Origin of the sequence: Chitinophaga sp. ARDCPP14 (assembly GCF_051362515.1) — a bacterium.
Taxonomy (GTDB): domain Bacteria; phylum Bacteroidota; class Bacteroidia; order Chitinophagales; family Chitinophagaceae; genus Chitinophaga.
In genome coordinates, this window is the sequence record NZ_JBKIXB010000002.1 from 403,700 (window position 1) to 461,370 (window position 57,671).

Annotated in this window: 44 protein-coding genes (2 of these 44 running past the window's edge); 15 read left to right on the plus strand and 29 right to left on the minus strand. The window is 46.1% G+C overall.

The window, feature by feature from the left end:
- Window positions 1–173, plus strand: partial view of an ATP-binding protein gene (locus tag ACLHR0_RS06290; protein WP_436485398.1) — the end only. The gene continues 1,270 nt to the left of window position 1, outside the view; only the last 173 of its 1,443 coding nucleotides appear in the window; the start codon falls outside the window, past its left edge; it ends in the stop codon at window positions 171–173.
- Between the two features lie 48 nt (window positions 174–221).
- Here ACLHR0_RS06290 and ACLHR0_RS06295 read toward each other — a convergent pair whose 3' ends face one another.
- From ACLHR0_RS06295 to ACLHR0_RS06305, 3 genes are all read right to left on the minus strand, one after another.
- Complete coding sequence (locus ACLHR0_RS06295; RefSeq protein ID WP_436485400.1) at window positions 222–1,658, minus strand: sigma-54-dependent transcriptional regulator; 1,437 nt, start codon at window positions 1,656–1,658, stop codon at window positions 222–224.
- A gap of 73 nt (window positions 1,659–1,731) precedes the next feature.
- On the minus strand, window positions 1,732–2,100 hold the full coding sequence (locus ACLHR0_RS06300; protein WP_370908655.1) for a response regulator: 369 nt from the start codon (window positions 2,098–2,100) through the stop codon (window positions 1,732–1,734).
- A 7-nt stretch (window positions 2,101–2,107) separates the two neighbouring features.
- A complete protein-coding gene (locus ACLHR0_RS06305) occupies window positions 2,108–4,381 on the minus strand; it encodes a glycosyltransferase (RefSeq protein WP_436485402.1) in 2,274 nt (757 codons plus the stop codon).
- Between the two features lie 430 nt (window positions 4,382–4,811).
- Between ACLHR0_RS06305 and ACLHR0_RS06310 the strand changes: the two genes are divergently transcribed.
- Complete coding sequence (locus tag ACLHR0_RS06310; RefSeq protein ID WP_079471254.1) at window positions 4,812–5,090, plus strand: hypothetical protein; 279 nt, start codon at window positions 4,812–4,814, stop codon at window positions 5,088–5,090.
- A gap of 48 nt (window positions 5,091–5,138) precedes the next feature.
- Here the strand turns inward: ACLHR0_RS06310 and ACLHR0_RS06315 are convergent, their stop codons facing one another.
- The 12 genes from ACLHR0_RS06315 to ACLHR0_RS06370 form a co-directional block, all read right to left on the minus strand.
- Window positions 5,139–6,161: an NAD(P)H-dependent glycerol-3-phosphate dehydrogenase gene (locus ACLHR0_RS06315; protein ID WP_436485405.1), complete on the minus strand. Its 1,023-nt coding sequence runs from the start codon at window positions 6,159–6,161 to the stop codon at window positions 5,139–5,141.
- A gap of 472 nt (window positions 6,162–6,633) precedes the next feature.
- On the minus strand, window positions 6,634–8,019 hold the full coding sequence (locus ACLHR0_RS06320; RefSeq protein WP_370908658.1) for an efflux RND transporter periplasmic adaptor subunit: 1,386 nt from the start codon (window positions 8,017–8,019) through the stop codon (window positions 6,634–6,636).
- Between the two features lie 25 nt (window positions 8,020–8,044).
- Entirely contained in the window at window positions 8,045–9,400 is a 1,356-nt protein-coding gene (locus tag ACLHR0_RS06325) for a TolC family protein (RefSeq protein WP_429042701.1), read from the minus strand.
- Window positions 9,401–9,548: 148 nt separating this feature from the next.
- The gene (locus ACLHR0_RS06330) at window positions 9,549–10,214 is read right to left on the minus strand and encodes an ABC transporter ATP-binding protein (protein ID WP_429042704.1); all 666 of its coding nucleotides are present in this window, start codon (window positions 10,212–10,214) and stop codon (window positions 9,549–9,551) included.
- Window positions 10,215–10,307: 93 nt separating this feature from the next.
- Window positions 10,308–12,692 (minus strand): ABC transporter permease, encoded by a 2,385-nt coding sequence (locus tag ACLHR0_RS06335; protein ID WP_436485408.1) that lies wholly within the window; start codon window positions 12,690–12,692, stop codon window positions 10,308–10,310.
- Between the two features lie 16 nt (window positions 12,693–12,708).
- Window positions 12,709–15,105, minus strand: a complete 2,397-nt coding sequence (locus ACLHR0_RS06340; protein ID WP_429042709.1) for an ABC transporter permease — start codon at window positions 15,103–15,105, stop codon at window positions 12,709–12,711.
- 71 nt (window positions 15,106–15,176) lie between these two features.
- Window positions 15,177–17,570: an ABC transporter permease gene (locus ACLHR0_RS06345; RefSeq protein ID WP_436485411.1), complete on the minus strand. Its 2,394-nt coding sequence runs from the start codon at window positions 17,568–17,570 to the stop codon at window positions 15,177–15,179.
- A 2-nt stretch (window positions 17,571–17,572) separates the two neighbouring features.
- Complete coding sequence (locus tag ACLHR0_RS06350) at window positions 17,573–19,960, minus strand: ABC transporter permease (RefSeq protein ID WP_436485413.1); 2,388 nt, start codon at window positions 19,958–19,960, stop codon at window positions 17,573–17,575.
- Window positions 19,961–19,970: 10 nt separating this feature from the next.
- Complete coding sequence (locus tag ACLHR0_RS06355; protein ID WP_436485414.1) at window positions 19,971–22,328, minus strand: FtsX-like permease family protein; 2,358 nt, start codon at window positions 22,326–22,328, stop codon at window positions 19,971–19,973.
- 2 nt (window positions 22,329–22,330) lie between these two features.
- The gene (locus ACLHR0_RS06360; protein WP_436485416.1) at window positions 22,331–24,739 is read right to left on the minus strand and encodes an ABC transporter permease; all 2,409 of its coding nucleotides are present in this window, start codon (window positions 24,737–24,739) and stop codon (window positions 22,331–22,333) included.
- 29 nt (window positions 24,740–24,768) lie between these two features.
- Window positions 24,769–25,458 (minus strand): ABC transporter ATP-binding protein, encoded by a 690-nt coding sequence (locus ACLHR0_RS06365; protein ID WP_079471266.1) that lies wholly within the window; start codon window positions 25,456–25,458, stop codon window positions 24,769–24,771.
- 47 nt (window positions 25,459–25,505) lie between these two features.
- On the minus strand, window positions 25,506–26,753 hold the full coding sequence (locus tag ACLHR0_RS06370; RefSeq protein WP_429042722.1) for an efflux RND transporter periplasmic adaptor subunit: 1,248 nt from the start codon (window positions 26,751–26,753) through the stop codon (window positions 25,506–25,508).
- Window positions 26,754–26,969: 216 nt separating this feature from the next.
- Between ACLHR0_RS06370 and ACLHR0_RS06375 the strand changes: the two genes are divergently transcribed.
- From ACLHR0_RS06375 to ACLHR0_RS06395, 5 genes are read left to right on the plus strand one after another with little or no spacing between them, the layout of a single operon-like run.
- Window positions 26,970–28,319 carry a sigma-54-dependent transcriptional regulator gene (locus ACLHR0_RS06375; RefSeq protein ID WP_436485419.1) on the plus strand — a complete coding sequence of 450 codons (1,350 nt, stop codon included), beginning with the start codon at window positions 26,970–26,972 and terminating at the stop codon, window positions 28,317–28,319.
- 56 nt (window positions 28,320–28,375) lie between these two features.
- Window positions 28,376–29,716, plus strand: coding sequence for a sensor histidine kinase (locus tag ACLHR0_RS06380; RefSeq protein WP_429042727.1), 1,341 nt, complete (start codon window positions 28,376–28,378; stop codon window positions 29,714–29,716).
- 36 nt (window positions 29,717–29,752) lie between these two features.
- On the plus strand, window positions 29,753–30,427 hold the full coding sequence (locus ACLHR0_RS06385) for a lysoplasmalogenase (protein WP_429042730.1): 675 nt from the start codon (window positions 29,753–29,755) through the stop codon (window positions 30,425–30,427).
- 19 nt (window positions 30,428–30,446) lie between these two features.
- Window positions 30,447–32,045 (plus strand): L-aspartate oxidase, encoded by a 1,599-nt coding sequence (gene nadB / locus ACLHR0_RS06390; protein ID WP_429042732.1) that lies wholly within the window; start codon window positions 30,447–30,449, stop codon window positions 32,043–32,045.
- A gap of 53 nt (window positions 32,046–32,098) precedes the next feature.
- Window positions 32,099–32,959, plus strand: a complete 861-nt coding sequence (locus tag ACLHR0_RS06395; RefSeq protein ID WP_436485422.1) for a lysophospholipid acyltransferase family protein — start codon at window positions 32,099–32,101, stop codon at window positions 32,957–32,959.
- Between the two features lie 71 nt (window positions 32,960–33,030).
- Here the strand turns inward: ACLHR0_RS06395 and ACLHR0_RS06400 are convergent, their stop codons facing one another.
- The 5 genes from ACLHR0_RS06400 to ACLHR0_RS06420 form a co-directional block, all read right to left on the minus strand.
- The gene (locus tag ACLHR0_RS06400; protein WP_429042738.1) at window positions 33,031–33,546 is read right to left on the minus strand and encodes a BON domain-containing protein; all 516 of its coding nucleotides are present in this window, start codon (window positions 33,544–33,546) and stop codon (window positions 33,031–33,033) included.
- A gap of 121 nt (window positions 33,547–33,667) precedes the next feature.
- Window positions 33,668–35,071: an MBL fold metallo-hydrolase gene (locus tag ACLHR0_RS06405; RefSeq protein ID WP_436485424.1), complete on the minus strand. Its 1,404-nt coding sequence runs from the start codon at window positions 35,069–35,071 to the stop codon at window positions 33,668–33,670.
- A gap of 132 nt (window positions 35,072–35,203) precedes the next feature.
- Complete coding sequence (locus ACLHR0_RS06410; protein WP_012788619.1) at window positions 35,204–35,563, minus strand: ArsR/SmtB family transcription factor; 360 nt, start codon at window positions 35,561–35,563, stop codon at window positions 35,204–35,206.
- Window positions 35,564–35,776: 213 nt separating this feature from the next.
- On the minus strand, window positions 35,777–36,454 hold the full coding sequence (gene tsaB / locus ACLHR0_RS06415; protein ID WP_436485427.1) for a tRNA (adenosine(37)-N6)-threonylcarbamoyltransferase complex dimerization subunit type 1 TsaB: 678 nt from the start codon (window positions 36,452–36,454) through the stop codon (window positions 35,777–35,779).
- 10 nt (window positions 36,455–36,464) lie between these two features.
- Complete coding sequence (locus tag ACLHR0_RS06420; protein WP_429062406.1) at window positions 36,465–37,130, minus strand: 3-hydroxyacyl-CoA dehydrogenase family protein; 666 nt, start codon at window positions 37,128–37,130, stop codon at window positions 36,465–36,467.
- A gap of 98 nt (window positions 37,131–37,228) precedes the next feature.
- Here ACLHR0_RS06420 and ACLHR0_RS06425 point away from each other — a divergent pair, with 98 nt between their 5' ends.
- Window positions 37,229–37,612 carry a RidA family protein gene (locus ACLHR0_RS06425; protein WP_370908678.1) on the plus strand — a complete coding sequence of 128 codons (384 nt, stop codon included), beginning with the start codon at window positions 37,229–37,231 and terminating at the stop codon, window positions 37,610–37,612.
- Window positions 37,613–37,664: 52 nt separating this feature from the next.
- On the opposite strand, the gene ACLHR0_RS06430 is transcribed toward ACLHR0_RS06425, so the two are convergent.
- Window positions 37,665–39,335 (minus strand): L,D-transpeptidase family protein, encoded by a 1,671-nt coding sequence (locus ACLHR0_RS06430; protein ID WP_436485429.1) that lies wholly within the window; start codon window positions 39,333–39,335, stop codon window positions 37,665–37,667.
- A 166-nt stretch (window positions 39,336–39,501) separates the two neighbouring features.
- Here ACLHR0_RS06430 and ACLHR0_RS06435 point away from each other — a divergent pair, with 166 nt between their 5' ends.
- The gene (locus ACLHR0_RS06435; protein WP_370908680.1) at window positions 39,502–39,828 is read left to right on the plus strand and encodes a cupin domain-containing protein; all 327 of its coding nucleotides are present in this window, start codon (window positions 39,502–39,504) and stop codon (window positions 39,826–39,828) included.
- Between the two features lie 36 nt (window positions 39,829–39,864).
- Here the strand turns inward: ACLHR0_RS06435 and ACLHR0_RS06440 are convergent, their stop codons facing one another.
- From ACLHR0_RS06440 to ACLHR0_RS06450, 3 genes are all read right to left on the minus strand, one after another.
- Entirely contained in the window at window positions 39,865–41,415 is a 1,551-nt protein-coding gene (locus ACLHR0_RS06440; RefSeq protein WP_079471283.1) for an Rne/Rng family ribonuclease, read from the minus strand.
- A 456-nt stretch (window positions 41,416–41,871) separates the two neighbouring features.
- Complete coding sequence (locus ACLHR0_RS06445) at window positions 41,872–42,714, minus strand: tetratricopeptide repeat protein (RefSeq protein WP_079471284.1); 843 nt, start codon at window positions 42,712–42,714, stop codon at window positions 41,872–41,874.
- A gap of 24 nt (window positions 42,715–42,738) precedes the next feature.
- Window positions 42,739–43,026 (minus strand): HU family DNA-binding protein, encoded by a 288-nt coding sequence (locus tag ACLHR0_RS06450; protein WP_073084475.1) that lies wholly within the window; start codon window positions 43,024–43,026, stop codon window positions 42,739–42,741.
- A gap of 220 nt (window positions 43,027–43,246) precedes the next feature.
- Between ACLHR0_RS06450 and mutY the strand changes: the two genes are divergently transcribed.
- The 6 genes from mutY (at window position 43,247) to ACLHR0_RS06480 (ending at window position 49,140) form a co-directional block, all read left to right on the plus strand.
- A complete protein-coding gene (gene mutY / locus ACLHR0_RS06455; protein ID WP_436485433.1) occupies window positions 43,247–44,320 on the plus strand; it encodes an A/G-specific adenine glycosylase in 1,074 nt (357 codons plus the stop codon).
- Between the two features lie 197 nt (window positions 44,321–44,517).
- On the plus strand, window positions 44,518–44,976 hold the full coding sequence (locus ACLHR0_RS06460) for a single-stranded DNA-binding protein (RefSeq protein WP_079471287.1): 459 nt from the start codon (window positions 44,518–44,520) through the stop codon (window positions 44,974–44,976).
- 132 nt (window positions 44,977–45,108) lie between these two features.
- Complete coding sequence (gene gldE, locus ACLHR0_RS06465) at window positions 45,109–46,452, plus strand: gliding motility-associated protein GldE (protein WP_429062398.1); 1,344 nt, start codon at window positions 45,109–45,111, stop codon at window positions 46,450–46,452.
- 22 nt (window positions 46,453–46,474) lie between these two features.
- Window positions 46,475–47,077, plus strand: a complete 603-nt coding sequence (locus tag ACLHR0_RS06470; RefSeq protein ID WP_436485436.1) for a hypothetical protein — start codon at window positions 46,475–46,477, stop codon at window positions 47,075–47,077.
- A gap of 73 nt (window positions 47,078–47,150) precedes the next feature.
- Window positions 47,151–47,720 (plus strand): DUF3109 family protein, encoded by a 570-nt coding sequence (locus tag ACLHR0_RS06475; protein ID WP_370908685.1) that lies wholly within the window; start codon window positions 47,151–47,153, stop codon window positions 47,718–47,720.
- A 46-nt stretch (window positions 47,721–47,766) separates the two neighbouring features.
- Window positions 47,767–49,140, plus strand: a complete 1,374-nt coding sequence (locus tag ACLHR0_RS06480) for a LutB/LldF family L-lactate oxidation iron-sulfur protein (protein ID WP_370908686.1) — start codon at window positions 47,767–47,769, stop codon at window positions 49,138–49,140.
- Here ACLHR0_RS06480 and ACLHR0_RS06485 read toward each other — a convergent pair whose 3' ends face one another.
- The 5 genes from ACLHR0_RS06485 to carB form a co-directional block, all read right to left on the minus strand.
- A complete protein-coding gene (locus ACLHR0_RS06485) occupies window positions 49,141–50,334 on the minus strand; it encodes a TonB family protein (protein ID WP_436485438.1) in 1,194 nt (397 codons plus the stop codon).
- Window positions 50,327–50,905: an RNA polymerase sigma factor gene (locus tag ACLHR0_RS06490; RefSeq protein WP_436485440.1), complete on the minus strand. Its 579-nt coding sequence runs from the start codon at window positions 50,903–50,905 to the stop codon at window positions 50,327–50,329. The genes ACLHR0_RS06485 and ACLHR0_RS06490 overlap by 8 nt, the downstream gene beginning before the upstream one ends.
- A gap of 151 nt (window positions 50,906–51,056) precedes the next feature.
- Window positions 51,057–52,571 (minus strand): bifunctional phosphoribosylaminoimidazolecarboxamide formyltransferase/IMP cyclohydrolase, encoded by a 1,515-nt coding sequence (gene purH / locus ACLHR0_RS06495; RefSeq protein WP_429062394.1) that lies wholly within the window; start codon window positions 52,569–52,571, stop codon window positions 51,057–51,059.
- Between the two features lie 12 nt (window positions 52,572–52,583).
- Window positions 52,584–54,680 carry a ComEC/Rec2 family competence protein gene (locus tag ACLHR0_RS06500; protein ID WP_436485442.1) on the minus strand — a complete coding sequence of 699 codons (2,097 nt, stop codon included), beginning with the start codon at window positions 54,678–54,680 and terminating at the stop codon, window positions 52,584–52,586.
- A gap of 454 nt (window positions 54,681–55,134) precedes the next feature.
- Window positions 55,135–57,671, minus strand: the 3' portion of a protein-coding gene (gene carB / locus ACLHR0_RS06505; protein ID WP_370908691.1) for a carbamoyl-phosphate synthase large subunit. 280 nt of this gene lie beyond the right edge of the window; 2,537 of the gene's 2,817 nt are visible here — the last part of the coding sequence; its start codon lies off the right edge, out of view; it ends in the stop codon at window positions 55,135–55,137.

The window sequence follows — 57,671 nt, forward strand, 5'->3', positions numbered from 1 at the left end:
AAGAAAAACTGGCGCGTTTGTTTGATCCTTTCTATACCAGTAAGTCGAAAGGCACCGGTCTTGGGTTGACCAGCACGCAGAACATTTTACTAAATCACAAAGGAACTATACATGTAGATAGTGAGCCCGGAAAGGGAGCGGTATTTACGATTGCAATACCCGCTATCGTATAAATTTATTCCCTGGGAGATGGCTCTCCCAGGGAATAAACATTTGTTTGATCAATAATTTATATTCAGCAACCGTAATTTATTATACAGGGTTTTACGGTCGATATTCAATACCTGTGCTGCTTTTGTTTTATTATACTTCACTTCTTTCAGCACATTTATAATCTTATTGTATTCTGCCTGGAGGGCCACTGTTTTTAGGTCATTGTCGTTGGAAAGAAGCGCCAGTTCACCGGAAACGTGTACTTCTTCCGGGATCTGGTTAAATGATTCTTTCATTTCCAGCGGTAAGGCAATCATGGTAATATCTTCCATTTCCGGCGTAAGCAAACAGGCTCTCCGGATCACATTTTTCAGTTCACGGATATTACCAGGCCAGTTGTATTGCTGGAAGCAATCCCATACTTCAGAAGAAATTTTACCGCATGATTTATCCAGTTCCCTTTCCACCTGGTCTACAAAGGCGGTAGTGAACAGTGGCAGGTCTTCGCGGCGTTCCCTCAAAGGCGGAATATAAATGGTGAACTCATTGAGGCGATGGAACAGGTCTTCCCTGAACTTACCGCGCTGTACTGATTCAGAGAGCTTTTCGTTGGAGGCTACAATGATACGTACGTCGATCGGTATTTCCTTCAGGCTTCCTACCCGGCGAATTACCTTTTCCTGTAGCACGCGTAACAGGGCCACCTGTATGTCATATGATAAATTGGAGATTTCATCCAGGAACAGGGTACCACCCTGGGCCTGTTCAAAAGCGCCTATTTTGGTATTGATAGCGCCGGTAAAAGAGCCTTTTTCATGACCGAATAATTCACTTGCCGCCAATTCTTTGGAGAGGCTGCCGCAATCCAGCGCAACAAAAGGCTGGTGATTTCTTTTACTGTGATGGTGAATAAGATGGGCCACGGATTCCTTACCAGTACCGGTTTCTCCGAAAATGATAACGCTGTAGTCTGTGGGCGCCACCAGTTTGATTTGTCTTATTAATTCTTTCGCACCTTCGCTTTCACCGTATACATATTTATTGTTCTTATCGTCCTGGTTACGGGACAGTAATGTTTCCCGGACTTCTTCGGGTTCACTGCCCGACTCCACTGGCCTGGATGCGCGTCTTTCCTGTTCCGCCTCTTTATGGGCGAAGGCTTTATGTACCAGGTTGAGAATTTCATCCGGGTACAGTGGTTTGGAAAGATAATCGTATGCGCCATTTTTCACCATTTCCACAGCTACTCTTACATCTGTGTAACCTGTAATAATGATAACAATGGTTGAAGGATTGATTTGATGGATATCCTGCAGCAGTTGTGCACCATCTGTATCTTTCAGCCGGTAATCACAGAGTACGAGGTCATAGGTTTTTTCTTTCATCATTTTAAGTGCAGCACCACCTGTCATGGTGGTATCTACATCAAAACCATGTTTCCCGAGAAATTTACTCAGGAGTGTACAGATATTAATTTCGTCGTCTATTATTAGAATATTTTTCATACTTCTTTAATATAGTGGTGATTGGCAACAGAATAGCTGGTTAAAATTACTGATTATAACCAATCGGGCGTTATCAGCTTTTTATTTTGATACTATCGATCAGTTCATCAACATTTTTGAGACTGAAAGGTTTAGCCAGGAAAAAAGCGGCTCCGGCTTTCAGTGCTGTTTGCTTTTCCATCGCATTGTCATAGGCGCTGATAGTGATTACAGGTAACGTAGGACAACGTTCCTTGATCACCGGCAAAGCCTCGAGTCCCGATCCGTCGGGCAGGTGGATGTCCAGAAAAAGGAGATCAGGCTGATGTTTGAAAATGGACTTCATGCCCGCCTCCAGTTCATGTACGTATTTTACATTATAGCCATGACGTACAAGCGTAAGTTGCAATAATCTGCATATATCCGGTTCATCATCTATAATCAATATGCTGGGATATTTCATGTTATTCTCAGTTGTAGCCAAGTCTGACTGGTGCCAGGCTGTTTTGTTTCGGTGTAACATACTTATGTTTATTCCATTGTTCCATTAATAGTCTGGCAATCAGGTAACATACAGTTGACTCGGCGCCCTGATTCTGGTTTATGTTATTTTTTTCCAGTCCGTCGTAGCAACCGTAAGTTAATGGATTATAAACAAGTTGTTTCAGGTGATTATTCCCTAAATACCAACTGAATGCCAAACGCATCTTTTCCAGATATGATTTATTTTTTGTGGTGTTATAAAACGTATTCAAAGCCAGCATGGTATAGGCTACTTCTATAGATTGTTCGCCACCGTCTTCCTGTTGCTGGGTGTTATTCCTGTGGTACCACGTTTTATTGCTGATCACCTTCATATGGCTGTCTGTAAAGGTTTTGCTGCAGAGGAAAGCCAGGCTGTTTTCCGCGGTTCTGCGGTAAGCGTCTATCCCGCTTACCTGGTAGGCCATCATCATTGCCTCAGGCAATACGGCATTACCGTAGGTGAGGTAGGATTCGTACCAATGCCAGGTTTCATCTGCTTCCTGTTTGTAATGGTCGTACAATTTTGCAGCCAGATGTTGCAAAATTTCCACTGCTTTGCCACCGGGTTTATAAGAAAGGTAATAATACAGCCCTTTGATGGTGAATGCCATCGCCCTGGGTGATTGCAGTGATTCCATCCAGTTGAAGCATTTGCTGAATATGGCGGATACGTCTTGCACGGCGTCAAAGGGCAGGTGATGCTGCGAAGCGAGGGCATACCCCAGCGCCCAGACCGCGCGTCCATTGGCGTCTTCCAGGTTTACTTCCTCATTCATTTTATTGAACTGGCGGTCGATATCCACATAATTAAGGAATTTCCCGGAAGGCTGCTGACAGTAAGCGATAAAGTCGATGTACTTACGGGTCAGCGAGTTAACGAAGCTGCTGGAATTTAATTCGCTGCTGTACATGCAGGTAGCAATAAGCGCCCGTGCGTTGTCGTCCAGCGTATATCCGAATGCAGGATCGGGGATGTCATGTTTGGAAAACTGCAGCATACCGATTTCATCGGTCATACGATCGATGTGATCGAGGTATGGTGGCGGCAGGTTGGGCAGGATCTTGTCTTCTGCCAGTGCTTCGCTGATTACGCTCATATGTGCGATGGCTACGTTTTCCCAGATGGAGCTGCGTGTTTTTTCGATGGCCGACTGGCTCATCTGTGCGCGCAGTTCCGGATTGCCGAGCAGCGGTATTGCGCAGGCAGCAATTTGTTCCGGGTTATTGAAATCTACCAGGCAACCGGCGCCGTCTTCCAGCATTTCGCGTGCCTGTACAAATGAGGTGGAGATCACCGCGCAACCGGCGCTCATGGCGTAAACGAAAGTTCCGCTTACTGCCTGGTGCGGGTCTTTTGACGTAAAAAGGTAAATATCTGTAAGAGATAAATAATCGAGTAATGTTTTCAGGGAGAGATAATTATTTACGAATCGTACATTGTTTTCCAGGCCGAGTTCCTGTACCAGTTGTTCCAGTGACTCGCGGTATTTTTCTCCTTCACGGGAGCATACTACGGGATGGGTTTTCCCGAGCACCAGGTAAATAGCGTTGGGATACTGTTTTACAATATCCTTCATGGCCCTGATGCCTGTTTCGATGCCTTTGTTTTCACTGAGCAAACCAAATGTGCTCAGCACCATCCTGCCTTCCACGTTGTATTGTTTTTTCAGTGCATCCACATCTTCCACGATATGCGCGTGTGTACCGTGTGGTATATGCACAATCTTTTCGGCGGGCACATGATATACCTGCTGCAGTAAGGTGGCAGAGGAGCGTGTCATTACAATCACTTTTGCGGCGAGTGCACTGATCAGGCTTACTACCTTGGTGCATTTATGATCAGGATAAGGCAGTACGGTATGGAAACGTACCACGAAAGGTTTATCCAGTAAGGAAAGCATGGCCAGGAGGTTATGACCGTATTCTCCGCCATACAGGCCAAATTCGTGTTCAAAACAAACCAGGTCTATTTTGTCGTTCTCATTTATTTTCTGTGCAAAATCAATACATGCATCAATATCGAACGGGTTCACCGAATAAGTAACGGGTGTTTCTTTCATATTGGCAGGTTTGCCTGCTTCTTCCAGTGCTGCCACCTCAATATTCAGATTACCGGCAAAATTCTTATTCATTGCGTTTACCAGGTCCTGTGCGAAAGTTGCAATTCCACATTCCCGGGGCGGGTAAGAAGTAACAAAAAGCAAGGTTCTAATCTTCATGGTAAAAATTTTATACTACGCAGTTAACAAGTAACCAGGTCCTCAATTTTCCAGATCGGGACATAGGATGTTTCAAATATCAATCCAATGCCTGCTGTATTAGGTTTCAGGGGATTCAGCTATCCGGAAGTGTAGAAATAACTCTACACATATTGTCCCGTATCCACAGGTAGGAGGTGTGGATAAAATAAAGGCGGACCATTTACATTTGATTAACAGTCATTATAATCATAATTGTTTATAATTGTATTACAATTTGCCCGAAATAGTGGTAATTAGGGATACAAATAGCAACATTATTATCGTAATTGGTAATCAATAATGTTTCTTTGTCCATTTCAGCTTATTTTAGCTGAAGTAAGCACCCAAGCTACCATGTGAAGCGCAAATTTTAACCATTCCATTTTCTCATTTAAACCCAATCGCCGTTATGCGAAACATTGCATGTACATTTAATGTAGATGGTGTTCCAACCAAAATCAGTTTGAGGAAACTCCCACGGCAAAGGCGCTTTCAAGCCATTATTGACCGTAATATCACGGAATATATCATCTCGGACGAGACCAATGAGATTGAGTATTACGAGGGACCGGTGTTAAGCGAGTATCTTTTCACCCGGATTGCCAGTCTTATTAAGCAGTATTTCCCGAATGTGCGGGCAATTATGAAGATCGGGGAAGATAATTATGAGGACTACGATGATTTTTAGGCGACTGGCAAACGGCTGTTAGCCTGGGAAGACTAACAGCCGGCCATTTTATATAAATCCTTTTTCAAGGGACAGGAACGCCTCTGAAGGATGCACCTGCTGCCATAAGATAGCATATACGGCCTGGGCAACCGGCATATACGCCCCTATATTCCTGTTCATTTCATGCATACATTTACTGGCGTAATAACCTTCTGCGATCATATTCAGTTCCAGCTGGGCCGCTTTTACACTGTACCCTTTCCCGATCATATTACCAAAAGTACGGTTACGGCTATGCAGTGAATAGCAGGTAACCAACAGATCGCCCAGGTAAGCGCTGGCGCTGTAATTATGCACTACCGGCTCCGTTCCGGCCACCGCCGCTTTCTGTTCTTCATATTTTTCGAGGAAACTTTGCATTTCCCGGAAACAGTTGGTAATAAATACGCTGAGGAAGTTATCTCCATACTCCTGCCCGTGTGCAATACCGGCGCCCATGGCGTAAATATTTTTAAGTACCGCCGCCAACTGTACGCCAATCACATCGGTGTTTACAATTGTTTGCAGGTAACTGCCGGTAAATTTATCGGCAATGGACTGGGTAGTGTCCAGGTGAGCGCCGGAGAAGGTAAGGTAAGACAGCTTTTCGCTGGCTACTTCTTCTGCATGGCAAGGGCCTGTAATCGTGAAATACCGGCTTGCCGGTAAATTGAATTGTTTGAGAAGATATTCTCCTATCAGGTCGTTGGTACTTGGTACCAGCCCTTTAATAGCAGAAATGACCTTTTTATTGATCAATGCATCGGCGGGTAATAAGCCCAACACATCTTCCAAAAAGGCACTTGGAACAGCCAGCACCAGCTCATCGCAGGCCGCCACTACTGCTTTTACATCACTACTGAGGCTCAGCAGGCTGGTATCGAAATATACGGAGGTGAGATAATGTTTATTATGATGACGCAGCTGCATATGACGTATGGTGTCTTCATTCCTTATCCACCAATGTATATGATGCCCGTTATCTGTCAGGATCTTAGCCAGTGCAGTAGCCCAGCTGCCACTGCCTATAATTCCAATGCTCTTGCTCACAATGCAAATTTTTATGCAATGTAATTAAAAAGCAATAAAGCCGTTTTGCGGGCGCGGAGGTTGTCTTACTCAGGATTACGCTGATTTTGCTGATTACCACGATTTTTATTCTTTTTCTCTTGGAGATGGGATAATTAAAGAAGTGAGGGAAAATGATGTACGTGATGCTTTGCAGTTGCTTTTAACATGCTTTGGAGATACTATGGAGATACTTTGAACATGTCTTTAATGTGGAGATAACATGGAGCTGATGTGGAGGTGACGTGGACTTGATCGGTAAGATGGTGGTAGTCAGTTTGTTGCACAGGGTTTTGGTGTGCTGCTTAGACGCGCTTCGAGGAAATTCGTATTATATATCAATGTTTTATACATTTTTCAAAGATAAAACTGATCAGCGAAAACACCAAAAAAAGAGGTCGTTTTTCTATGTTGAAAAACGACCTCTTTTTTTATATGAAGTTGTGTAACTGCGTTATTTTGCCTGCCCTTCAAACAGTTCGGCCTTCGGTACTACTTTTACTTTTTTGCCATTTTCGAGGGTACGTGAGATGGCGGTATAAGGAGCGCTGATCACCTGGTCGCCGGCTTTCAGGCCGGAAGTGATCTGGATCCAGGCGTCGTCCTGTACGCCGGTTTTAACGGGTACCATTTTAACGGTACCATCTTTCTGCAGTATAAATACCACCTCGTTCAGCACGGGTTTGGTATCGGCAGAAGAACCGGGGGTAGTATTATCCTGTACCGGCGCCGCTTTCTTTTTGTCGTCCTTTCCTTTGGTAGAATCGGCGTCGCGGGTAGTTACGGAGTTAATTGGGATGGCCAGTACATTATTTACATGCCTGGTTTGAATATCCACACTGGCACTCATACCAGGGCGGAAGGGATACGTTTTCTTGTTTTTATCAAGAAGATCCTGGTAGCTTTCCTGCAGGATGCGGATATGTACAATGTAGCTGGTTACCTGCTCTGCGGAGGATGCAGTGCTTACCGTAGCGGTGGCGGCGCCTTTGCTGGAGCTGGCAATTTGTGTTACAATACCTTTAAACTCCCGGCTGTTATACGCATCCACTTCAATAATGGCGGTATCGCCGTATTTTACTTTTGGAATATCGTTTTCGCCTACGTCTACCTGTACTTCCATGGTGTTCATATCAGCGATACGCAGCATTTCGGTACCGGTCATTTGTGCAGTACCCACCACGCGTTCTCCTTTCTTTACAGACAGCAGGGAAACGATACCGCCCATGGGAGCGGAAATGGTGGTACGACCCAGGTTTTTATTGGCTTCATTCAGGTTGGCCTGCGCACTGGCAACGGCAAACTTGTTTCCGTTGATCTGTTGCACAGCCGCGTTATAATCTGCCAGGGAGGCGAGATAAGTTGCTTCGGCTGTTTCAAACTCTGATTTGGAGATTACTTTCTGGGCAAGGAGTTCTTTGTTCCTGTTGTAGGCAGCCTTGTTTTGATCAAGACGGGCCTTAAAGGAGTTCAGCGCCGCAGCGGAGTTGGCCAGCTGCGCCTGCGACTGGCTCATGGAGGCCGCCGCTTTATCTACCATCGATCCGTAGATATCTGCGTATATACGTGCCAGTACCTGTCCTTTTTTTACGGAGTCGCCTTCCAGGATGGGAAGGTCTGTGATTTCGCCGGAAACGTCGGAGCTTACTTTTACTTCTATTTCAGGATAAATTTTACCGCTGGCGGTAACTACTTCTATAATATTTCTATTAGAAGCATTGTCTACAGCAACTTTAAGTCCTTCTTCCTTACCAATTACCCCGGCCGCTTTAAGCACCAGGAACAAAATAACGAGTGAACAAAGTATGCCTATGAACCAGTAAAGTTGTTTCTTCTTCATAAAGCAATTTAATTTCCCGGAACGGCTACAGTGATATTTTCTGATCCCGGTAGAATTCCAGCAATTTCATTTTAAATATGTAATCGTATTGAGCAAGCACCTTGTTTACCTGCGCATTGTACAATTTACTTTGCGTTGTGATATAATCAATGGTGTTCATTAATCCGAGGTTGAAGCGTTTGGTGGCAAAATCATACGCTTTCTGGGCTGCCATTACGCCTGTGGCAGATGCATTATATTTCTGTAAGGCCGCTATTGCATTGGCATGGGCGGTATAAATATCCTGCCGGAGTTTCTGGTGATCCAGGTCGCGGATCAGTTCCTGGCTGTATACATTTATTTTAGCCCTGGCTACAGTGGTACGTTGCTGCCAGCCATTAAAAATAGGTATGTTAAGCGTTAATCCAATATTTTTCCGGTAGGTGTTGCTGATCTGATCATGAAACGGCAGCACCTTTGTTTGCGCAATATCCTCGTAATAGTTATTGGCGTAGTAGGTACTGAGGCCGCCGCTTATGCTCAGGTTGGGATACAACTGCGCTTTGGCCGCCTGGTATGCTTTGGCGGCGCTCTGGATCTTCAGTTCATCCGATTTTACCAGCGGGTAGTTGGTTAAAGCGGCGCTGTACACCATTTCCGGCGCCATTTCCTGCAAGGCAGATAATGGCAGGGAAGAAATATTTTCAGGTACATCCGGTTTAAAGGGGATCTCAAATCCGAGGTTGAGATAAGCCTTCATCTGGAGAATGGCCAGGGTCACGTTGTTCTGGGCGGTTACGAGGTTACTGCTGTCCAGTGCCAGTTGCGCTTCCAGGTCGGCCTGGTTGCTTTCCGGTACGGAACCTGCGATAACCAGTTTCTTGGTATTATCCAGGTTGGAATTGGTCAGCCGGACGTTTTCTTCGTTTACTTTCTCTGTTTGAATATTGAGCAGTATCTGCAGGAAAGCAGTGGCCACGTTAAACGCGAGGTCATTCCTGGCTTTTTCCAGCAGGAAGCTATTGGCCTGTGCATCCAGTTTGTTGGCGGCAATTGTTTTTTGCTGATAAAACCAGCTAAAAAGGTTCGCCTGCATATTCAGGTTACCACTGGAGTTAAACACGGTTTGGTTAACATACTGGTTATCTCCCAGGCTGGCGCTTCTACCATCCGTATACCCTCCTGTTACTGACCCGCTGAAACCGGGGATCATTTGCAGGCGGCTTTGCTGTAAAGTGAGATCTGCCAGGCGTTTTTGAACTTCCTGTTGTTTAACTGTCAGGTTATTTTGCAAGGCATAATCCACACAACGTTGTAAACTCCACGTATCCTGCGCATCAGCGGATGTTATGTTAGCAAACAATAAAATCAGGATTACTCCTGCTATTCGGGATATTCTCATAACATTCCAAAAATATAATAATTGTGATGATACTTTTCCACCCTTCTTGATAGAAGGCAAAAATTTAGTAGGTATGGCAGTATACCTCACTAATTGAGTGTACAACATAATCTTTTTTTTACAAATTCTTAAAACTGATCCGCCTTTCTTATGGCTGAATATGTCCATCGCGGATCTGGATAACGCGGTTGCCATAGGTGGCATTCACGTCTGAGTGGGTTACCTGCACGATTGTAATTTTATCTTGTTCATTCAGGTGTTTAAACAGCTGCATGATCACTTTCGCCTGATCGGAGTGCAGGTTACCGGTGGGTTCATCGGCCAGGATCACCCGGGGTTCGGCCACAATAGCGCGGGCAATACCTACCAGTTGCTGCTGTCCGCCGGATAGCTGGTTGGGAAACAGGTCTTTTTTAGCTACCATATTAAAGCGGTCCAGTACATCTGCCACCCGGCTCTTTCTTTCTGAAGCTGGAATGTTCTTGTACAGTAACGGCGTTTCAATATTTTCGTACACGGTTAATTCGTCAATCAGGTGATAGGCCTGGAACACAAATCCAATGGAACCCCGGTGCAACTGGGTCCTTTTTTTCTCGTTCATCCTGTCCACACGCTCTCCTTCAAACAGGTATTGTCCTTCGGATGGTTCTTCCAGTAAACCCATAATATGCAGCAAGGTAGATTTCCCGGAACCGGAGGGCCCCATAATAGATACAAACTCGCCTTCATTGATAGTGAGGTCGATATCTTTCAGGATATAATTTTTTCCGAATCCAACCGGGTAATGCCTGGAAATTTTCTGCAATTGTATCATGATCGGTAATTTGTTTTTAATTTATGTTGATATTTTCTGCATATCGGCTCAGCAATATAATTAAAAGTAGCTGCTCCGGTTATCCAGATTAGTTTATTCTGATCTCAGGCTTTTAACCGGGTTCATTAATGCCGCCTTCACTGACTGCAAACTCACGGTGAGCAAAGCGATTACAATGGCGATAGTGCCTGCCAGGAGAAAGGTGCCTGCATGTAAACGGGTGTGATAGGCAAAGCCTTCCAGCCATTGATGCATAGCATACCAGGCAAACGGGGAAGCAATACAAAGCGATATCAGCACCAGCTTAATAAAATCTTTCGACAGCAACGCCACTACACTGGTGGCCGAAGCGCCCAACACCTTGCGGATACCCACTTCGCGGGTACGCTGTTCTGCAGTAAACGCAGCCAGCCCCAGTAAACCAAGACAGGAAACAAGGATAATAACAATAGAAAAGGTTGATAAAATGGTACCGGTTCTGAATTCCGATTTATATAATCCGTTAAAGTCTTCGTCCATAAAATGATATCCGAAAGGCACAGCGGGCAGGTATTCCTTCCAGATCCTTTCTATCCCTGCTATCACCTGCTGCTGGTTATCTCCTGAAGTTTTGATAAGCACTTCCCCGAACCATTCATATTCCGGGAAAACAACAATAGGTTCAATTTTGGTTTTCATAGAAGCGAAGTGAAAGTCCTTCATCACCCCTTTGATGGTTCCTGCGCGGCCATTCATCACCATGCGTTTTCCAACTGCCGTTTCAGCCGTCCAGCCCAGCTGCTTTATGGCGGTTTCGTTGAGCAGGAAATGATATACCCGGTCTTTATCTTCCTTTAAAATATCCTGTACATCGGCGTCGGTTAAGTTTGCACCGGCCAGCAATGAAATTCCCATTGTTTGCAGGTAATCTTTCTCCACGGGGATCGCGGTAATATTCATACTGTAATCCGCCGGTTTCCCTTCCAGGTTACCAATAGTGTAGCCACCGCCCACCGATACCGGTGAGTCGTACGAGGCGCTGACATATTTGATACCTGACTGCTGCAACAGCCTGCCCTTGAAGGCTTCCAGCATCTGCCGGTTAAAATTTTCTCCTGATAATACCAACACCTGCGACCTGTCCAGTCCTAATTTCTTTTGCTGAATATATTTTAGCTGGTTGCTCACCACCAATGTGCAGATGATAAAGAACACGGAAGCGGCAAACTGGAATACGACGAGGCTTTTACGGATGCTGCCACCTGAAGTGTGCATGACCCGTCCCTTTAATACCTGTACCGGCCGGAAGCCCGACAGGAACAAGGCCGGATAGGTACCTGCAAAAAAGGTGGTACAAAGAAAAACACCCGCCAGCCACAGGTAGATGTGATAGCTGTCCAGTCCGAGCTTCAGGGTAACGCCGGCCATATTGTTAAATACCGGCAGTAATACCAACGCAATCATTATTCCCAGCACCACAGCGCAGAAGCTGATCAGCGTAGACTCGGCAATGAACTGCCAGAACAGCTGCCCGCGCACGGCGCCCAGGGCTTTCCGCACACCGATTTCACGGCCTCTTTCCGCGGAACGGGCCGTGGCGAGGTTCATAAAGTTGATACATGCAATCAGCAGCAATAGCGCGGCTATGATGGTAAGAATATAATTATAGCGGATATCCCCGCCAGCTTCTGTTGAATTAAGGGCAATAGAATGGAGATGAATTCCCGGTACGGACTCCGGCACAAAATCAAGCGTAACGCCACTCCTGGTAACACTCCCCATCTGTTCTTTTATCAGGTTCTGTAACCTCCCGTGCAGCGCGCCGGTAGTGGCTTTGCCGGCCATCTGTACGTAGGTGTAATCATTGGCTGAATTCCAGGTGTCTTGCCTACCCAGCGAGGCATAACTGGCTACAAAATCAAACTTCAGGTGGGTGTTCGCAGGAGCATCTATGGCTACACCGGTTACCTGGTATTCATTTTTGTTATTAATCTTCAGTGTTTTGCCTACTATATCCGTGGTGCCAAAATACTTCCTGGCCATTGTTTCAGATAGTACCACCATATTGGGCCCGCTCAAAACAGTGGCTGCATTTCCTGCTATCAGCGGGAAAGAAAACATGTTGAAAAAAGCAGGATCTGCATAAAGAAACCCCTTCTCGTTCATTACCTTGTCGCCATAAGCCACCGTAGTAGCTGAAGGATAGGCCCTGGAGATGTATTTCACCTCCGGAAAATCCTTCATCACCGGCGCCAGTCCGCTCGGGGTGAGGGCGGTATGGGTTACTTCCTGGTCTTTCTCGCCATAGTCGAAGCGGATACGATATAATTCCGTGGCATGTGCATGGAAGTTATCGTAGGTCCATTCATTCCTTAAATACAGCGCCAGCAGTATGAAACAGGCAATGCCCGCAGACAGACCGGTGATATTGATCGCCGAATACAGTTTACGTTTCTTCAGATTTCTTAAAGCTGTTTTCAGATAATTACGCCACATCATAGGTGATATTTTAATATTAATCCCTTGTTAAACTGTTTACCGGGTTTGCCAGCGCGGCTTTCACGGATTGCAGGCTCACGGTTAAGAATGCGATACATACCGCCATCAGCCCTGCTGCCCCGAATACCCACCAGTGAATGGTGGTATGGTATTCAAAGCCTTCCAGCCATTGATGCATGAAATACCAGGCTGCCGGGGCGGCTATTAATACGGCTACGAGTACCAGGCGAAGAAAATCTTTCGATAACAGCATCACAATTCCACTCACTGATGCGCCCAGTACTTTACGGATCCCGATTTCTTTTTTGCGGTGTGCCATCACCAGTACTGCAATAGCAAATAATCCCATGCAGGAAATGATAACGGCGAGTACCGCCCCGCTCATAAATATCTTTGAAAAGCGTTGTTCCTGTGTATATAGCCGTTGTGCATTTTCATCGAGGAAAGAAGGATCACTTTCTGACAGCTCATTAATTCCCTTCCAGAGTGCAGTGATCTTTTTCAGTGATGCCACCGGGTTGGATGTTTCTACTTTAACGAAGATATAATTCAGGGGAGCGTTCATGATCATCACCAGCGGACTGATTTTCTTATGTAATGATTCAAAGTGATAATCTTTCACCATGCCGATGACGTGCAACGGCGGCTCGTCCTCGCTCATGCGGAAGCTTACGCCTATAGGATCAGTTACGCCTAATTGTTTCGCCATCAGTTCATTGATCACCACAGCGTTACTGTCTGTTCCATACTCCCGGGAGAAATCGCGGCCGGATAATATTTTCAGGTCCAGTGTTTTGGCGTAGTCGTAATCTACTGCGAGGCATTGCGTGGAAACATGGCGATCTTTATACATAAAGCCCCTGGTCCAGTTGCCGGAAGACCCGTCCTTTCCCAGGCCGAGGTTTAACATGCTGCCACTCACGCTTCTTACTTCGCTCAGCTCTGTGAGCCTGTTTTTCATGGAAGTGATATCAGACGGCGTAGCATTATCAAGCGGGATGCTGATCACCTGGGATGAGTTGTATCCTAACGGGGCCGACTGTATGAAATTAAGCTGTTGCCAGATGATGGAGGTACAGCTGATCAGCACCACTGCTACCATAAACTGTACTATAATAAGCCCGTTGCGCACCCCGCTGCTTTTACCCATACCCAGCTTGCCTTTCAGCACCTCCAGGATATTGAGTCGCGCTACTTTCCAGGCGGGATAACCACCTGCCAGTAATGTGATCACGAAGAAACCGGCAATGGCGCCGGCTAACACCCAAATATTACGGAAGATGCCCAATGCAATATGATGCCCAAACACCTGGTTGTAATAAGGCAGCAGCAGGATCATCAGGCCCAGGCTCAGTACCAGTGCAAAGCAGCACAGGAGAAAAGCTTCTGCCCAGAACTGCAGCAGCAGCTGGCCATTTTGTGCACCCAGCGATTTCCGCAATCCTATCTCACCGCTGCGGGCAAAGGATCTGGCAATGGAAAGGTTTATAAAATTGATAGCGGCTATACTGATGATCAGCGTAGCAAGGATGATCATCAGCCAGGGATAAAATTTATTCAGGCCACTGTAAAAAGTACTCTCTGCATTGAGGTGAAAATCTTTCAGCGGCAATCCTTTCAGGTAAAACACATTTTTAACGCCACCCGCATTCTTCTGAAGGTCTTCTATCTTCCCTTTATAATATTTGTTCACCACCACACTCATATTTTTCTCGAAAGAAGTTTTACTGACGCCAGGTTCCAACTGAACAAACAGTGGAAAATTAGAGGCGCTCCAATCGTTTTTGGTGATGTTATACTCCGGTTCATTCTCAAATCGTGTGAGTAATTCGAAGCCCATTCCAGAATTATCGGGGATATCTGCTGCTATTGCGCTTACAATGAAAGGCTGCCATTTACCACCCAGGTTCAGTTCCACCGTTTGGCCTACCGGATCGGTATCTTTAAACAGTATGCCGGAAGCGCGTTTTGTGAGCACCACCTGGTTCAACTGCTGCAGTGCGCTATTCTTATCTCCCTTTAGCAGTGGAAAGGTGAACATCTTCAGAAAATCCTTGTCTACCATTTGCGCACCCAGGTAATAGTGGTTGGTACCATATCTTACAGGCACGTTATACCCGGCTATAAAAGTGGTATACTTTACGCCCGGTACTTCTTTCTGCAAAGCTACTGCCAGTGGCTTCGACATACTGGCGCCTGTTTTTACCTGGCCTCCGGTATCTTCCACGCCAATCAGCTGGTATATATCTTCCCCATTTTTATGAAAATTATCGTAAGTCCATTCCCGGTATGCGGTAAGAGACAAAAGCAATGCAGCACATAATGCGGTACTCATTCCCACGATGTTAACCGCAGCGAACACTTTCTGTTTCCGCAAATTCCTCCAGGCAATTTTTAAATAGCTCTTTAACATACGGTTATATTTAAAGTGATAAAAATAAAAGCAGGGCGTGTAGACACACACTCTGATTTGCTGTTCACTTGTTATTCAATTTTTAATGCGTTTACCGGGTTCCCGACGGCGGCTTTTACGGTTTGCAGGCCGATGGCCAGTAACGCTGTTGTTACGGCGATAATGGCAGCCAATATAAACATCCAGGGTTGCAGATCGATGCGGAAAGCAAATTGCTGTAACCATTGCTGCATCAGGTACCACGCCACCGGTGAGGCAATCACTAATGCGATCACTACTAACCGGATAAATTCTTTCGACAGTAAGGTGGTAATCTGCGCCACACTGGCGCCCAATACTTTACGCACGCCAATTTCGCGTGTACGCTGCTCAGCCGAAAAGGCTGCCAGTCCCAGTAATCCCAGTGCCGATATCAGCACGGTGAGTACCGTAAACCAGCCAAAGATCCCGGCCAACCGGTCTTCCGCAGTATACAACCTGCCAAATGCTTCATCCAGGAAGGTATATTCAAAAGGTTCCTGCATATCATACGCAGCATATATCTTTTGTATTTTCGCCATCAGGGCAGGCATATTCTGTTTTGGCGCCACTTTTACAAACATGCATCCTGGGCTGTTAGCGCCCCATAAAGCGGTATTATCCTTCTCCACATTTATGCCCAGCGGGGTGATGGCTGAATGCAATGATTTATAGTGAAAGTTTTTTACTACGCCAATCACCTCTACCTTCTTATCTCCCAAATTTATATACTTCCCCAACGGATATCCCGAAAAACCAAAGCTTTCCACGGCAGATTCATTCAGCACTATTTTATCCGGCATGCCCAGCTGTGTGGAATCTGCCGGCGGAAATTTCCATTGCAGTCCTGTTAACCCAAACAGGGAATGATCCATGCTGAGCATAGACAACGCCATTGGCGGACGGTTACCTTCTCCCATCACAAACCACATATCGTAACCGCCATACAACGGATAACGGGCTGTAGCCGTTTGCTGCACACCATTCAAAGCAGCCACCTGCTGCCGGTAAGCCTGGTAGTGATTCCCCATAGAGCCCTGAAATGGCAGCATTACCACGTTCTCTTTATTGATGCCGGTTGCAGCATGACGGAAGAAATACAGCTGCCGGTTAATAACAATGCTGCAAATGATGAGCACTGCTGCGGTTCCAAACTGCAATACCGTTAATACTTTCCTTACGGAGGCGCCGCCGCTTACGCGGCTCATCTTCCCCGACAAAATGTAAACAGGATTATAACGGGAAAGAACAAACGAAGGATAACTGCCTGCCAGTAAAATAGTGATCAGCAATAACAGCATATAAATCATGAGTACTACCGGGTGGTAAAGAAAGCTTACATCCACCTTCAGCTGCAGCAGGTTGAAGAACCAGGGGCGTAATAACTGGCACAACAAGAGCGCCAGGCAAAATGCCAGGAAAGCATAGAGGGCCGATTCTACATAAAATTGTTTGGCAATGCTTTTATGATCAGCGCCCAGCGATTTCCGCACCCCTATTTCACGGGCGCGCATCGTTGCCCGGGCGGTGGAGAGACTCATATAGTTAATCAATGCCATCAGCAGGATCAGCGCTGCTACCAGGGGAAACAACTTCAGATATCGAAGATTAAACCCCGGGCTGAAATTAGCATCAGTATGCATCCGGGTGATGGGTACCATCACCGCTCTCCCCTGATCCAACTGAGCAGCTATCAGCCGGTCGATATTTTGTACTACGGCGGCTGCGTGAGCGGGATCATCCAGCTTCAGGAACACTTTAAAAAAGACGCCGGCAAATCCACGTTCACCGGAAATAATTTCCCTCATTGATTCGATGCCGGCCATACTGGAATACGACAACAGTATATTAGCCTGGATACTGGAATTGGAAGGTGCATCGGCCATTACTCCTGATACCTGGAAAATGTACTTGCCATTATATCGCAGCTGTTTTCCTATTACATCTGTACTTCCAAAATATTTCCTGGCAGTGGAAGCCGAAATTACCGCTGTAAAAGGCTGCTTCAATACCTCATTCTTATCACCGGACAGCAAGGGGAAAGAGAAAAAGCTGAAGTAGTTGGCGTCTGTAAACCAGGTGTCACGCTCCTCGCTTTTAATATTGGGATTGGCCACACTCTGCATGATAATGGATTCGCTGGCGAGGTTGCCCATGCGGATATAACTCTCCACGGCCGCGTTCTGTTGCTGGATAGAGGCTGCCGTTGTTGCGTTAAAACGCTCCAGCTGCATCGTATCTTTCTCTAGTTTAATCTTCTCAAACAGTGAATAAATCCTGGAACTATCTTTATGAAAACGATCATAGCTCAGCTCATGCACTACATACAACATAATCAGCATGCAGGCGCACAAACCCGCTGCCAGCCCACCGATATTGATGAAGCTGTATAGCTTTCTTTTTGCAAGATTGCGCCAGGCAAGTTTTATGTAGTTGAATAGTAGCATAGTCAATCGTTTCTCAGGTTATCTGCCGGATTCACTTCAATAGCTCTCCAGGTTTGTGAAAAAATGGTAATCAGTGCCAGGAATACCAGGAACAGGAAACTTCCCAGCATTGCCAAAATGCCCGTGCTTACCCGGTAAGCAAATATCTGCAGGAAAAGCAGGCTACCTATATATCCCAGTGGCAGGGCAATACAGCCTGCTATGACGATTAATTTTATATAGCTTTTAGACAACAGCATTAATAGCCCCGCTGCACTGGCGCCCAGTACTTTGCGGATAGCAATTTCCTTTCTGCGGGTAAAAGAGGTGTAGGCTACAATGCCCAGCAACCCTAATGCAGCTATCAAGGTGGTAATGAATACCAGGAAACCCAGCATGGAAATTACTTCTCTCCCATTCCGGCTACGGAGCTGTTCATCCATCCATTCCGACGTGAATACTTCTCCGGGATGCATGGCTGTCCATATTTTTTTCACGTCCGCTACCTGCTGCTCTTTATCTCCTTTCAGCATCGCTAATTGCAGCTGACGGAATTCGTTGGGAGCAAAACGGATCGCCATCGGGCGGATATTTACTTCTATCGGCTGATAGTTGAAATCTTTCACTACACCAACAATGCTTACGGGAAGGGAATCCGACAGGAACAGTGTTCTTCCGATAGCATCTGCCGGTGATTTTATACCCATTACACTGACCGCCTTTTCGTTGACGATAATATATTGTTCTTTTTCAGCAGAAGCGGATTCAGGGAAAGTAGTGCCCGCCACTAGTTTCAGGTGCATTACTTTGAGGAAGTCCGCATCCCCGGCATAATAGCCAAACTCCATCCTGTCTTTGCTGTCGCCGGTGCGGATAACGCAGAAGTTACAATGTCTTGGCATGCCTAATGTTCCGGAGCTGGCTGTTGCCGTCGTCACTTCCTTCAATTGCATCATGCGTTCCTTCATCCGTTGAAAGTCCACATCCGCCAGCGGAACATTGAGGATATCTTCACGGTAGAAGCCCATGTCCTTAATGGCTTTGTAATGGAACTGACGATAAACGGTGACCAGGAAGATGATCGCGGTTAACGATAAGGAAAACTGGATGACGATAAGTGTTTTCCGCAATCCCAATCCGCCAAAAAGTTTAATGTCGATAAGGTTCTTTAACACCTTAGCCGGTTGAAAGGCGGATAAAGCCCATGCCGGTATAGCCCCGGCTACTATGCCAATAACGATGCTAAATAACAGGAACAACAGGAGCAGCCTGGGTTCGAGGAGGTTGTTATCCGGAACAGGTAATCCGCTGAAATGAGTGGACTGCATCAGCATCAGCAATAAAACCGCCATGATCAGCGACAATATGCACATGATCACAGATTCGGTAATAAACTGTAAGAATATCTGCCAGCGTTGCGCGCCGTTTACCTTTCGCACGCCTACTTCTTTAGCCCGCTGCAGGGAACGTACAATAGATAAATTGGTATAGTTAAAGCAGGCGCAGATAATCAGTCCCAGCGCTACGCCTATTTCCGCGAGTAATTTGCCCCAGGGCGGCGTACCGCCGATATCGTCCATCAGCTCCTGCGACGGCGTGATTTTGCCGAGTGCCTGTGGTTCGAAAGCCATGCTGCCCTGCCCTTTCTGCACCAACCCGTCGTAGCGATGGGCCTGGTCCTTCAGCGCCGACTCCAGGGCGGATACCTTTTCGCCGCGGCGCAGCACCACATAGGTGTAGCTGCTCTGTACCTGGTCCCAGTTATTCAGCTTATCCGGCAATACTTTGCTTTGTTCCAGTAAAGGCACGGACGACATTGCCGCAAAGGCTTCGTAATCGATATGGGATTTGGAGGGAGCAGGTTCCATTACGCCACTAACGATAAAGCTGCCAAAGCGATCGAACAGGATTACCTTTCCCATTGGATCAGTGGTCCCAAAAAACCGTTGGGCAGTTTCTGCGGTAAGCACAATGCTGTTGGGCGTAAGCAGGGCGGTGCGGGGATTGCCCGCAGCCAGTTTAAAGCCAAACACCTCAAAGAAGGAAGGCGTGGCAAATGCCCCATAGATATGGATCTTCTTCTTATCTATTTTCCCGTCTCCATTTAAAACACCATATAAGGTGGCCTCATTTTCAACGGCAGCATAATTATTTTTTAATGCCGCTCCCATTGGTAATGGCACACTGGCCATATGATATTTTCTGCCATCCGGCGTTTGCGCATGGGTAGTGATTCTCCAGGTACGCGAAGCAGCAGGATGAAAATTATCATAACTGAAATTTTCCCTGACAGATATCAATACGATCAAGCATACTGTCATGCTCACAGCCAGCCCGGCGATGTTGATAAAGGTAAACAACCTTTGCCGCTGCAGATTTCTGAATGTTATGACGATATAACGCTTAAACATATACGTTAAATTATTCGGCTTTTAAAGATTTTACAGGGTTGGCCATGGCGGCTTTCACCGACTGGAAACTCACAGTTGCCAGGGCTATCACCACTGCCAGTAAGCCAGCAATAATAAAGATCCAGACAGATAAATTTGTATGATATGCAAATCCGGATAACCAGTTATTCATCATGTACCAGCTGATAGGCGTGGCCAGTAAGATACCAATGATCACCAGGGTCAGGAATTCTTTTGAAAGCAAACGGGTAACGTTCATTACGGAAGCACCTAATACTTTCCGGATACCAATTTCTTTCCTGCGCTGTTCTGCAGTAAAAACAGATAGTCCGAACAGCCCCAGGCAGGAAATCATTACCGCTACCACCGCAAATACCTGCGCCAGTTTACGCAACATCGTTTCCGACCTGTACATGTTATCAAAAGTTTCATCGAGGAAGTGATAATCTACCGGGTAGCCGGCGTTCAGCGTAGTGAATACTTTTTCCACTGCGGCCACCTGATTGGAAACCTCTCCTTTTGCCAGGCGGATCATCATGTAATTATTATCGTTCGGTTCCAGCATCATTACCATCGGCGAAATATTTTCCCTCATAGAGGCAAAATGATAATCTTTTACCACGCCGATGATGGTGCCTTTCCCCTTCCAGAAACTGATTTGTTTTCCTACAGGGTCCTTCATTCCCATTACACGGGCGGCGGTTTCATTGATGATATAGGCAGCGGAGTCCGAAGCAAAGTCCCGGGAGAAATCACGGCCTTCCTTCATCGTCATTCCCATGGTGGAAACATAGTCGTATCCTACCTGCTGCGGCGCGGTATTTACAATCAGCTTATCCGGCTTTCCTTCCCAGCTCAGGTCGGCACTTGAGCCGCCAATAGACAATGGCAGGAAACTGTTGTAGGTAAATGACTTCACCTGCGGCAGCTGCGACATTGATTGCTCAATCGCCTGCTGGTTTGCGGCAAAGCCTTCGCCCAATTCCACATACATTACATTTTCCTTGTCAACCCCCAGGTTACGGTGGTAGATGTACTGCATCTGGTTGTAGATCACTACGCTGCTCACAATAAAAATGAAAGAGAGCACAAACTGCAATACCACCAGGTTTTTCCGGAACAGGGAGGCTCCGCTCCCGCTGCTCAAATCACCTTTCAATACCTTCACCGGGAGGAAACGCGATAACACAAAAGCAGGATAGCTGCCTGCCAGCAAGCCAGTGATCAATATTACTCCTAACAGCCCCACCAGGTACTTAACAGTAACAGACAGCGTAAACGTAATATGCTTGCCGGTAAAATTATTGAATACCGGCATCAGTAAGTACACCACTACTGCTGCGGCAACAGCCGCTATAGCGCACATCAGGATTGCTTCGCCGGTAAACTGCAACATCAGCGAAAGCCTGGAAGCGCCCATCGATTTACGCACACCTACTTCACGGGCTCTTTTAGATGCCTGTGCAGTGGAAAGGTTCATGAAATTGATACAGGCAATGGCCAGTACAATAAGCGCCGTGATGAAAAACAAACGTACATATTCAATTCTTCCACCGGCTACTTTTCCATTTTCATATTTTTCATGCAGATAGGTATCTTCAAAAGGTTGCAGCCATACTTCATTCTTATTACCAGGGTTGAGTTTAGCGTAATGTTGCTGCATCTTTGCGGTGAGGCGGGGAATATCTGTTCCGGCTTTCACCACCATGTAATTAGAAATACTATAGCTGCCCGGCCTCAACAGCCAGGGATCCTGCTTCAGGGAAAGCGCAAAGGGCAGTATAAAGTCGAACTGAATGGACGATGCAGCGGGCACGTCTTTCACGATAGCTGTTACCTGCAGCGCTTTGTTCTTTTCCACGTTAATGATCTTTCCTACAAGATCGGTGGTGCCGTAATATTTTTTTGCAAATGATTCCGTCAGTACAATAGATTCCGGCTGCATCAATGCGGTATGCTTATCTCCTGCTACTACCGGGAAGTCCATCTCTTCCAGCAGGTTAGAGGTAGCGAATATGTAATTTTTTTCCAGGGCGGATCGCTGCGCTGTTTTAAACAGCATGTTGCTGTTGGTCACCCGGACTTTCACATTCGCCATGATCTCCGGGAAGTTACTTTTCAGGTCATCCGCCAGCACAGTTGGAGTGACGGTCATGGTGCGTATACCGCCCCAGTCCACATTCGCCTGCAGCCGGTAAATATTCTTGCCATTTGAATGGAACTTATCAATACTATATTCGTCTAAAACCCAGCAGAGGATAAACATGCACACCGCCATGCCAAAGGCCAATCCTGCAATATTCACAGCAGCGAAAAACTGGCTTCTTTTCAGATTCCTCCAGGCAATTTGGAAATAGTTTTTAATCATGTTTATTCGGATCTAAGTGATTTAACCGGGTTCATTAACGCCGCTTTTATGGATTGCAAACTAACGGTACACAATGCAATCAGCACCACCATTCCAGCGGTGAGTAAAAACACCCACCATTCCACGTGCACCCTGAAAGCAAAGTTTTGCAGCCATTTTTCCATTCCGTACCAGGCTATGGGAGAAGCGATACAGATCCCTATCAAAACCAGTTTGAGAAAGTCTTTAGATAACAACAGTGAAATATTGGCAATAGAAGCACCCAGCACTTTGCGGATACCGATTTCTTTTGTACGCTGCCGGGAAATGAGCATAGACAATCCCAGGAGGCCCATACAGGCTATAAAGATGGCGAGGCCGGAGAAGATACCGAATAATTTGCCCAGTGTACGTTCAGATGCATACTGTGCCTGTATATCATCTTCCACAAAAGTGAAATTAAATGGCACATCGGGAATCATACTGTTCCATGCGGCTTCCACACGTTTTAATATAGCCTTTTGATCGCCTGCTGCAAGCCGCAGGGTAATGATCGCTACTTCATCCTGCCTTACCAGGTAGACGATAGGCTCTACCGGCATTTGCAGGGAGCGGAGGTTGAAATCTTCTACCACTCCTATAATGGTACCATGTCTTTCCATATACCCGGGTCGCCACTCAATCCGTTTGCCTACTGCATCATCCTTAAAGCCTAACTGTCGTGCAGCGGCCTGGTTAACGATATAGGCATCGGAAGAATCAGTAGCCAGCGCAGGGTCAAAATCACGTCCGGCCACCAGTTTGATGCCGGTTGTTTTGAGCAGGTCGAAATCCGATTGAATGATTCCTGCAACAAAGCCGTCTTTATCATCTCCCCCTTCACGTACTATCGGGTTGTTATTAAACACACCACTGCCCATTAAAAAATTATGCATGGAAGCCTGCTGCACACCCGATTGGTTTAAGAAGGCGGATTTCAGCAAAGCAACTTTGGCGCCATCCACGCCGGAGAGGTATATATTTACGAGGTGTTCTTTATCGAATCCGAGGTTTTTTGTTTGCCAGTAGCGGAGCTGGGAAAATACCACCACCGTGGAAATGATCAATGCCACGGCTACCGCAAATTGTGCCACCACTAATCCACGGCGTACCAGCACACGGGAGCCGGAGGTAACAAAATTTCCTTTCAATACGCGTACGGGTATCAGCCCGGACAGGTAGAGCGCAGGATAGCTACCGGCCACCAGGCCCACCAATAATACCAGCAATAATAAGCCGGCATATAAAAAACTATCTGCGGAAGAAAGCAACAGCAATTGTTTGCCGGTAATAGTATTAAACAATGGCATCGCCAATCCTACCAGCAAAATAGCCAGCACAAAAGAGATAAGGCTGATCACCAGTGATTCTGTAAGAAATTGCAGGATAAGGCTTTTTCTTTCAGCGCCCAGTACTTTACGCAGCCCCACTTCTTTTGCTCTTTCATGTGCCCGCGCAGTGGTGAGGTTCATGAAGTTGATACAGGCAATCAGGATCAGGAAAACCGCGATAGCAATGTATAACCAGATCAACGGGGAATTATCTATTCCTTTATCGCCCTGCGGGTGCAGATGTACATGCTGAATGGGTTGCAATTCCAGCGCAAACTGTATGTTATGCTTTTTCAGTATTCGACCAATATGAGTAGATACAAAAGTGGCCAGTTCTTTGGTAAGTTTAGCAGGATCTGCGTGGTCTGCCAGCTGCACATAAGTAACATTATTGCCAAACATGAACCACTGTTTTTCCATATCGGTGCCCGCTTTTAATGCTTCTTTCAGCATGGTGGGGTACGATATGATCATGGTCATGCGGAGATCTGTATTGGATGGAAAGTCCTTAGCCACACCGGTTACCGTGCAGCTGTAACCATTGCCTACCTTTATCAGTTTTCCAATGGGCGATTCATTTCCAAAGTATTTTTTTGCAGCAGATGCAGTTAATACGATGGAGTATGGTTCTTTTAAAACGGTAGCCGGATTTCCTTCCAGCAGCGGATAATTGAAAACCCGGAAGAAAGGTTCATCGGCAAAGCCTGTATTTTCTTCCCATATTCTTTTATCTCCTGCAGTATAGAGGGTATTTCCCGGTGCGTAAATACGTACTGCTTCTTTGATGCTGCTGATATCTTTTTTCAGATTGGGGCCAACAGGAAACTGGGTAGCCGCGTCATGTTCGGTATTACCTGTGGGACGGGTAGTTTGAGTTGTAACGCGGTAGAGACGGTCCGCATTATGGTGGAACCTGTCAAAACCCAGCTCATCGCGCACATACAGCGTAATCAGTATGCAGCAGGCCATGCCTACAGCCAGCCCGGAGATATTGATCACCGTAATGAACTTATGACGCTGTAAATGACGAACAGCAATTTTGAAATAGTTCCGAAACATCATGATGTGGTTTTAGAATGGCGGAAAAAAAATCACACATGAAACTGCTCCTTGATATTCTCTGTCACCACGCGTCCATCAAACAGGTTGATAATACGGTGTGCAAACCCTGCATCATATGGGGAGTGTGTTACCATGATCAGGGTGGTGCCGGAGTTATTCAACTCCTGTAATAACTTCATCACTTCTTCCCCGTTGGTGGAGTCCAGGTTACCTGTAGGCTCATCCGCCAATATCAGGTTAGGTTTGGCTACCACGGCGCGGGCAATAGCTACTCTTTGTTGCTGACCACCGGACAGCTGCTGCGGGAAGTGGTTGCGGCGGTGCATAATATTCATGCGTTCCAGCACCTCTTCTACCTTCACCTTTCTTTCGGCGGCAGGAACTTTCAGATAAAGTAAGGGTAACTCCACGTTCTCGAAAACGGTGAGCTCATCGATCAGGTTAAAGCTCTGGAACACGAAACCAATAGAGCCTTTGCGGAGCTGTGCCCTTTGTCTTTCACTCATACGCGCTACTTCCTTATCCCAGAAGTGATACTCGCCATCACTGGGGTTATCCAGCAAACCCAATATGTTCAGCAAAGTGGATTTGCCGCAACCGGAGGGTCCCATGATCGCCACAAATTCTCCATCCTGCACTTCCATGTTAATACCATTGAGAGCAGTGGTTTCTACCTCTTCTGTTGTAAACAGCTTCTGTAAGTTAACAGTGCGTATCATATGTGTTTTTAATTTTAAATGCTAGTTTATATAAAAAAATGGATGAACTAAAAGGATAAAACATCTTTGTTTCCGAAATTCTCATAGGAAGAAGTAATTACCTGGTCGCCTGGCTGCAGGCCCTCCAGTACTTCAAAATATAGCGGATTTTTACGGCCCAGCGAAATATTACGTTTTACTGCGCGGTTGCCGCTTTTATCTACTACGTATACCCAGTTACCACCGGTGTCGGAGAAAAATCCGCCGAGCGGTAAAAGGATAGCTTCTGCGGACTTACCCAATACAAGGCGGATAGGAGAGGATTGTCCACGGCGGATACCTTCCGGCGTATCTTTTTGAAAGGTCATATCGGCCTGGAAACGGCCGCTTTTTACTTCAGGATATACCTTTGTAACCAGCATTTCGTAAGATTTCCCATCGAATTCGAAGGTGGCTTTCAACCCGGCAAATACCTGGGAAACATAATGTTCGTCTATATCGGCGCGTAGTTTAAAACCATTCAGGTCATCGATCTGGCCAATATTCTGGCCGGCGGTGATGCTGGAACCAACTTCCACATCGATGGAAGAGAGCTGCCCGGATACCGGGGCGCGGACAATCAGGCTGTTCAGGTTTTCCCGCATCAGGTCCAGGTTGCGCTGGGTTCTGGCCAGGGTGCCTTCCAGCTGGGTAATCTGCATTTTGGCATTGTCCTGCTGGTATTTCTGGGATTGCAGCTGGATATCTTTCTGACGCAGGAGTCCTTCCAGTTCAAACTTGTTTTTGTTGAATTCCTGGCGGGCCACGATCTTTTCTTCCACCAGTTGCTTGTTCCGGTCGTACAGGTCCTGTGCAGCGGCTATCTTGGCGTCAATGTCTGAAATGGTTTGCTGCATGGTAAATTCCTGCTGGCGGATGCTCAGGCGGGTATTCTGCAGTTCGTTGCGTAAACGGTAGATCTCTGTTTCATGGTTTACGAAGTCCATCATCATGTGCTGGTTGTCCAGCCGCAGGATAGAGTCGCCTTCCTTTACCATACTACCGCCATCCAGGTACTTGCGGCTTACATATCCGCCTTCAATGGCATCCAGGCGGATGGTTTTCAGGGGCATTACCACTGCGGTAACGGCAATATATACGTCAAAGGTTCCTTTCTTTACTGTAGAGATAGTGATCTTGTCTTTTTCTACATTCAGGGTGGCCCTGTGATCCGCAAAAAGCAACGTGTACAACAGCAGCATTACTACTACTGCTCCGCCACCTATCATCAGGATGCGCTTTTTATTCCAAAACTTCTTTTCTAATTTTCTATCCATGTTCTTTAGCGAAAAGTTTGCTGACCGGAGAAAGTCAATCCACATGCCAAAGCTGAAAACCTTTTACCAGCAACGTTTTCAAGGAAAAATGGTTTAAAAAAACGTCCTTTGCCGGACAAGCGGTGTCCATAATCGGACACTTTTAAAAGTTCCTGAAATTAGCTGTGGGTTTGAAAGAATCTTTGTTTAATATTGTCACCTATTCACCATTCGCATATGACTACCATGCAACCAGGAAAGATTTTAATTGTTGATGATGATGTAGATGTTTTACGTGCGGCCCGCCTGTTACTCAAAAGACATTTCGAACAGGTTGATTTTGAGAAGAATCCGCAAAAAATCCCTTATCTCGTATCCAACTTCGATTACGATGTAATCCTGCTGGATATGAACTTTACCCGCGACCTGAGCAGCGGAAAAGAAGGCTTTGAATGGCTGGACCGGATCCTGGATATAAAACCGCAAACGGCCGTTGTATTGTTCACTGCTTATGGCGACGTGGAAATGGCGGTAAGGGCCATCAAGGCCGGTGCGGTTGACTTTGTGCTCAAACCCTGGGAAAACGAAAAGCTCCTGGCCACTATTCAAACTGCCTATAACAAACGTGCAGCCCAACAGGATAAACCTCCCGCTGCCGTACATCATCCGGGCAACCAGGTAATCGGCAAAAGCCCCGGCATGCTCGCCGTATTTGATACCGTATCCAGGGTAGCTGCCACGGATGCCAATATCCTCATCCTCGGCGAAAACGGTACCGGTAAGGATATGCTGGCCCGCCAGATACATACACAGTCGAACCGGAGCAGCAAACCCTTCGTAAGCGTAGACCTCGGCGCCATCAGCGAAACCCTGTTTGAAAGTGAACTGTTTGGCCACGTAAAAGGCGCCTTCACTGATGCCCGCGAAGACCGCGCCGGCCGCTTTGAAGAAGCCAACGGCGGCACCATCTTCCTGGATGAAATAGGAAACATCTCCATCCCCTTCCAGGCAAAACTGCTTACCGTGTTGCAAAACAGGTCAGTTACAAAAGTAGGCTCTAATAAAAGTATACCCATCGACGTTAGACTGATCTGCGCCACCAATCGCAACATTTCGCACATGGCTTCGCAACACCTGTTCAGACAGGATCTGCTCTATCGTATCAATACCATTGAAGTACACCTGCCGCCACTGCGCGAACGTGTGGAAGATATCATCCCGCTGGCAGAACACTTCCTGCAGCTGTACCGCGATAAATATAAACGCCCGGTAAACAGCATGCACGAATCACTCATCACGCAACTGCAGCGCTACGACTGGCCCGGCAACATCCGCGAACTGCAACATGCGCTGGAAAGAGCTGTTATCCTATCACAGGGAAAAACCCTCCAGCCAAAGGATGTATTTGTAAAAAACAATAACAACGCAGATCAGGCGATGGACACCGGCTATAACCTGGAAGAAATGGAACGCAACATCATTTCCCAGGCCATGAAAAAATGCAACGGCAACATCACCGAAGCCGCCAAAGAGCTGGGACTTAGCAGGGCCGCACTTTACAGAAGACTGGAAAAATATAACATATAGCCGTTGGCTTTCAGCGGTTAATAATCACTGAAAGCCAAACAGCTAAAAGCGCTCCAATGAATCGTTTCAGCATTAATATCAGCTTCCGGGTCATCCTGCTGGCCGCCACGCTCACAGCCGCTATCTGGCTGTTCATGCACGGTATGCAGCCACTCACATTCCTGTTGATCCCGCTGGTATTTATACAGCTGTACGGCATCTATCATTATCTCAACCGGATTAACCGGAAACTTACCCTGTTCCTCGAGTCAATCCGCTATGAAGATTTTTCTATCCGCTTCAGCGCCGATAATAAGCTAGGCAAAAGCTTCAGTATGCTCAACCACCAGTTCAACGAAGTACTGGAGGCGTTCCGGCAAACCCGCGCAGAAAAAGAAGCTAACCTGAAGTATATCGACACCATCGTGCAGCATATCAGCATCGGGGTATTGTCGTTTGATGCAGAAGGGAAAATAGAACTCATTAATCCCGCCGCTTTCCGCCTGATGGGCATCTACCGGCTGCGTAATATTCACGAACTGAAAACGGTTCATCCAGGCCTGTCCGAATTACTGATGGAATTGTCGTCGGGAAATAAAACACTGTATGCAACAAGGCAGGAACAACAACTGTCTATTCACGCTGCTACTGTGCGGTTACAGGGCCGGCTCATCAAACTTATTTCCATCCAGAATATCCACTCGGAATTACAGAAAAAAGAACTGGAAGCATGGCAAAACCTCACCAAAATATTGCGCCATGAAATTATGAATTCCGTAACGCCCATTGTGTCGCTGATTGGTACCATGCAGGAAATTGTGGACCTGGATATTGCCCCTGGCGCGCAGCACCAGGAAGGCATTTCCGACCTGCGCGAGGCGCTGCAAACCGTGGAAAGCCGCAGCAAAGGCATCATGAATTTTGTAAATGCATACCGCGATTATACTACCCTTCCGCAACCACAGTTTACCACGGTGAATGTAAGGACCCTGGTAAACTCCGTGAGCAGCCTGTTCCAGGCCGATATGAAGCAGGCAGGCATCCGGTTTTCCGTAGAAACGGACGCCGAAAATATGGAGATCCATGCGGATATATCGCAGTTGCAAATGGTGTTGATCAACCTCGTTAAAAATGCGATGGATGCCCTGGAACATACACCTGAGGCGACCATCAGCATGAAGCTGTATCTCAACAACATCCAGCAGATATGTATTGAAATTACCGACAATGGCCCTGGCATTGATAAAGACGCCATGAACAAAATCTTTATCCCTTTCTTTACCACCAAAAAGAAAGGGTCCGGCATTGGCCTGAGCTTGTCCCAACAGATCATACAAATGCATGGCGGGCAGCTAAAAGTGATGAGTCCGGGTATTAACGGTAACGGTACTACGTTTTATATCCTGTTGAATACTTAACAGAATATTTGTAAATTACTGGTACAATCCCTTTCCATGTTCCGCCCAAAACACCTGATTATTTATTTTCTTGTACTATTGGCTGATATCCTGTTGATTGCCTTTGGCAGCGAGGAATACCGGTATGCCACCAAGCCGCTGCTGATGATTTTACTGGCCGTGTATGTGTTGTATGCCAATGTAAAAATGCCCCGCTCCTTCCGTATTTTTTTGTTGCTGGCATTATTTTTTTCTTCCCTGGGAGATGACCTGTTGTTGTTTGAAAATCTTTTCCTGCCGGGCCTCGGCAGCTTTTTCATTGCACAGGTGATGTATTGTATCTTCTTCCTGAAAATAAGATACAGCAACCTGCCGGTACCGTTGTGCCGGTATCCGTATATATTCCTGAACGCTGCGGTGATAATCCTGTTCATCCTCTTCCTGCTACCCTATCTGGGCGGTTTAGCCATACCCGTTATCGCGTATTCAATTACCCTTTTCTTCCTGGTGCAATGCGTACTGCATGCCTTTCATTTCCGGCGGCAACCTACGGGCTGGTATGCGCTGGTGGGCGCAATGCTATTCGTCATTTCAGATGCCATGATAGCAGTGGGCAAATTCTATCATCCGTTTCCCGGCGGCGATATCCTGGTGATGCTCACCTATGGTTTTGCACAATGGGGGCTGGTGTATGGCAGTACGGAGTACTTCCGGGTAAAAATTAGCCGGTAATTCTTACTTTTGTCTAACTATGCAGCAAACAGACTTTCTTGTCATCGGTTCAGGAATTGCAGGGCTCACTTATGCGCTCAAGGTATCACAACAATGTCCGGATAAAAAGATTACCATCATCACAAAAAGCCGGGAAGATGAAACCAATACCAAATACGCCCAGGGTGGCGTAGCGGTAGTAAATGACCTGGAGAATGACAGTTTCGAAAAACATATAGACGATACGCTCATCGCGGGCGACGGACTCTGTAACGAACAGATAGTAAAGATCGTGGTGACCGAAGGGCCGGAAAGAGTGAATGAGATTATTGAATGGGGCGCCAACTTCGACAAAAACGCCGACGGCGACTTTTCTCTTGGCCGCGAAGGCGGACACTCCGTTTTCAGGGTAATCCACCACAAGGATATTACCGGTAAAGAAATTGAACGCGCGCTGCTGGACGCCATCCACCGCCGCCCGAATATAGAACTGATCACACACTGCTTTGTGGTAGACCTCATCACCCAGCACCACCTGGGCTACCTGGTTACCAAATCCACACCTGATATAGAATGCTATGGGGTATATGTATTAAACCTCGCTACCAATAAAATTGAAAAGATCCTTTCCAAAGTAACCCTGCTGGCTACCGGCGGCAATGGCCAGGTATACCGCAGCACCACCAACCCCAACATCGCTACCGGCGATGGCGTGGCAATGGTGTACCGCGCAAAGGGCCGTATCGAAAACATGGAGTTCATCCAGTTTCACCCTACAGCCCTCTACCAGCCGGGTGTAAGCCCTTCCTTCCTCATTACCGAGGCAGTAAGAGGCGACGGCGGTATTCTCCGGAATATCCACGGAGAGGATTTTATGCAAAAATACGATCCGCGCCTGTCGCTGGCTCCGCGCGATATTGTTGCCCGCGCCATCGACAGCGAAATGAAGATCACCGGTACAGAACATGTATACCTCGATTGCCGGCACATGGACCTGGAGAAATTTATCCATCATTTCCCCAATATCTATGAAACCTGTAAAGCCGCAGGAATTGATGTGGCCCATCAGATGATCCCGGTATCGCCCGCCGCACATTACAGCTGTGGCGGTATTAAAACCAATGAATGGGGACTCACCTCTATCCGTAATTTATATGCATGCGGCGAATGCGCCAGCACCGGCCTTCATGGCGCCAACCGCCTTGCCTCCAACTCGCTGCTGGAAGCAATGGTATTTGCCCACCGCTGTTTTATGGATGCTACCAGCAAAATAGACCTGCTGGAGTTTAAGGAAAATGTGCCCGACTGGGACGCAACCGGCACCAGCGCCCCCAAAGAAATGATCCTGATCACGCAAAGCCTGAAAGAGCTGAAGCAGATCATGAGCGATTACGTAGGGATTGTACGGACCGATGTACGTTTACAACGCGCCCTCCGCAGGATGGATATCCTGCACGAAGAAACGGAAGACCTCTACGAAAAAACAATGGTATCGCCGCAATTATGTGAACTGCGCAACCTTATTACTGCAGGTTACCTGATCGTAAAAGGCGCCGCCTTCCGCAAAGAAAGCAGGGGACTTCATTTCAATACCGATTATCCGTTTAAGAGCGATCTCGTACAAAACATTGTGCTGTAAGCTAAACGGCTGTCTTTCATTACCTTTGCGTTGGATTTACAACCATCAGGAATATGTATTATCTGCTGCTTGCTTTTTGTTATAGCCTTTCCATATTGCCATTTCCGGTGCTTTACTTCATCAGCGACGTATTATACGTGCTGGTGTACCATGTGATCGGATATCGCAGGAAAGTAGTGATGGAGAACCTGACCCAGGCCTTTCCGGATAAGTCAAAGGAAGAACTCACCCTTCTTGCAAAAAAATATTATCACAACCTTACCGATATGATGGTGGAAACCATCAAACTGCTCACCATGAGTAAAGCGCAGCTGCAAAAACGCTTCCGCTGCGATCTTACGGTATTGCATGAATTATACGCACAGGGTAAAAGCTGCCAGCTGCACCTCGGGCATAACTTTAACTGGGAATGGGCTAACCTGTTTTGCATGCAGGGCGTGGCATTTCCTTTCCTGGTAGTATATATGCCGCTTACGAGCAGGCCGGCCGACCGGATGTTCCGTCATTTCAGGGAAAAATTCGGCACTATTCTCATTCCTGCCAATGATATGGGCAACAGCATGCGGGCATGGACCAACAAACAATACCTGATTGCTTTGGTGGCAGATCAGAATCCCGGTAATCCGCGCAGCTGCTACTGGTACCCGTTCCTCAATAAAATGACGCCGTTCTACAAAGGCCCGGAAATGGGCGCCAGGAGAAGTAATATCCCGGTGGTGTTTGTGGATATCCGTAAAGTAAAAAGAGGTTATTACCATGCTTCACTGAAGCTGGCCTTTGAAAATCCGCAACAGGAGTCCGAGGGCGCTATCACAGAAGCCTTTGTAAAATATCTCGAGAAAAATATTCATGAACAACCTGAAGTGTGGGTATGGAGCCACCGGCGCTGGAAACATGAATATAAAGGGAATTAAAAAATAGTTTTTTTACAGGAGATGGATACCTGATTATCTCCTGTGCTGCTTCAGGCTTTCACCCGGCTTTCTTACTTGACCTGTACGTTATTCGTTACTTTTTTCGTGGAGTACTTTTGTGCGATTTGCAGCATATTATGAACGTTTTTCCTTTTAACGGCTCCGCTGAGGATGACTTCCCCGTCTGAAACAGTAACGGTAACGTTAGTAAACCTGCGGGCAGCGTAAACGGAGTCGAGAGAGCGTTTGAGGATAACATCGGGATCAGGTCCTGCAGGCGATGGCGTTGTTGTTGTGGGTGATGGCGGTGGCGGTGCAACCACGGCTGTTTTCACGGTGATATTATCCTGTACCGACTTCACTCCCTTCACTCCTTTCAGCGCGTCTTCAGCGGCCGATTTGGCCACTTCGTCGCCCACTTCACCACCCAGGATCACGACGCCGTTTTTCACGTCTGCAGTGATGCCGGGAATATGACTCAGCTTTTCATTTACTTCTTCCTTTAGTTCTTCATCTGAAGGTTTACAGCCAAACATCAATATGTTTATAAACATCAGCGAGGCTATTGCCAGGGTTTTTATCGTCATGCCCAAACAATTTTATAGCAAGAAGATAACAAATACGCAGGGAATAGCCAAAAGAAAACGGGACCGATAAGAAGAAGCCAGTGCTTCTTTTTATCGATCCCATTTAAAAATATGAAGGTAATTAGTTCAATACCGTTTTTTCCTGCACAACCTGTAATCCTTTCTGGTCCTTCATTTTAGCGAAGCCTCCTTCTATGTTACGCAAATTGTGGATGCCTTCTCTTTTCATGATAGAGCAGGCAATGATGCTGCGGTAACCACCCTGACAATGTACATACAGGTTGTGGTTATCTTCCAGGTCAGCTAATTTTCCGGGGTCCATCATATCACCGAGGGTAATATTGAGTGCACCTTTGATATGGCCATCCGCAAATTCAATAGGCTTACGAACGTCGATGATCACCAGGTTGGGATCATGCGGAATATCCATTGCCAGTTCATCTGCTTCTACGGTGATGATCAGGTCTTTTGCTTCACCGGCGGCTTCCCATGCAGGATAGCCACCATCGAGGTAGCCTACCACATTATCAAAACCTACGCGGGCCATTCTCACCACGGTTTCCTCTTCTTTACCGATGGGGGTAACCAGGATAATGTCCTGGTCAAACGGCAGGAGGCTGCCCGCCCATTCAGCGAAACGTCCTTCCAGGCCAATGCTGATGGAGCCGGGTACATATCCGTCGCCAAATTCAGTGGCGGGACGGGTGTCGAGAATCAGTGCGCCGGCTTTACCTTTTGCTTTGAATGCTGCAGGGGTAAGCGGCTGCATTGCCTTTTCCATTACGGCTTTCAGGGCATCGTATCCTTCCTTGTTTATTTTTGCGTTGATAGGAAAGTAAGATGGCGGCGTAGCTAAGCCACTGGTCACTTCTTCGATAAATTTATCTTTATCTGTAGCCAGCAATGCGTAGTTAGTGGCTTTTTCCTCACCAATGGTGCTGTAGGTGTTTGGTCCCAGGTTTTTGCCGCAGGCAGAGCCGGGGCCGTGTGCCGGGTATACGATTACGGTGTCCGGCAGTGTTTTAATTCGGTTGTTGAGCGAATCGAACAGGTATCCGGCTAACTCTTCTTTGGTGAGGTTGCCGCTGAAAAGATCCGGGCGGCCAACGTCTCCGACAAATAAGGTATCTCCTGTAAATAAGGCATACGGCTGTTGCTGTTCGTCCGATAGCAGGTAACAGGAAGATTCCATCGTATGGCCGGGTGTATGCAGCACTTTAAAGCTTACTGCGCCGATGTCGAATACTTCATTATCTTTTGCTATATAAGCATCGAAGCTTGTTTCTGCATCCGGGCCATATACGATTTTGGCGCCGGTAGCTTCTGCCAGTTCCAGGTGTCCTGAAACAAAATCAGCGTGAAAATGAGTTTCAAAGATGTATTTAATGGTGGCGTTGCGTTCTTTTGCCAGATCGAGGTATACTTCAATATCACGCAACGGGTCAATCACTACCGCGATCCCGTTGGATTCTATGAAGTATGCCGCTTCCGACAAACAGCTGGTGTACAATTGTTTTACGTACATGGTTTTTGATTTTTACAAATTTACAACTTCTGAGGCTGTACACTTATGGATAAAATCTATACCAAAATAAAAAAGTAGCCCTGGGGCTACTTTTTTATATAATACTTTTCCGTAGTACACGGATCAATGCTTTTAACCAACAAGTTCTTCCACAAACTTCGCCACTTCAGCAATACGTTGCTTGTTGATGGTGTAGTGAATAAACTTACCATCTCTTTCTGTAATTACAATGCCAGCACGCCTTAATATGGCGAGATGTTGCGATGCTACCGATTGTTCCAGACGCAATTTCACGTAAATCTCCGTCACGGTCATTTTCTTGTGATCTTCCAGCAGCTTAATCATCTGCTGGCGCAGCTTATGGTTGATAGCACGTAAAACCATAGCAGCCTTCTTTACGGCAATGTAATCCAATTTGATCTGGTCTTTTTCATTGGTACCTCTAGAAATAATAAGAGTATTAGAAGAGGTAGTTAATAATGTTTTTTCCATCGCATAATAGTTTTAAAAAAATGATGAAATGAAAGGGATCAACGGACAGTACTCGCAAACAGTTAGACAACAACTGCGGTAATCGATTTATACAAAAATATAATATCTATCACAATAAAAAAAATTTCCATACCTTAAATTATCATATATATGCCCCGGATACTTGCAAATTAGATGTAATTTGACTCTCCCATGACAAAACTAAGATATATGTCAGGGCTTTTGAGGAGAATAAAAAGGCTTGAGGTAAAACGGACTGAAATAAGCCAGGTCAACGAATAGCTTTTTTTCATAAGCCTGGGCCGACAGCGGCGCCATATGCGCGGCACTTATCACATATTCTGCGAAAATAGCGTTTTTGTGTGAAGATACCATTACTTGCCACTTAGGGCTGCCGTCACCGAAAAAGTAGACCTGGTGCGCCGCCAGGGGGCCATCAAGAGAGTTTGGCTCCAGGATCATTGCCTGTGGCGGCATGATCTCCTGTAAACGGGCATCATACAAGCCCATAAACACTTCCTGCCTGCGGGCGTCCAGCATAGGACAATATAATGCCTGCTCATTTTTTACTTCGGAGATTAAACCCTGCGCCATCATCTGAAGCGTGGAAATGGCCAGCAGTGGCTTATTCCAGGCATAACATAATCCTTTGGCAGTGGCCACGCCTACACGTAGTCCCGTGTAAGAACCCGGTCCGGCACTTACCGCTACCGCATCCAGCTGCGCAGGAGTAATTCCCTGCTCCTTCAATATCTGCTGAACAAACACGATCATAGTAGCGGCGTGGTCCTGCTGCTTTTCATTTACCAGTGTTTGTATCACCTGCCCATCGCGGGAAAGGCTCACAGAGCCTATTGTTGTTGCAGTATCTATATTCAGTATAAGTGCCATGTAAGAAAAATTAAATCGCTTCGTAGGCTGTTTGCAGTGAGGCGGCCACCTGGTACCGGTCGTCTCCGGTAGCATCATGTATAGCTTTTAATACTTCATACACCTGCTTGATGCCTATCCGTTCACTCCATTCAAACGGTCCGTAAGGATAATTGGTGCCCAAACGCATGGATGTATCAATATCCTCTGGTGTTGCAGTGCCCTCCTGCGCTGTGAGATAAGCCTCGTTAATAATCATGCAGATCACCCGCGGTGTTACCAGTCCCACCGCATCCGCTACCAGCAAGTACTGCCAGCCGAGCTTATACATGAGGGTATCCAATGTTTCCTTTTGCCCTTCATCCAGCACCGATACTTCCAGTACCGGCATATTCACCATCCCTGTCAAAAAATTACAGCCCATGATATTGAATCCCTGCTCAAACGCATACTGACCAATGATTTCCGTCAGGGAGGTTTTCACTATTCCTGCCAGCACCGGGATACCCGGATTTTTCGCATACACCTGCGCGTGATCCGGCCGGTCATCGAAAATAAGATCCAGTACCAGGTCAAAAGGCTTAAGAGATAATACCTCCTCCAGGCTTGTTTTCCATTGTACATCATGATGCTTGGCCATTCCCTTCTCCTGCAATTCATCAAAGCGCTGCGCATCTGCTATTACCAGGATATTCATGCGTTAAATTTCGGCAAACCTAATAAAGAATCATTAATTATAGTACATCTGCTTTCCATACATTGGTGCGTTCTCAATTATTATTTACTTTCGTTTTCATGGAAAAGCAAATCATTAATACCAACAATGCGCCCGCTCCAATAGGGCCTTATAACCAATCTGTGAAGGCAGGCAACACCTTGTATGTATCCGGTCAGATAGCCCTGGACCCCGCTTCCGGCGAACTGATCAAATCAGGTATCGTGGATGAAACCCACCAGGTAATGAAGAATTTACAGGCCGTTCTCACTGCAGCCGGGCTGGGATTCCAGCACATTGTAAAAACCACCATCTTTATAACGGATATGAAAAATTTCCCGCAGGTGAACGAAGTATATGGCAGTTATTTTACCAGCGACTTTCCGGCCAGGGAAACCGTAGAGGTGTCTGGATTACCAAAAGGCGTAAACGTGGAGATCTCTGTAATCGCAGTAGGGGCTTAACTTTACAGCAATGCAGCAGAGGAAACAGTTGTTCCCTCTGCTGCATTTCCTATTATTTACCAAATAAAGAGGCGGCCAGTTTCTTATCGTGGCCATACACATCATCCCTGAAATTCAGCCGCCCATCGCTATCTACAAAGGCGGTGAAGTATACAATGAACACGGGCACTTTCTCTTTTATCGTCACATACTTCTCTTTGTTTGCATTCAGGGCCTCATCAATTTTCTTTTCTGTCCAGGAAGAATCTCCCCGCAGCAGCCATTCCGCGAGGTGCTTAGGCTCCGCAACCCTGATGCAGCCATGGCTGAAGGAACGCTTGTTTTCTCCGAAGAGGTAACGTGCAGGCGTATCATGAAGATAAATGTTGTACTCATTAGGGAAAAGGAACTTCACTTTGCCAAGTGAGTTTTTACCGCCAGGCTTTTGCCGGACGATGTAAGGGAAATTCGCGCCTGAATACCTCGCGAAATTAATGGAGCCTGGTGAAATAACTTTACCGCTGGCGCCCACTATTTCCATATTCTGACGGGCAAGATAAGCGCTGCCACTACGTTTGAGGCCAGGCAGCACTTCTCCGCCCAGGATACCCGGAGGTACATTCCAGTAAGGACTGAACACTACATAACGCAGGTCTTTTGTGAAGATAACCGTGCTGGCGCCCGGTTTGCCCACTACCACGTTGCAGCTCCACGATAATTTTCCCTTATCATATACATGCATTCTAAACTGGGGGATATTGACCAGGATGTAATCTGTAGTGGGTTCTAATGGCACCCAGCGTAAACGTTCCATATTAAGCAGGATCTTTTGAATACGGTCCTGTATGGGCGTATTCAATGCATCCAGTACCCCTTTGTTAATGAGGCCATCTTCTTTCAATCCCATTCTCAGCTGAAAATTACGCACTGCAGAGTCCAGGGCAACAGTGAACCGCCGGGTGGTATCGGCTTCTTTCAGGTCGCCATAAGCTTTCAACCTTTCTTTCACGGCGGCGATAACTTCGGAGGAGTCTCCTTTTTTAAAGCTCTTCTGCGTGGTGCGAATAGAATCCCATTTGGTGGAAGATTCAATCTGCGCCAGCTTTTTCAGCTGCTGACGCAGCATGATATAGTGCCTGTTCACCGGCTCGTCGTCTTCAAAAGCATTATTCTTTTTATTCACCATAGAGTCCAGCAGACTCTCCATATCTATTTTTTTGCGGGGGATAAACCATTCCAGGTCCTTGGCGGAATCGGCGGTGAGTCCTCCCCATACTTTATTTCCGTAGGCAAAGAATTGCGCGGTAAGCAGCATTTCAATGCGGGGAATAGCAGTATCGCCGGGTTTCAGCCCCACATCACTCACCAGCAGGGTATCTGTGAGCCTTTGCAGGTCAGGGTTCATCAGGCTGCTATCTTTTATACCATAGGCGGCATCGTTCTTCATCATGTTGATGAAGTTGCCTGCCTGTTCGGTAAGACCATCTTTATTAATCCAGGCAAAATGGTAATCGCGTTTGCGGTAAAAGTTGCGAATATATTCGTCGTAGGCGTCATACGATGAATGTGACTGCAGGAAATTATTTACATAATTGCTGTCGAGAGCCTGATCAATATACTCTTCTTTGGTATAGTGAGTAGTATCTCTTGCTTTTGTTCTTTTCCGGGAGCCGCTCTGCTGCTGACAGGCAGCAAAAATAATCAATGTCAGTAAGGCCAATGAGGAATAGAGACGTATAGTCATAAGCGTAATGGATGTTGAATATTTACTTAAAAACAAACATGACAATCAAACTGTTGGGATCAGAAGGGTATTATGTGGTAAATGTATGAAATATATGTACTTATCGCTTCAGACCGTTGTTAAAATCTGCTGTATCAGTTATATTTAATCTCTAAAAGATATAAAAATGAACAAACCTGCTCCTCTGGATACGATTCCTGTAAAAAATACGATTGCCGGGCATTACGGCCGGTTTGTGCATGGCAGTAAGAGTACATTGGCTTTCTGGGAGATAAAGGCGGGATTTGAATCGCCGGTACATCAGCATCCGCATGAGCAGATCACTTATATAGCCGAAGGTACTTTTGAGATGAGCCTTGACGGGCGGAAGTATACACTGAAACAGCATGACACGCTGGTGATTCCGCCTGATACGCCGCATGGCGGGCGGGCGTTGGAAGATTGTAAGATCATCGACAGTTTCAGTCCTGCCCGGGATGATTACAGATATTAAAAAGAAAAGGTCCTGATGGTATCAGGACCTTTTCTTTTATAATTTGATTTCTTCGTCGTTAGCGTCAAAGAAGCGATATTCAGTAAGATGGTAATTGGAGTCAGCTTTGAGTTTGATCCATTTTTTATATTGGAAGTACCATTTCCATTGTTTGGATGCCAGGAATCCTTTGGTAAGGAAGGCATGCAGTATGGGGTGAACGCGGATGGTGAGGCCTTTGTGTTGGTGATTAAGCAGGTATTGCAGGTTCTTTTCAATGTCTTCGAGGATCAGCATGGATGCACCGATTTTACCGGTTCCTCTGCAGGTAGGGCAATCTTCTGCCACGGAGATGGTGATCTCAGGTTTTACCCGTTGGCGGGTAATTTGCATGAGTCCAAACTTCGAGATAGGCAGGATGGTGTGTTTAGCTCTGTCCTGGGCCATGAATTTCTCCATAGCTTCAAAGATAGCTTTCTTGTTTTCCGGCAGTTTCATATCAATGAAGTCAATGATAATGATACCGCCCAGATCGCGCAGTCTTAATTGCCGGGCTATTTCAGCAGCTGCCTCCAGGTTGGATGCGAGGGCATTTTGTTCCTGGTTGTTGCTGGAGCTTTTGTATCCGCTGTTTACGTCTACAACGTGTAGTGCTTCTGTGGCTTCAATGATGAGATATACGCCGCTGTCGAGGTTCACGGTTTTACCGAAGGAGGCTTTCACCTGCCGGGTAATCCCGAAGTTGTCGAAGATGGGGGAACCGTTGTTGTAATAGTTAACGATATCAGACTTTTCCGGCGCAATCTTTTGGATATACGTTTTGGTGTCAGTGTAGATATTTTTATCGTTTACAACGATGCGGTTAAAGCTCTCATTGAGCAGATCACGGAGGATGCTGGCGGTTTTGGTTTGCTCGCTCAGGATCTTTTGCGGGGCTACGCCTCCACTGAGATTTGCCTGGATATTTTTCCAGGTTTGAACGAGGGTGGTCAGATCTTCGTGTAATTCTGCAGTTTTCTTTCCTTCAGCGGCGGTGCGTACAATAACGCCAAAGTTGGGCGTTTTGATGGCTTCCACGATTTTCTGCAATCTTTTTCTTTCTTCGGAGGAGTGGATTTTTTTAGAAACCGCAACAATATCATTAAAGGGTGTTAACACTATAAATCTTCCGGGTAAAGAAATTTCGCAGCTAAGGCGTGGGCCTTTAGAAGAAATGGGTTCTTTCAGAATTTGTACGAGGATATTGGGTTTACCGCCCAGTACATCCGTAATTTTACCGGTCTTGACTATTTCCGGTTCATTTTTAAATTTGGTAAAATCAAATCCATCGGGCGTTTTATCGCTGATGGCCATTGAAGTAAATTTAAGAATGGAGCGGATATAGGGGCTGAGATCCGTGTAATGTAAAAAGGCATCTTTTTCAAAGCCTACGTCGACAAATGCAGCATTTAAGCCGGGTATCAGCTTTTTCACCTTGCCCAGGTACAAATCGCCTACTGAGAAGTTAGGATTGCCACTTTCGTGATGTAACTCCACTAGCTTCTTATCTTCCAGTAACGCAATTTCCACCCCTGTGGGAGCCGCATTTATAATAAGTTCCTTATTCAAGCGTCCAAAATTTTAACCTTTAAAACTTCACCTTTATGCTATGCACACGGCTATTTAAGAACAGCTTACTGCATACCAAAACAATAGCTCACCTATAAAGTTAGCGTATTTCTTCACGTTCGTGATGAATGGATTGCTTAAGGGTTCAGCGATCACTGCAGGTAATGTCCGGAGAATTCAATTGCGGGATCTATGGAAACAACCTGCATGACTATAGCAATTTAAGAAGTAAATGCTAGAATCATGCAGGATATATGAAAATTTTTATCCGACCACCGCGCCGGGAGCATACCTTGTTAGTATAAATGGCGGGAAACTGGAGTAATTATTTCTTCTTACTTTTATGCCGGTTCTTTCTCAGTCTTTTTTTACGCTTGTGAGTGGCAATTTTATGTCTTTTTCTTTTCTTACCGCAAGGCATACGCTGATACTTTTTTAAATGATTGAAAAATAATATTATTGAATACTTTTAATATAACTATCTACTTCCTTCTTCAGTTCTGGATCGGTCATGAGTTGTTTGCTTTTTTCAAACAGTTCAATCGCTTTCTTCTTATCTCCCTTGCTTCTGTACGATTCTGCCAGCACAAATAACACTTTTGCGTTATCCGGGTGGTTCTTCGCAACGCCTTCCAGTCTTTCGATAGCTTTATCGTACTGACCTGATGTAATAGCAAGGTTAGCTAAAGTAACCTGTGCATCAATATTATCAGGGTGTGCTGCAACGACTTCTCTCAGCTTTGCTACGCCGGTCATAGGTTCGCCGGTGTTCATGTACACCATGGCCTGTGATATTTTCAGCGTATCGTTTGCCGGATTCAATTGTATCGCCTGGTCAAACAAAGTGATTGCCTGCTGGGCTTCCCATTTTGCTACGCGCGGATCTTCTGCATGTTGCAAGTGGGCCAAAAATAAATTGGCTGCAAAGGTGAGGCTTTTTTCGGAATTTTCCAACTTAGCGGCTTCGCCAAGATAATATGCGGCTACGGGCAGCTGGTTGAGGCTGTCCCAGGTGTTGTACAATTGATGGTACGCGGCTATCTGTTGGGTTTTCACATCCCCGCGGACAACATTTGTTTCAATAGTATTTACCTGTAAAAGTTTTTCAGCAGGAATTTTCCCTTTAGCTGTTTCCAGCAGTTCGGAGAAGGCAATAGGTGCTACATCCTGTCCACCCTGCATAGGGGCGGCAGATGACATAGGTTTCTTTTCTGACCGGGGCACAGTACGGCCAAAGGCGAATAATATCACCAATAGTGCTACCGCAGCACCCACCAGAAGAACTTGTGATTTTTGCATCGCCTAAATTATTAGGCTGCAAAACTAAGAACTTTTGAGCTTCTTTACTTCAGCAACAAATTCTTTCGAAGGTTTAAATGCCGGAATAAAGTGCTCGGGGATCTCCACAGCTACGTTCTTCTTGATGTTACGCCCAATCTTGGCGGCCCGTTTTTTTGTGATAAAACTTCCAAACCCACGGATATAAATATGTTCTCCGTTAGCAAGAGCTTCTTTCACCTCTTTAAACATGGCCTCAAGTGTGACTAATACATCAACTTTGGGGATGCCGGTTTTTTCAGCAATGTTGTTAATTAAATCAGCTTTTCTCATATGAAAGCGAGAGGATTACTTTACTCTCAAAGTTAATTTAAAAATTCTAATTGCTGAATTTTAAGCAAATAAATTTTATCATTTTTTCTTATAACTGGTATTGGCGATAAATTATATTTATTTGCAGGCCCGGAAATAGGTATCCGGTATACCTCATAGGGTTTTTGTACAGCATTTGCCATATCAATATACTAAATAATTTTATTAAAATAATATATAAATGATATCACCCCGACAATTTTTTACCGAAAAATTACTGGAATGGAACCGGGAAACGAATACCCGCAACATGCCCTGGAAGGGTGAAAAAAATCCCTACCGGATCTGGTTATCTGAAATCATTCTCCAGCAAACCCGCGTGGAACAAGGCTGGCCATACTATGAGCGGTTTATTCAACACTACCCCACCGTTGAAAAACTGGCTGCCGCACCGGATGAAGAAGTGTTCCGTTTATGGCAGGGACTGGGATATTATGCCCGCTGTAAAAATATGCTGGCAGCCGCCAGGGAAATTTCGGCTACCTATCAAGGTAAGTTCCCCGACCAGTATGAACGGATTAAAGCGCTTAAAGGAATAGGTCCCTATACGGCCGCAGCCATCGCCTCTTTCGCCTTCAATCTTCCTTACGCCGTGCTGGATGGCAACGTTTTCAGGGTCCTCTCCCGCTATTTCGGGATTGAAACACCGATCGACAGCACCGCGGGAAAGAAGCAGTTCGATGTGCTTGCCCAGGAACTGCTGCCGCAAGGCCACTCTGCTGAATATAACCAGAGTATCATGGACTTTGGCGCAGTGGTATGCAAGCCCCAGCAGCCCTTTTGCGGGGAATGTGTGCTCCGCAAAAAATGCGTGGCCCTGCATGAACATCTTGTTCCACTTCTCCCGGTAAAAACAAAAAAACTCCTGATCAAAAAAAGATATTTCAATTATCTCCTAGTTCATTATAAGGAAGGTATATATATCCGCAAAAGAACAGATAGCGATATCTGGCAAAACCTGCATGAGTTTGTTCTCATTGAAACAGCTGGTCCGTCGGACATCACCGCGCTGCAATCGTCCGGAGCCTTTGAACCGCTGCTGGGAAAAATGCCTTTCGAAATAGACCGGGTGTCTGCTCCATTTAAGCAGCAACTCACCCATCAAACCATTCACAGCCAGTTCATTAGCATCACCGTGAAGAAGGTGCCGGCCATCCCCGGGTATACCCTGGTACCCCGCAACAGCCTGAATAGATATGCCTTTCCCAAGACCATCACCACTTTTCTGGAAAGTAATCACCTGCAATTATTCTAGTGAACACGCATAGAGAATAAAAATATACATTAAGTGTTAAGGCACTTTAGGAATAGTGCCTGGTAACAAAATCCGGCTTAACCTGCTGCCAGTAAGAAATTTTTCCCTATCGATTGGAAAAAAATATTAACTTTAAGAAGGTTGTTTATTTATTAAAAGAAGAACTTTTTAACAATAGACTAAAAAAACCTACAACTATGAGAGGTGTTAATAAAGTAATCCTGATAGGCAATTTGGGCAGAGATCCGGATGTACAGTTTCTGGAAGGGAATATTGCAGTAGCCAAATTTTCACTGGCTACCACTGAAACATTCAAGGACAGAGCCGGCAAGCTCATTTCACAAACAGAGTGGCATACGGTGGTGCTATGGCGGGGACTGGCCGAACTGGCGCAGAAATACCTGCACAAAGGCAGTCTTGTTTATATTGAAGGCCGCTTGCGCACCCGCAGCTGGGAAGACAAAGAAGGCAATAAGAAATTTGCCACCGAAGTTGTAGGAGATAACCTGGTTATGCTGGATAAACGCATGGACCTCAACAACCAAGATCACCCCATACCTCACCATAGCAGTACAGGGTCAGGCAGTGGAGAAAGCTTTCCGGGACTGGAAATACCACCTTCACTGAACGAACCCGCAGACGATCTGCCTTTTTAGTTGCAAAAAAATATTAAGTTTTGAATGTACGTAATCCCATATAGGGACATTACTTATATTTGCGTGCAGGGAAAGCAATTCCATGAATTACTTTCCCCTATTTTTTGATTAATTACATCAAAGTTGAACATCTTGGGCATCCTTTCGGCAAGCTACGTATCCTATTTTTTACAAGCCAGCGCACCAATTGGCGCCCCTAACGTGGTGGTATTTCTGCTTGTTATTTTTATTCTGCTGCTGCTAACCTTTATTGTTTCCGGTGCGGAAGTAGCTTTCTTTTCCCTTAATCACAAGGATCTGAATGTGCTTAAAACACGCCAGAACGCATCCGGCAAACTAATTACCCGGTTGCTGGAAAAACCTAAATCACTGCTCGCTTCCTTACAAATTGCAGGTATATTGCTCATGATCGCCTTTATTATGATCACCAATTACCTCGTTACCCAGATGGAAGACCTGCAAACACTGCCGGTAGTATCCCTCCTGGTAAGGATTTCCGCGATCTGTCTCATCTTATTGTTCTTCGGCCAGATACTCCCCAGGGTATGGGCAGCTCAAAACAATATCCGTTTTGCCACCTATTTCGCCTGGTTCGTAAGCGGTGTACATGCCACCATGGAACCGGTCAGCGATTTTTTTGTGGGCCTCAGCACCAGCATTGAAGATCGTTTCTTTCACCGTGGCAGCGGTCCGGTTAATTACCACGAAATTGATGAGGCCATCGAAATGAGCGTGGACGCCACCGCCTCCCAGGAGGAAAAAAATATCCTGAAAGGCATTCTGAAATTTGGCAATATTACCGTAAAACAGATCATGCGCGGCCGTTTGGACGTAAATGGCGTGGAATATGACAGCACTTTCGGCGATATCGTGAAAAGCGTAGCCGACCTGCATTATTCCCGCCTGCCTGTTTATAAGGATAACCTGGATAACATCGTAGGCGTTATCCATACCAAGGACCTGCTGCCTCACCTCGACAAAGGCAACACCTTCGACTGGCACGAAGTAATGCGCCAGCCTTTCTTTGTACATGGCCATAAACTGATCGAAGACCTCCTTTCTGAATTCCAGAGCCGGCGAATGCACTTTGCAGTAGTAGTGGATGAATTTGGCGGTACCTCCGGTATTGTAACCCTGGAAGATATCATGGAAGAGGTAATCGGCGATATTAAAGACGAATTTGATGAAGAAGAATTTAACTACAACAAAGTAGATAACTTCACTTACGTATTCGAAGGCAAAACCATGCTGAACGACGTTTGCCGCATCATGAACATCTCCCCTGAAACATTTGAAACCGTAAAAGGCGAAAGTGACTCTCTCGGTGGTCTTATACTTGAACTGGCCGGAAAATTTCCTGAAGAAAACAGCGTTATTAACTACAATAACTTCGATTTCACTGTACTGGAAGTCAATAAAATGAGGATCCAGAAAGTACAGGTAACCATCAGGCCGGATGCAGCTGATAAAGTGTAACTGCCTGCTAAATAAGCGTAAAATGCCAGCGATTAAAGGAAAGGCCCTCACCCTGTTCGTGGGGCTGATGTGTATATTTGCCGCCTGTGAAAACGTACCCACACCAAAGCCCAGAGGCTATTTCCAGGTGAAATTTCCGGAGAGAAAATACCGCACCTTCGATATGCCCGGATACCCCTATACGTTTGAGTACCCGGCATACGCCAATATCATCAAAGACACCTCCTTTTTTGGCGCAGCACCGGAAAACCCGTACTGGATCAATATTGACTTCCCCTCCCTGAACGGGAAAATTTATATGAGCTACAAGATCATCGGCCCCGGTAACAACAGTTTCCGCAAGCTGGTAGACGATGCTTTTAAAATGACCTACAAGCATACCTATAAGGCCGAATACATCGACGAAAACAAGATCCATACAGCTAATAACGTAAGCGGCACCTTCTATGAAGTAGGTGGTAATGCCGCCTCTTCAAAGCAATTCTTTGCTACCGATTCCGTAAAACACTTCCTGCGCGGCGCCCTTTATTTTGATGTTACGCCCAATGCAGATTCCCTCGCACCCGTTTACCGGTTCCTGGAACAGGATATGTGGCATATGGTAGAAACCCTGCGCTGGAGATAAGCCCTGAATGCTGTAACTTTGTGGTCTTAAATAAGATTGTCTGTCTGTTATTTCAGGCAAAAGAGCATTCCAGATGATTATCATTGACGATAAATACATAAGTGACGAAGTAATTGAGGAGCAATTCGTATGCAATCTGTCCGCTTGTAAAGGCGCATGTTGCGTAGCGGGCGATTGTGGGGCTCCGCTGGATAAAACGGAAGTTAAAACCCTGAAGAAAATTTATCCGAAGATTAAATCTTACCTGCGGGAAGATGGTATCAAAGAAATTGAACACACTGGTACCAATACTACCGACGATGAGTATGGATATGTTACCCCGATTGTAAATAAAGGTATTTGTGCATACGCAACCATAGACGATCACGGTGTAGTAGGTTGTGGCATCGAGAAAGCATACAATGATGGTGTGGTTGATTTTAAAAAACCGATTTCCTGTCACCTGTACCCTATCCGTATTAAAAAGTACGAAACATTTGAAGCAGTAAATTATGACCGCTGGGAGGTTTGCAAACCCGCGTGTAAGAACGGTAAAACCCTTCAAGTGCCAGTGTATCGTTTCCTTAAAGATGCTTTGGTCAGAAAATACGGCACGGAATTTTATGAAGTGCTGGATAACATCGCAAGAAAAGAACACGGGTAAATCATTTTCGGATTTAACTATCTTTAATTAGGAATATTGCTTGCTTATGCATCAAACAGCATCTACTTTTCTGGAAGAAAGTGAAAAGAAAGCGTCTGATCTCGGCCACCGCCAGACGATCAACTTCAATATAGGCAAATACAATACAGCTGTAAAGGCCGGTAAACAACAGTTTACGGATTTACCTGGCGCAAGGGAAAGGGCCAAGAATATCAAGTGGAGAGCTATTGAGCACCTGGATAATCACCTGGAAGAATTTGAGCAAAACTTTACCCGTCGCGGCGGCAAGGTCATCTGGGCTGAAACTGCCGAACAGGTACAACAGGAAATACTGGCCATATGCCAGGCGAAACAATGCAAAAGCATTGTAAAAAGCAAGTCAATGGCCACCGAAGAAGTACACCTGAATGCCTTTATGGAAAGTAATGGCATCGAATGTGTAGAAACTGACCTCGGCGAATACATACAGCAACTCGACGGAGAGCCGCCCTACCACATCGTTACCCCGGCCATGCACAAAAGCAAGGAAGATGTGGCCCGCTTGTTTGCGGAAAAACTTGGCACTGATCCCGGTCTCACTCCGGAGCAATTAACCCTTGTTGCCCGCGAAAAACTTCGCCACAAATACCTTCAGGCCGAAATAGGTATCACCGGCGCCAACTTCATTATAGCAGATACCGGCTCCATTGCTGTTACGGAAAATGAGGGCAATGCACGTTTAACCACTGCTTTCCCCAAAACGCATATCGTACTGGTAGGTATTGAAAAAGTACTTCCTTCTATTACAGACCTCAGCCTGTTCTGGCCTTTACTGGCGACCTATGGCACCGGTCAGCAGATCACCGCTTACAACAGTATTTTCAGCGGTCCCCGGCAGGAAGGTGAAATAGACGGTCCGGAAGAAATGTATGTCATCCTGATGGACAATGGCCGTACCAACATCCTTCAGGATACTACTGCACGTGAAAGCTTATACTGCATCCGTTGCGGCTCCTGCCTCAACGCCTGCCCTGTTTATAAAAATATTGGTGGGCACTCTTATGCTGCCACTTACAGCGGCCCTATCGGCGCTGTCATTACTCCTCATCTCAAAGGGATGGATTCCTACATGCACCTGAGTTTTGCCTCATCGTTGTGTGGTAATTGTACCGAAGTATGCCCGGTGCGCATTAACCTGCATGAACTGCTGCTACATAACCGTCAGAAAGCCGTAGAGGAAAACTATACTTCCGGTGGAGAAAAATTTGCGTGGTTTATGTGGAAACAAGGGAGTACCAGCCGTAAAATGATGAACATGGCCAGCGGCAGAATGAAAAATTTCCTGCTGCGAAGATTCTTTGCCAAAAGCTGGGGAGATAACAGGGAACTGCCTGTATTCGCGTCTAAATCCTTTAACCAGCAGTGGAAGGAGCGGAAATAACTACTTATCTTTTTGCACGGTAAACTTTACCCTCACCTTTACTTTAGCGGGCTTTCCGTCTGAAGCGGGTGTCCATGCGGGGCCTTCTTTGATTACCCGTATAGCTTCCGCATCACAGGCCTCATTCAGATGACGGATGACTTTAAAGTTTTGCAGGCTACCATCCGGCATAACGATGAAGGATACTCGCACTGTACCACTGTATTTATTTTCCGGGTTAACTGTTTTGGTTTTCAGATAGTTTTCAAAGGCTGTTTCCCCTGTTATCGGAGCGGGTTCCCGGTAATCGGTGTTATCAGCATCATCGGACGAGACTTCTACCCCGGCCACTTTTCCGGCTAATGCAGTCTCTGTACTGGAGTCGAAAACAGAGTCGCGTCTGAGCACACTCACCGACCCTGTGACATTTTTCCTCTTCTGCACACCGTAACCCACTACTACTACGTCGTTTAATGCGTTATGCTGGCTGTCTGGTATATTCAGCATCTTACTTCGTCCCCTGATCATTATCTGTTTCTCTTTTTCGGCAGAAGGAGGAGGAATAAAGTTCCGCTGCTGGTCCGTGCGTTCGGCCTGAGCGGCCGGTACAGCAGCAAACATATCTGCTGTGTCAGACACTCTTTTGTTCTCAAGAGAAATTGTTTTGTCTGCTGCTTCGCTTTTGAAGTCGGGCTTTGTTTTATAGGCGCCTGCTGCCTGTTCTTCCTTTGCTTGCTTCTCAACTGTTAGCGGCTTAACGGGTGTTGCAGGCATAATTTTTTTAGCGGGATGATCAGCACTTACCGCCGATGGGGCGGTGTCTCCATGTTCGGAGTATACCGGTGCCGTCTCCGGTGATGGTTTTGGCGTGCTTACGTTGGCAATAGGTGCTGTTCGCTGTTGGTTCCAAAGGAACCAGCCTGCAGAAAACATCAACAATAAAATAGCTGCTGCCGCTGCGGCCCGGTAAATCATGGGACGGATGCGGCCTCTGGGCGCGACCCTTTCCGACAGCCTGGAGGCAAGATCTTCCTGGTGGACCGTTTGTTCCGGAGCGTGCAGTGCATAGCCTTCCAGCGCGTCGGCCAGGAACGGATCGTCCAGGGCCTGGCGTTCCAGGGCATGCATGGCTTTATCGTCCAGCTCTCCCGCTAGGTATTGGCGGATGAGCCCGGCGAGTTCTTCCGGTTTTATATGTGGCCGCTTGTCAGTCATCTTGTTGTTCCATACATATTTTCAGGTTACGCTTTCCGTTCTGGATGTAGCTTTTTACCTTATTCATTTCATATCCTGTAATAACGCTCACTTCCCGGTAGCTCTTCTCTTTCAGGTAAAACAAGTCTACACTGCGTTTTTGTTCTTCCGGTAAAGTTTCCAGGCATTTTTCCATACTCTGCAGGTTATCTTCCAGTGATACGCCGTTTTCATGATGCCCGTTTTCACCGTTTTCCACAACGAGGTGATCATCAATAGATACCTGCCGGGATTCCTTATTTTTCATTGCCCGCAGCTTCATTAAGCAATGATTACGGGCAAGTACATGCAACCAGCTTTTAAAATTCTGAACTTCGTGTTGCTTTACCTTGATAATTAGTTCCTCAAAGATCTGCATTACGGCATCTTTGCTGGCTTCTTCATCAAAATATCTCAGGCATACCCCATATACCAGGTTCATGTAACGCTGGTAAAGGGCGGCAAGAAAATCCAGTTTACCGGTGGTTTTAAACTCCCCGATCAACCAGGCATCATCTGCATCCTGCATGATATTTTGTTGAATAAAAGACATTTGTAGCAGCTATTCGCTTATGGCCTTGGCTTTTAGGATGATATTGATTTACAAGTCGACAATACTATTATTTTTTTTGAATATTATGAGATGAAAATAAGAAAGCACCGGGAATTCCGGTGCTTTCTCTTAAAAATTCCAATAATTACGATTAGTGTCTGAAGTGGCGCATGCCGGTCATTACCATTACCATATCATGCTCTTTACAGAATTCAATGGAGTCGTTATCCCTCATAGAGCCACCAGGCTGGATTACTGCTGTAATGCCATGTTCGTGGGCAATGCTTACACAATCATTGAAGGGGAAGAAAGCATCGGAAGCCATTGCTGCACCTTTCAGATCGAAACTAAACTGGCCGGCCTTTTCAATGGCGTGGCGCAGTGCGTCGATGCGAGAGGTTTGGCCACATCCTTTACCAATCAGCTGCTGATCTTTTACCAATGCGATCGCATTGGATTTCAGGTGTTTACAAACGATGTTGGCAAACTCCAGGTCAGATTTTTCAGCGGGTGTAGCAGGACGGGCGCCTACTTCGTTCCATTCTTTGTAGTTACCATTATCGCTGTCCTGCAGTAAAACGCCGTTCAATACATTTTTAAACATGTATTTGCTCTTTACCGGTTGTTTCTGTTCCAGGAGGATGCGGTTCTTTTTGGCCTGCAGCACGGTCAGTGCATCGGCATCAAAACCAGGAGCGATGAGGATTTCGAAGAAAATTTCACTGATGGATTCGGCAGTGGTTTTGTCGATTACCCTGTTGGTTACCAGTACGCCGCCAAAAGCGCTTTCCTTGTCGCCTGCCAGTGCTGCATCCCAGGCTTCTTTCAGTGTGCCACGGGAAGCAATGCCGCAAACGTTCGTATGCTTGATCACAGCGAAGGTAGTCGCTTCAAATTCCTGGATCAGCTGGCACGCAGCGTCTACATCCACCAGGTTGTTGAAGGATAATTCCTTACCATGTAATTTGTTAAAGATTTCATCCAGGTTACCATAGAAAACACCACGCTGATGTGGGTTTTCGCCATAGCGGTTCACTTGTCCTTCCGGAATAGAGAGCTGGAAATTTACGCCGGGCTCATTATTCAGGAAATACTGGGAGATCGCCACATCATAGTGAGCGCATACTTCAAACGCTTTGGCAGCAAAGCTTCTGCGATCTTCAATGGTGGTAGCGCCGTTGTTATCGGTCAGTACCTTTTCGAGGTCGGCGTATTGATCTTTCGAAGCAACAATCACCACATCTTTGTAGTTCTTGCCGGCTGCGCGGATCAGTGACACCCCGCCTATATCAATTTTTTCGATGATGGTTTGTTCTACCGTCGTGCTTTTTACGGTTTCCTCAAACGGATACAGGTCAACGATTACCAGGTCTATTTCCGGAATCTGGTATTCCTTCAGTTGTTCCAGATCCTGTGGATTATCACGGCGGGCCAGAATACCACCAAATACCTTAGGATGCAGGGTTTTAACACGTCCACCCAAAATAGACGGGTAAGCAGTCAGGTCTTCTACTGCTACACATTTCACACCCAGGTCCTCAATAAATTTTTGGGTACCGCCGGTGGAATAGATGGTAACACCTTGTTCACCTAATTTTTTAACAATGTTCTCCAGGTTATCTTTATAGAAAACGGAGATCAGCGCTGATTTAATTTGCTTTTGCATGAATGGAAAACATTAGAAATTAATAACATAGGCTCCCTGGTCCGGAACCGAAAAGAAGCGCAAAGTTAACACGTAACAATCACTTTTCCATTTCTCAATCCTTCGCGCACTATTTGAAGCCGCAAAAATGAGCGTATCAAATGTATAAAAATCACACAGGTACCTGATATTCACTGGTGTATTACGTGTTAATAAAATATAATTGGTCTTAAATTTTTCAGATGGCGCCCGATCCGGCAATGCGCTGTCTATAATCAGTATCCGTTTTCCCTCGAAGCTCAGGAAGCGGCCATATTGCTGAAAAGAAGCGGGTGTACCGGCATGCGCGCGCAGGTTTGCGCGCGTGTTCAGGAGTTGCTGTGCTACGGGTAATTGCCATACACTATCATTGCCGGCAAATTGTACCAGGTTACCTTTAATACAATCAATGGCCGTATAGGCGGGCACGTTATAGATAATAATACTGCATTGTCTCTTGCAGGCGGTCACCCAACTGACACGGGCGATCAGAAACCCCCAGATACAAAGAAGTCCCATCCACAATCCGGGTCGGAACCTTACCAGTAGCCACAGCGCCAGTGCCGCGATCAGCAGATAAAGCAGTACGGTTTGCGCCAGCGAACAGTGAATATCCCTGATCACTGCACCAGGCAACTCTCCAATCCACCTGATGCAGCTATTCATTCCGAGGATCATATATTTCAATGCACTGCCCAGCCAAACCGCCGGCTTTCCCAAAGGCGACAGGAGCAACAATATTACTTCTCCGTAAATGATTAGGGTTGACAGCGGCACCGCGATCAGGTTAGCCGGTAAAAAATAATTGGGAAACTGGTGAAAGTAAAATAGGCTCACCGGTGTGGTGATCAGTTGTGCCGCCAACGACACCGCCGTCATTTGCCAAAGCCAGTCTGCCCACCGGCGTTTCCACTCGAACAGATGGTAAATAGGTTGGTAAAAAAGCAGAATGCTGAGTACGGCGAGGTACGACAACTGAAACCCTGCATCCACTACCAGGTAGGGATTAAAACATAGTAACATGGCTGCGGAAGCCGCCAAAGTATTGTAAATGCTGCTATACCGGTGCAATACAAAATGTCCGACAGTAATACCTGTAAACATCACCGCAGAACGGAGTACAGAGGCAGATGCACCGGTGAGTAAGGCAAATCCCCACAGCACAACGAGGATGATCACTGCTTTTGTTACATGCATCCAGCGATGGGCTGGTAGCCATTGTAGCAACCATAGCAGTGTACTGTACAACAGCGCAAGATGCATTCCCGAAATAGCAATCACGTGCACAATACCAGTATTACTGTAGCTCTGCACCACATCCTGGTCAAGGTCCTGGCGGTAACCAATAAGCAATGCTTCTGCCATACCGGCTTCCGGTCCGTTACCAATATACTTTTTCAGATTATACAGGCAATAATCCCTTGCCTGCAGCAATAACCTGCTTACCGGATGCCCACGATTATACGGTAACAGGTAAAAGTCTGCCGGGCCGAGATACACCTGCTGGTAAACCTGTTGTGTTACCATATATTGCTGATAGTTAAACGCCCCGGGGTTACCGTTAAATTTGATGAATTCGGGCCGTTTCCGGGCAATTAATTCGTCTCCGTAGTGAAGAGCAGGCGAAAGACTGTCCTTGCCCGTATAAAGCAATAAACAGCCTTTAACAGGCACCCATTCACCCTCTTTGCAAACGGCTATTACCTGTGCGGTGGTTTTAAAGGAACGGGGCTTTTCCTGTGGAGGTTCATTTATGCGCAACAGGTAAAATGGTGTATCGACCAGGTACCTATCGTAAAAACCTTTGCTATGGCGGATATCGGCATTATATAACAGCAAACCGCCACAACAACAGATCAACAGGGAGCATAATATTCCTGGTAGCCAGGCCGAGGCAAAACGCCATTGCAGCGGTAAAAAACGAAACGCTGATACACCTGCCATGCAACAACAGGCTACTGTAATGTACCAAACAGGATTCACCGGTATATACAGCTGAAGGGTAATTCCAGCTACTAATGGTGCGATGATACGCAGAAAAGGTGCACGCTTCCACCATTTCACAACAAACAATGCAGATTCAAATTCCATGCAGGGTTAACTTTATCGGGTAAACAAACCTCGCATTTATGAGTAGTAAAAGCGTTTTGGAAATGTTAAAAGGGGATGTTTCTGACTGCTAATATTTATATATGATATCTTGAAAACTTTCACTTTACCTAAATAAATCCCGGCAAACTAATAAAGCTCATCTTCTTTTTAAGTTATTAATAATCATATAGTATCATATTATACACTACCGCATCTGTTATTGATTAGTTAACATCTCTTTTAAATATAATATTATTTGTAAACTGCATTACCGGTCACGCTATATGAATTGTATCAAGATTCAATAGTCGTGTCTTTAATGGTTATTTTGAGGGAAAAGAAGGAGCCTGATTTTTATCAGGCTCTGTTCATTTTCAGATAAAACGATTTATACATAAAAAAGCCCTTCCGATGTAACGGAAGGGCTTTTAATATTTGGTTTCTTAACAGGAAACTACTTGCTCAGATACATACTCTTTTCTTTGAAAAGCTGTCTGAAATACGGGTCACGCAGATCCTTGATAAAGCGGATCGCTTCTCCTGTAGATTTCATTTCAGGTCCGAGTTCCTTGTTTACACCCGGGAACTTATTGAAAGAAAATACCGGCTCCTTAATAGCAAAACCTGTAAGATTCTTTACAATGGTAAAGTCCTTCAGCTTATTGGCGCCTATCATCACTTTAGTGGCAATGTTCAGGTAAGGTACCTGGTAAGCTTTCGCAATAAACGGTGTAGTACGCGATGCACGCGGATTAGCTTCGATCACAAACACATTACCATCTTTAATGGCAAACTGGATGTTGATCAAACCACGGATATCAAGTGCACGTGCAATCTTTTCTGCATAGTACTCCATAGTGGTTACCTCAATTGGCGACAGGTTGAAGGCCGGCAGCAACGCATGGCTGTCGCCACTGTGAATACCCGCTGGTTCAATATGTTCCATCACACCCATTACATGGAAATCAGTACCATCAAAAATACCATCTATTTCCGCCTCCTGACAACGATCCAGGAAGTGATCAATCAGAATTTTATTACCTGGCAGATGTCTGAGCAGGCTCAGTACAGATTCTTCCAGTTCTTCTTCATTGATAACAATCCTCATGCGCTGCCCACCCAATACGTAGGATGGACGCACCAGCACCGGGTAACCCACTTCTTTCGCCACATCAATAGCGTCATCCGTGTTGTAAGCAGTACCGTACTTTGGATAAGGAATACCAAGTTCTTTCAGCATGTCGGAGAAACGGCCGCGGTCTTCCGCAATATCCATGTTGTCAAAGGATGTACCTATGATCTTCACGCCATTTGCTTCCAGGCGCTTCGCCAGTTTCAACGCAGTTTGACCACCCAACTGAACAATCACACCTTCCGGTTTCTCCAGTTCTATTATTTCCCAGAGGTTTTCCCAGAACACCGGTTCGAAATACAGCTTATCCGCCATATCGAAATCGGTTGATACCGTTTCAGGGTTACAGTTCACCATGATGGCCTCATATCCGCAATCCTGGATGGCTTGCAAACCATGCGTACAGCAGTAGTCGAACTCAATACCCTGTCCAATCCTGTTGGGACCGGAACCGAGTACAATGATCTTTTTCTTATCGGTAGGAACACTTTCGTTTTCTGTATCAAAAGTAGAATAGAAGTAAGGCGTTTTTGCTTCAAACTCTGCGCTGCAGGTATCTACCATTTTAAATGTGCGGCGGATACCCAGCTCTTTACGTTTAGCGTATACTTCATCTTCATCACAATCGCCAAACAGGATAGCCAGTTGCGCGTCAGAGAAGCCCATTTTCTTGGCGTCTCTCAGCATATCAACGGAAACAGTCTGCAGGTCGAGTTCCAGCAATTGTTTTTCCAGGTTCACGATATCCTGTATCTGGTGCAGGAACCAACGATCAATAAAGGTAAGCTGGTGAATATGTTTTACCGATACGCCCGCCATCAAAGCATCTTTTATACGGAAGATACGATCCCAGGTTGGACGCTTTAATTTTTCAATCAGTTGCTCGCTCTTCATGAGTGATTTACCATAGTAACCCAATCCCAGCGCATCGTTCTCGAGGCTCTGGCAGGCTTTCTGCAGGGCTTCGGGGAAAGTACGTCCGATAGACATTACCTCTCCTACCGACTTCATCTGCAATCCTAAAGTATCATCAGCTCCTTTGAATTTATCAAAGTTCCAGCGCGGCATTTTAACGATTACATAGTCCAGTGCCGGCTCGAAAAATGCGGAAGTAGTTTTGGTGATCTGGTTTTCCAGTTCATCCAGTGTATAACCAATCGCCAGTTTCGCAGCGATTTTTGCAATCGGATAACCGGTTGCTTTGGAAGCCAGTGCAGAAGAGCGGCTTACACGCGGATTGATTTCAATGGCAATCAGCTCTTCATTTTCAGGGTTGAGAGAGAACTGCACATTACAACCACCGGCAAAGTTGCCGAGGTCGCGCATCATAACCATCGCTTTGTTACGCATGTCCTGGAAAGCGGTATCGCTCAGGGTCATTGCAGGAGCTACTGTAATGGAATCACCGGTATGGATCCCCATGGGATCAAGATTTTCCACGGTACAAATGATAACAACGTTATCATTCTTATCACGCAGCAATTCCAGTTCAAATTCTTTCCATCCGAGTACGGCTTTTTCCACCAGAACCTCATGGATCGGAGAAGCTTTTAAACCACGGTCCAGTGCTTCATCCAGGTCGTCTTTGCTATGCACAAAACCACCACCGGTACCACCCAGTGTGAAAGAAGGACGGATTACCAGCGGAAATCCTATTTCCTGGGCAAACTCTTTACCTTCCAGGTAGGAGTTCGCTGTTCTGGCAGGCGCTACGGGTATTCCCAGCCGGATCATCCACTGACGGAACTGTTCGCGATCTTCCGCCTTATCAATGGCTTTGATGTCTACTCCAATCAGGCGAACGTTATTTTTTTCCCATATTCCCAGTTCGTCTACTTCCTTACAAAGGTTCAGCGCAG

Excerpts from the sequence above, each read along its gene's own strand:
- ACLHR0_RS06330 (WP_429042704.1), bottom strand. The coding sequence starts at position 10,214 with ATGATACAATTGCAGAAAATTTCCAGGCATTACCCGGTTGGATTCGGA.
- ACLHR0_RS06490 (WP_436485440.1), bottom strand. The coding sequence starts at position 50,905 with ATGTCTTTTATTCAACAAAATATCATGCAGGATGCAGATGATGCCTGG.
- ACLHR0_RS06320 (WP_370908658.1), bottom strand. The coding sequence starts at position 8,019 with ATGAAGAAGAAACAACTTTACTGGTTCATAGGCATACTTTGTTCACTC.
- ACLHR0_RS06400 (WP_429042738.1), bottom strand. The coding sequence starts at position 33,546 with ATGACGATAAAAACCCTGGCAATAGCCTCGCTGATGTTTATAAACATA.
- nadB (WP_429042732.1), top strand. The coding sequence starts at position 30,447 with ATGCAGCAAACAGACTTTCTTGTCATCGGTTCAGGAATTGCAGGGCTC.
- ACLHR0_RS06355 (WP_436485414.1), bottom strand. The coding sequence starts at position 22,328 with ATGATTAAAAACTATTTCCAAATTGCCTGGAGGAATCTGAAAAGAAGC.
- ACLHR0_RS06375 (WP_436485419.1), top strand. The coding sequence starts at position 26,970 with ATGACTACCATGCAACCAGGAAAGATTTTAATTGTTGATGATGATGTA.
- purH (WP_429062394.1), bottom strand. The coding sequence starts at position 52,571 with ATGCAAAAGCAAATTAAATCAGCGCTGATCTCCGTTTTCTATAAAGAT.
- ACLHR0_RS06435 (WP_370908680.1), top strand. The coding sequence starts at position 39,502 with ATGAACAAACCTGCTCCTCTGGATACGATTCCTGTAAAAAATACGATT.
- ACLHR0_RS06450 (WP_073084475.1), bottom strand. The coding sequence starts at position 43,026 with ATGAGAAAAGCTGATTTAATTAACAACATTGCTGAAAAAACCGGCATC.
- ACLHR0_RS06365 (WP_079471266.1), bottom strand. The coding sequence starts at position 25,458 with ATGATACGCACTGTTAACTTACAGAAGCTGTTTACAACAGAAGAGGTA.
- ACLHR0_RS06460 (WP_079471287.1), top strand. The coding sequence starts at position 44,518 with ATGAGAGGTGTTAATAAAGTAATCCTGATAGGCAATTTGGGCAGAGAT.
- ACLHR0_RS06395 (WP_436485422.1), top strand. The coding sequence starts at position 32,099 with ATGTATTATCTGCTGCTTGCTTTTTGTTATAGCCTTTCCATATTGCCA.
- ACLHR0_RS06480 (WP_370908686.1), top strand. The coding sequence starts at position 47,767 with ATGCATCAAACAGCATCTACTTTTCTGGAAGAAAGTGAAAAGAAAGCG.
- ACLHR0_RS06300 (WP_370908655.1), bottom strand. The coding sequence starts at position 2,100 with ATGAAATATCCCAGCATATTGATTATAGATGATGAACCGGATATATGC.
- mutY (WP_436485433.1), top strand. The coding sequence starts at position 43,247 with ATGATATCACCCCGACAATTTTTTACCGAAAAATTACTGGAATGGAAC.
- ACLHR0_RS06350 (WP_436485413.1), bottom strand. The coding sequence starts at position 19,960 with ATGTTTAAGCGTTATATCGTCATAACATTCAGAAATCTGCAGCGGCAA.
- ACLHR0_RS06500 (WP_436485442.1), bottom strand. The coding sequence starts at position 54,680 with ATGGAATTTGAATCTGCATTGTTTGTTGTGAAATGGTGGAAGCGTGCA.
- ACLHR0_RS06485 (WP_436485438.1), bottom strand. The coding sequence starts at position 50,334 with ATGACTGACAAGCGGCCACATATAAAACCGGAAGAACTCGCCGGGCTC.
- ACLHR0_RS06385 (WP_429042730.1), top strand. The coding sequence starts at position 29,753 with ATGTTCCGCCCAAAACACCTGATTATTTATTTTCTTGTACTATTGGCT.
- ACLHR0_RS06470 (WP_436485436.1), top strand. The coding sequence starts at position 46,475 with ATGCCAGCGATTAAAGGAAAGGCCCTCACCCTGTTCGTGGGGCTGATG.
- ACLHR0_RS06425 (WP_370908678.1), top strand. The coding sequence starts at position 37,229 with ATGGAAAAGCAAATCATTAATACCAACAATGCGCCCGCTCCAATAGGG.
- ACLHR0_RS06325 (WP_429042701.1), bottom strand. The coding sequence starts at position 9,400 with ATGAGAATATCCCGAATAGCAGGAGTAATCCTGATTTTATTGTTTGCT.
- ACLHR0_RS06370 (WP_429042722.1), bottom strand. The coding sequence starts at position 26,753 with ATGGATAGAAAATTAGAAAAGAAGTTTTGGAATAAAAAGCGCATCCTG.
- ACLHR0_RS06345 (WP_436485411.1), bottom strand. The coding sequence starts at position 17,570 with ATGCTACTATTCAACTACATAAAACTTGCCTGGCGCAATCTTGCAAAA.
- ACLHR0_RS06380 (WP_429042727.1), top strand. The coding sequence starts at position 28,376 with ATGAATCGTTTCAGCATTAATATCAGCTTCCGGGTCATCCTGCTGGCC.
- ACLHR0_RS06335 (WP_436485408.1), bottom strand. The coding sequence starts at position 12,692 with ATGATGTGGCGTAATTATCTGAAAACAGCTTTAAGAAATCTGAAGAAA.
- ACLHR0_RS06310 (WP_079471254.1), top strand. The coding sequence starts at position 4,812 with ATGCGAAACATTGCATGTACATTTAATGTAGATGGTGTTCCAACCAAA.
- tsaB (WP_436485427.1), bottom strand. The coding sequence starts at position 36,454 with ATGGCACTTATACTGAATATAGATACTGCAACAACAATAGGCTCTGTG.
- ACLHR0_RS06405 (WP_436485424.1), bottom strand. The coding sequence starts at position 35,071 with ATGTACGTAAAACAATTGTACACCAGCTGTTTGTCGGAAGCGGCATAC.
- ACLHR0_RS06410 (WP_012788619.1), bottom strand. The coding sequence starts at position 35,563 with ATGGAAAAAACATTATTAACTACCTCTTCTAATACTCTTATTATTTCT.
- ACLHR0_RS06295 (WP_436485400.1), bottom strand. The coding sequence starts at position 1,658 with ATGAAAAATATTCTAATAATAGACGACGAAATTAATATCTGTACACTC.
- ACLHR0_RS06475 (WP_370908685.1), top strand. The coding sequence starts at position 47,151 with ATGATTATCATTGACGATAAATACATAAGTGACGAAGTAATTGAGGAG.
- ACLHR0_RS06420 (WP_429062406.1), bottom strand. The coding sequence starts at position 37,130 with ATGAATATCCTGGTAATAGCAGATGCGCAGCGCTTTGATGAATTGCAG.
- ACLHR0_RS06445 (WP_079471284.1), bottom strand. The coding sequence starts at position 42,714 with ATGCAAAAATCACAAGTTCTTCTGGTGGGTGCTGCGGTAGCACTATTG.
- ACLHR0_RS06430 (WP_436485429.1), bottom strand. The coding sequence starts at position 39,335 with ATGACTATACGTCTCTATTCCTCATTGGCCTTACTGACATTGATTATT.
- ACLHR0_RS06305 (WP_436485402.1), bottom strand. The coding sequence starts at position 4,381 with ATGAAGATTAGAACCTTGCTTTTTGTTACTTCTTACCCGCCCCGGGAA.
- ACLHR0_RS06360 (WP_436485416.1), bottom strand. The coding sequence starts at position 24,739 with ATGATGTTTCGGAACTATTTCAAAATTGCTGTTCGTCATTTACAGCGT.
- ACLHR0_RS06340 (WP_429042709.1), bottom strand. The coding sequence starts at position 15,105 with ATGTTAAAGAGCTATTTAAAAATTGCCTGGAGGAATTTGCGGAAACAG.